Annotated in this window: 64 protein-coding genes and 1 tRNA gene (1 of these 65 cut by a window edge); 42 read left to right on the top strand and 23 right to left on the bottom strand. The window is 51.2% G+C overall.

The window, feature by feature from the left end; genetic code table 11:
- From MVG27_RS01345 to MVG27_RS01330, 4 genes are all read left to right on the top strand, one after another.
- Window positions 1-852, top strand: the 3' portion of a protein-coding gene (locus MVG27_RS01345) for a hypothetical protein (RefSeq protein ID WP_297555965.1). It extends 105 nt beyond the left edge of the window; only the last 852 of its 957 coding nucleotides appear in the window; the start codon falls outside the window, past its left edge; it ends in the stop codon at window positions 850-852.
- 42 nt (window positions 853-894) lie between these two features.
- Window positions 895-2169, top strand: a complete 1275-nt coding sequence (locus MVG27_RS01340) for a tRNA (N(6)-L-threonylcarbamoyladenosine(37)-C(2))-methylthiotransferase (protein ID WP_297548445.1) — start codon at window positions 895-897, stop codon at window positions 2167-2169.
- 158 nt (window positions 2170-2327) lie between these two features.
- Complete coding sequence (locus tag MVG27_RS01335) at window positions 2328-2714, top strand: hypothetical protein (protein WP_297548447.1); 387 nt, start codon at window positions 2328-2330, stop codon at window positions 2712-2714.
- A 75-nt stretch (window positions 2715-2789) separates the two neighbouring features.
- Window positions 2790-3350 (top strand): signal peptidase I, encoded by a 561-nt coding sequence (locus tag MVG27_RS01330; RefSeq protein ID WP_297548449.1) that lies wholly within the window; start codon window positions 2790-2792, stop codon window positions 3348-3350.
- On the opposite strand, the gene MVG27_RS01325 is transcribed toward MVG27_RS01330, so the two are convergent.
- Complete coding sequence (locus tag MVG27_RS01325; RefSeq protein ID WP_297548451.1) at window positions 3347-3703, bottom strand: cupin domain-containing protein; 357 nt, start codon at window positions 3701-3703, stop codon at window positions 3347-3349. The two genes, MVG27_RS01330 and MVG27_RS01325, sit on opposite strands and share 4 nt — an antisense overlap.
- A gap of 83 nt (window positions 3704-3786) precedes the next feature.
- On the opposite strand from MVG27_RS01325, the gene MVG27_RS01320 reads away from it, so the two are divergent.
- From MVG27_RS01320 to MVG27_RS01310, 3 genes are all read left to right on the top strand, one after another.
- The gene (locus MVG27_RS01320; RefSeq protein WP_297555963.1) at window positions 3787-5421 is read left to right on the top strand and encodes a metallophosphoesterase; all 1635 of its coding nucleotides are present in this window, start codon (window positions 3787-3789) and stop codon (window positions 5419-5421) included.
- Between the two features lie 109 nt (window positions 5422-5530).
- On the top strand, window positions 5531-6742 hold the full coding sequence (locus tag MVG27_RS01315) for an inorganic phosphate transporter (protein ID WP_297555962.1): 1212 nt from the start codon (window positions 5531-5533) through the stop codon (window positions 6740-6742).
- 4 nt (window positions 6743-6746) lie between these two features.
- Window positions 6747-7421: a TIGR00153 family protein gene (locus MVG27_RS01310; protein ID WP_297555960.1), complete on the top strand. Its 675-nt coding sequence runs from the start codon at window positions 6747-6749 to the stop codon at window positions 7419-7421.
- Window positions 7422-7455: 34 nt separating this feature from the next.
- Here MVG27_RS01310 and MVG27_RS01305 read toward each other — a convergent pair whose 3' ends face one another.
- A complete protein-coding gene (locus MVG27_RS01305) occupies window positions 7456-7683 on the bottom strand; it encodes an Lrp/AsnC ligand binding domain-containing protein (protein ID WP_014122803.1) in 228 nt (75 codons plus the stop codon).
- 53 nt (window positions 7684-7736) lie between these two features.
- Between MVG27_RS01305 and MVG27_RS01300 the strand changes: the two genes are divergently transcribed.
- On the top strand, window positions 7737-8384 hold the full coding sequence (locus MVG27_RS01300) for a phosphotransferase (protein WP_297550363.1): 648 nt from the start codon (window positions 7737-7739) through the stop codon (window positions 8382-8384).
- Here the strand turns inward: MVG27_RS01300 and MVG27_RS01295 are convergent.
- Window positions 8352-8678, bottom strand: a complete 327-nt coding sequence (locus tag MVG27_RS01295; RefSeq protein WP_297550359.1) for a hypothetical protein — start codon at window positions 8676-8678, stop codon at window positions 8352-8354. The two genes, MVG27_RS01300 and MVG27_RS01295, sit on opposite strands and share 33 nt — an antisense overlap.
- A gap of 118 nt (window positions 8679-8796) precedes the next feature.
- Here MVG27_RS01295 and MVG27_RS01290 point away from each other — a divergent pair, with 118 nt between their 5' ends.
- Together MVG27_RS01290 and MVG27_RS01285 are read left to right on the top strand one after the other, a co-directional pair.
- Entirely contained in the window at window positions 8797-10656 is a 1860-nt protein-coding gene (locus MVG27_RS01290) for a S9 family peptidase (RefSeq protein WP_297555959.1), read from the top strand.
- A 90-nt stretch (window positions 10657-10746) separates the two neighbouring features.
- The gene (locus tag MVG27_RS01285; RefSeq protein ID WP_297555957.1) at window positions 10747-11184 is read left to right on the top strand and encodes a hypothetical protein; all 438 of its coding nucleotides are present in this window, start codon (window positions 10747-10749) and stop codon (window positions 11182-11184) included.
- On the opposite strand, the gene MVG27_RS01280 is transcribed toward MVG27_RS01285, so the two are convergent.
- Window positions 11162-12022 (bottom strand): methyltransferase domain-containing protein, encoded by an 861-nt coding sequence (locus MVG27_RS01280; RefSeq protein WP_297556000.1) that lies wholly within the window; start codon window positions 12020-12022, stop codon window positions 11162-11164. The two genes, MVG27_RS01285 and MVG27_RS01280, sit on opposite strands and share 23 nt — an antisense overlap.
- A 78-nt stretch (window positions 12023-12100) precedes the next feature.
- Between MVG27_RS01280 and MVG27_RS01275 the strand changes: the two genes are divergently transcribed.
- Together MVG27_RS01275 and MVG27_RS01270 are read left to right on the top strand one after the other, a co-directional pair.
- Entirely contained in the window at window positions 12101-12796 is a 696-nt protein-coding gene (locus tag MVG27_RS01275; protein ID WP_297555954.1) for an ATPase domain-containing protein, read from the top strand.
- Window positions 12793-13236, top strand: coding sequence for a hypothetical protein (locus MVG27_RS01270; RefSeq protein ID WP_297555952.1), 444 nt, complete (start codon window positions 12793-12795; stop codon window positions 13234-13236). The genes MVG27_RS01275 and MVG27_RS01270 overlap by 4 nt, the downstream gene beginning before the upstream one ends.
- Here the strand turns inward: MVG27_RS01270 and MVG27_RS01265 are convergent.
- The gene (locus tag MVG27_RS01265) at window positions 13233-14165 is read right to left on the bottom strand and encodes a dipeptidase (RefSeq protein WP_297555951.1); all 933 of its coding nucleotides are present in this window, start codon (window positions 14163-14165) and stop codon (window positions 13233-13235) included. The genes MVG27_RS01270 and MVG27_RS01265 overlap by 4 nt on opposite strands.
- A gap of 4 nt (window positions 14166-14169) precedes the next feature.
- Window positions 14170-15246, bottom strand: coding sequence for a hypothetical protein (locus MVG27_RS01260; protein WP_297555950.1), 1077 nt, complete (start codon window positions 15244-15246; stop codon window positions 14170-14172).
- A gap of 62 nt (window positions 15247-15308) precedes the next feature.
- Here MVG27_RS01260 and MVG27_RS01255 point away from each other — a divergent pair, with 62 nt between their 5' ends.
- On the top strand, window positions 15309-15857 hold the full coding sequence (locus MVG27_RS01255) for a DUF531 domain-containing protein (RefSeq protein ID WP_297555998.1): 549 nt from the start codon (window positions 15309-15311) through the stop codon (window positions 15855-15857).
- Window positions 15833-16330 (top strand): signal peptidase I, encoded by a 498-nt coding sequence (locus tag MVG27_RS01250; RefSeq protein ID WP_297550178.1) that lies wholly within the window; start codon window positions 15833-15835, stop codon window positions 16328-16330. Before MVG27_RS01255 ends, MVG27_RS01250 begins: the two co-directional genes overlap by 25 nt.
- Before the next feature lie 83 nt (window positions 16331-16413).
- Here MVG27_RS01250 and MVG27_RS01245 read toward each other — a convergent pair whose 3' ends face one another.
- The 4 genes from MVG27_RS01245 to MVG27_RS01230 are packed head-to-tail and all read right to left on the bottom strand — an operon-like array spanning window position 16414 to window position 19369.
- Window positions 16414-17328 carry a D-2-hydroxyacid dehydrogenase gene (locus tag MVG27_RS01245; RefSeq protein WP_297550177.1) on the bottom strand — a complete coding sequence of 305 codons (915 nt, stop codon included), beginning with the start codon at window positions 17326-17328 and terminating at the stop codon, window positions 16414-16416.
- Between the two features lie 2 nt (window positions 17329-17330).
- Window positions 17331-17978: a TIGR00153 family protein gene (locus tag MVG27_RS01240; RefSeq protein WP_297550176.1), complete on the bottom strand. Its 648-nt coding sequence runs from the start codon at window positions 17976-17978 to the stop codon at window positions 17331-17333.
- Between the two features lie 13 nt (window positions 17979-17991).
- On the bottom strand, window positions 17992-18906 hold the full coding sequence (locus MVG27_RS01235) for a 2-dehydropantoate 2-reductase (protein WP_297550169.1): 915 nt from the start codon (window positions 18904-18906) through the stop codon (window positions 17992-17994).
- Window positions 18907-18910: 4 nt separating this feature from the next.
- Window positions 18911-19369: a hypothetical protein gene (locus MVG27_RS01230; protein WP_297550167.1), complete on the bottom strand. Its 459-nt coding sequence runs from the start codon at window positions 19367-19369 to the stop codon at window positions 18911-18913.
- A 45-nt stretch (window positions 19370-19414) separates the two neighbouring features.
- Between MVG27_RS01230 and MVG27_RS01225 the strand changes: the two genes are divergently transcribed.
- Genes MVG27_RS01225 through MVG27_RS01215 form a run of 3 tightly spaced genes read left to right on the top strand, consistent with a single transcriptional unit; the run spans window position 19415 to window position 21642 of the window.
- The gene (locus tag MVG27_RS01225) at window positions 19415-20113 is read left to right on the top strand and encodes an RNA methyltransferase (protein WP_297550165.1); all 699 of its coding nucleotides are present in this window, start codon (window positions 19415-19417) and stop codon (window positions 20111-20113) included.
- Entirely contained in the window at window positions 20114-20638 is a 525-nt protein-coding gene (otg, locus tag MVG27_RS01220; protein WP_297550163.1) for a methylated-DNA--protein-cysteine methyltransferase, read from the top strand. It begins immediately after the preceding gene.
- On the top strand, window positions 20626-21642 hold the full coding sequence (locus tag MVG27_RS01215) for a tetratricopeptide repeat protein (protein ID WP_297550161.1): 1017 nt from the start codon (window positions 20626-20628) through the stop codon (window positions 21640-21642). Before otg ends, MVG27_RS01215 begins: the two co-directional genes overlap by 13 nt.
- Before the next feature lie 8 nt (window positions 21643-21650).
- Here the strand turns inward: MVG27_RS01215 and MVG27_RS01210 are convergent, their stop codons facing one another.
- Both MVG27_RS01210 and MVG27_RS01205 read right to left on the bottom strand, forming a co-directional pair.
- Window positions 21651-22028: a PIN domain-containing protein gene (locus tag MVG27_RS01210; protein ID WP_297550159.1), complete on the bottom strand. Its 378-nt coding sequence runs from the start codon at window positions 22026-22028 to the stop codon at window positions 21651-21653.
- A complete protein-coding gene (locus MVG27_RS01205) occupies window positions 22025-22267 on the bottom strand; it encodes an AbrB/MazE/SpoVT family DNA-binding domain-containing protein (protein ID WP_297550157.1) in 243 nt (80 codons plus the stop codon). Before MVG27_RS01205 ends, MVG27_RS01210 begins: the two co-directional genes overlap by 4 nt.
- 120 nt (window positions 22268-22387) lie before the next feature.
- Here MVG27_RS01205 and MVG27_RS01200 point away from each other — a divergent pair, with 120 nt between their 5' ends.
- Together MVG27_RS01200 and MVG27_RS01195 are read left to right on the top strand one after the other, a co-directional pair.
- Entirely contained in the window at window positions 22388-22858 is a 471-nt protein-coding gene (locus MVG27_RS01200) for a CBS domain-containing protein (protein WP_297467204.1), read from the top strand.
- 9 nt (window positions 22859-22867) lie between these two features.
- Window positions 22868-23992 carry a cation:proton antiporter gene (locus MVG27_RS01195; protein ID WP_297550187.1) on the top strand — a complete coding sequence of 375 codons (1125 nt, stop codon included), beginning with the start codon at window positions 22868-22870 and terminating at the stop codon, window positions 23990-23992.
- Here the strand turns inward: MVG27_RS01195 and MVG27_RS01190 are convergent.
- Complete coding sequence (locus MVG27_RS01190; RefSeq protein ID WP_297550155.1) at window positions 23989-24183, bottom strand: hypothetical protein; 195 nt, start codon at window positions 24181-24183, stop codon at window positions 23989-23991. The two genes, MVG27_RS01195 and MVG27_RS01190, sit on opposite strands and share 4 nt — an antisense overlap.
- 90 nt (window positions 24184-24273) lie before the next feature.
- Between MVG27_RS01190 and MVG27_RS01185 the strand changes: the two genes are divergently transcribed.
- The gene (locus MVG27_RS01185; RefSeq protein ID WP_297550186.1) at window positions 24274-24609 is read left to right on the top strand and encodes a nascent polypeptide-associated complex protein; all 336 of its coding nucleotides are present in this window, start codon (window positions 24274-24276) and stop codon (window positions 24607-24609) included.
- On the opposite strand, the gene MVG27_RS01180 is transcribed toward MVG27_RS01185, so the two are convergent.
- Together MVG27_RS01180 and MVG27_RS01175 are read right to left on the bottom strand one after the other, a co-directional pair.
- Window positions 24610-24957 (bottom strand): carboxymuconolactone decarboxylase family protein, encoded by a 348-nt coding sequence (locus MVG27_RS01180; protein ID WP_297550153.1) that lies wholly within the window; start codon window positions 24955-24957, stop codon window positions 24610-24612.
- Between the two features lie 61 nt (window positions 24958-25018).
- Window positions 25019-26572, bottom strand: a complete 1554-nt coding sequence (locus tag MVG27_RS01175; RefSeq protein ID WP_297550151.1) for a hypothetical protein — start codon at window positions 26570-26572, stop codon at window positions 25019-25021.
- 71 nt (window positions 26573-26643) lie between these two features.
- On the opposite strand from MVG27_RS01175, the gene hflX reads away from it, so the two are divergent.
- Window positions 26644-27915, top strand: a complete 1272-nt coding sequence (hflX, locus tag MVG27_RS01170) for a GTPase HflX (protein WP_297550149.1) — start codon at window positions 26644-26646, stop codon at window positions 27913-27915.
- Window position 27916: 1 nt separating this feature from the next.
- On the opposite strand, the gene MVG27_RS01165 is transcribed toward hflX, so the two are convergent.
- Complete coding sequence (locus MVG27_RS01165) at window positions 27917-28879, bottom strand: inorganic phosphate transporter (RefSeq protein ID WP_297550185.1); 963 nt, start codon at window positions 28877-28879, stop codon at window positions 27917-27919.
- A gap of 196 nt (window positions 28880-29075) precedes the next feature.
- On the opposite strand from MVG27_RS01165, the gene MVG27_RS01160 reads away from it, so the two are divergent.
- From MVG27_RS01160 to MVG27_RS01120, 9 genes are all read left to right on the top strand, one after another.
- Window positions 29076-29633: a pyruvate/ketoisovalerate ferredoxin oxidoreductase subunit gamma gene (locus tag MVG27_RS01160; protein WP_297550146.1), complete on the top strand. Its 558-nt coding sequence runs from the start codon at window positions 29076-29078 to the stop codon at window positions 29631-29633.
- Between the two features lie 39 nt (window positions 29634-29672).
- Window positions 29673-29990, top strand: a complete 318-nt coding sequence (locus MVG27_RS01155; protein WP_297550184.1) for a 3-methyl-2-oxobutanoate dehydrogenase subunit delta — start codon at window positions 29673-29675, stop codon at window positions 29988-29990.
- 1 nt (window position 29991) lies between these two features.
- Entirely contained in the window at window positions 29992-31179 is a 1188-nt protein-coding gene (gene porA / locus MVG27_RS01150; RefSeq protein WP_297555947.1) for a pyruvate ferredoxin oxidoreductase, read from the top strand.
- A gap of 5 nt (window positions 31180-31184) precedes the next feature.
- Window positions 31185-32120, top strand: a complete 936-nt coding sequence (locus MVG27_RS01145; RefSeq protein ID WP_297550142.1) for a 3-methyl-2-oxobutanoate dehydrogenase subunit beta — start codon at window positions 31185-31187, stop codon at window positions 32118-32120.
- 60 nt (window positions 32121-32180) lie between these two features.
- The gene (gene porD, locus MVG27_RS01140) at window positions 32181-32498 is read left to right on the top strand and encodes a pyruvate synthase subunit PorD (protein WP_297550140.1); all 318 of its coding nucleotides are present in this window, start codon (window positions 32181-32183) and stop codon (window positions 32496-32498) included.
- Between the two features lie 10 nt (window positions 32499-32508).
- Window positions 32509-33693: a pyruvate synthase subunit PorA gene (gene porA, locus MVG27_RS01135; RefSeq protein WP_297550183.1), complete on the top strand. Its 1185-nt coding sequence runs from the start codon at window positions 32509-32511 to the stop codon at window positions 33691-33693.
- A 10-nt stretch (window positions 33694-33703) separates the two neighbouring features.
- Window positions 33704-34699 carry a pyruvate synthase subunit PorB gene (gene porB / locus MVG27_RS01130; protein ID WP_297550182.1) on the top strand — a complete coding sequence of 332 codons (996 nt, stop codon included), beginning with the start codon at window positions 33704-33706 and terminating at the stop codon, window positions 34697-34699.
- A gap of 93 nt (window positions 34700-34792) precedes the next feature.
- A complete protein-coding gene (locus MVG27_RS01125; RefSeq protein WP_297550181.1) occupies window positions 34793-35689 on the top strand; it encodes an Mrp/NBP35 family ATP-binding protein in 897 nt (298 codons plus the stop codon).
- Window positions 35690-35818: 129 nt separating this feature from the next.
- Complete coding sequence (locus MVG27_RS01120; protein WP_297550138.1) at window positions 35819-37177, top strand: hypothetical protein; 1359 nt, start codon at window positions 35819-35821, stop codon at window positions 37175-37177.
- On the opposite strand, the gene MVG27_RS01115 is transcribed toward MVG27_RS01120, so the two are convergent.
- From MVG27_RS01115 to MVG27_RS01100, 4 genes are all read right to left on the bottom strand, one after another.
- Window positions 37164-37895, bottom strand: a complete 732-nt coding sequence (locus MVG27_RS01115) for a DUF2110 family protein (RefSeq protein ID WP_297550180.1) — start codon at window positions 37893-37895, stop codon at window positions 37164-37166. The genes MVG27_RS01120 and MVG27_RS01115 overlap by 14 nt on opposite strands.
- 39 nt (window positions 37896-37934) lie before the next feature.
- Window positions 37935-38489 carry a transcription factor E gene (tfe, locus tag MVG27_RS01110; RefSeq protein ID WP_297550137.1) on the bottom strand — a complete coding sequence of 185 codons (555 nt, stop codon included), beginning with the start codon at window positions 38487-38489 and terminating at the stop codon, window positions 37935-37937.
- Window positions 38490-38597: 108 nt separating this feature from the next.
- Complete coding sequence (locus MVG27_RS01105) at window positions 38598-38885, bottom strand: hypothetical protein (protein WP_297063347.1); 288 nt, start codon at window positions 38883-38885, stop codon at window positions 38598-38600.
- An 83-nt stretch (window positions 38886-38968) separates the two neighbouring features.
- Window positions 38969-39841 (bottom strand): ADP-dependent ribose-1-phosphate kinase, encoded by an 873-nt coding sequence (locus tag MVG27_RS01100; protein WP_297550134.1) that lies wholly within the window; start codon window positions 39839-39841, stop codon window positions 38969-38971.
- A 105-nt stretch (window positions 39842-39946) separates the two neighbouring features.
- Here MVG27_RS01100 and MVG27_RS01095 point away from each other — a divergent pair, with 105 nt between their 5' ends.
- Window positions 39947-40540 carry a regulator of amino acid metabolism, contains ACT domain protein gene (locus tag MVG27_RS01095; RefSeq protein ID WP_297550132.1) on the top strand — a complete coding sequence of 198 codons (594 nt, stop codon included), beginning with the start codon at window positions 39947-39949 and terminating at the stop codon, window positions 40538-40540.
- On the opposite strand, the gene MVG27_RS01090 is transcribed toward MVG27_RS01095, so the two are convergent.
- A complete protein-coding gene (locus MVG27_RS01090; RefSeq protein ID WP_297469901.1) occupies window positions 40524-40799 on the bottom strand; it encodes an acylphosphatase in 276 nt (91 codons plus the stop codon). The two genes, MVG27_RS01095 and MVG27_RS01090, sit on opposite strands and share 17 nt — an antisense overlap.
- A 69-nt stretch (window positions 40800-40868) precedes the next feature.
- On the opposite strand from MVG27_RS01090, the gene cutA reads away from it, so the two are divergent.
- Together cutA and MVG27_RS01080 are read left to right on the top strand one after the other, a co-directional pair.
- Window positions 40869-41183 (top strand): divalent-cation tolerance protein CutA, encoded by a 315-nt coding sequence (gene cutA / locus MVG27_RS01085; protein ID WP_297469898.1) that lies wholly within the window; start codon window positions 40869-40871, stop codon window positions 41181-41183.
- Complete coding sequence (locus tag MVG27_RS01080) at window positions 41180-41767, top strand: DUF99 family protein (RefSeq protein WP_297550130.1); 588 nt, start codon at window positions 41180-41182, stop codon at window positions 41765-41767. The genes cutA and MVG27_RS01080 overlap by 4 nt, the downstream gene beginning before the upstream one ends.
- A gap of 88 nt (window positions 41768-41855) precedes the next feature.
- On the opposite strand, the gene MVG27_RS01075 is transcribed toward MVG27_RS01080, so the two are convergent.
- Window positions 41856-42692 (bottom strand): universal stress protein, encoded by an 837-nt coding sequence (locus MVG27_RS01075; protein WP_297550128.1) that lies wholly within the window; start codon window positions 42690-42692, stop codon window positions 41856-41858.
- 131 nt (window positions 42693-42823) lie between these two features.
- On the opposite strand from MVG27_RS01075, the gene MVG27_RS01070 reads away from it, so the two are divergent.
- The 5 genes from MVG27_RS01070 to MVG27_RS01050 are packed head-to-tail and all read left to right on the top strand — an operon-like array spanning window position 42824 to window position 48603.
- Window positions 42824-43450, top strand: a complete 627-nt coding sequence (locus MVG27_RS01070; RefSeq protein ID WP_297555946.1) for an ABC transporter ATP-binding protein — start codon at window positions 42824-42826, stop codon at window positions 43448-43450.
- On the top strand, window positions 43447-45288 hold the full coding sequence (locus MVG27_RS01065; RefSeq protein WP_297550123.1) for a hypothetical protein: 1842 nt from the start codon (window positions 43447-43449) through the stop codon (window positions 45286-45288). The genes MVG27_RS01070 and MVG27_RS01065 overlap by 4 nt, the downstream gene beginning before the upstream one ends.
- Complete coding sequence (locus MVG27_RS01060) at window positions 45281-46504, top strand: ABC transporter permease (protein ID WP_297555943.1); 1224 nt, start codon at window positions 45281-45283, stop codon at window positions 46502-46504. The genes MVG27_RS01065 and MVG27_RS01060 overlap by 8 nt, the downstream gene beginning before the upstream one ends.
- A gap of 43 nt (window positions 46505-46547) precedes the next feature.
- Window positions 46548-47744, top strand: coding sequence for a glycine cleavage system aminomethyltransferase GcvT (gene gcvT, locus MVG27_RS01055; RefSeq protein ID WP_297551122.1), 1197 nt, complete (start codon window positions 46548-46550; stop codon window positions 47742-47744).
- 31 nt (window positions 47745-47775) lie between these two features.
- Window positions 47776-48603: a DMT family transporter gene (locus tag MVG27_RS01050; RefSeq protein WP_297555941.1), complete on the top strand. Its 828-nt coding sequence runs from the start codon at window positions 47776-47778 to the stop codon at window positions 48601-48603.
- 770 nt (window positions 48604-49373) lie between these two features.
- Here MVG27_RS01050 and MVG27_RS01045 read toward each other — a convergent pair.
- Window positions 49374-49513 (bottom strand) — tRNA-Trp (locus tag MVG27_RS01045).
- A 92-nt stretch (window positions 49514-49605) separates the two neighbouring features.
- Between MVG27_RS01045 and MVG27_RS01040 the strand changes: the two genes are divergently transcribed.
- The 4 genes from MVG27_RS01040 to MVG27_RS01025 form a co-directional block, all read left to right on the top strand.
- On the top strand, window positions 49606-49842 hold the full coding sequence (locus MVG27_RS01040; protein ID WP_297549489.1) for a hypothetical protein: 237 nt from the start codon (window positions 49606-49608) through the stop codon (window positions 49840-49842).
- A gap of 91 nt (window positions 49843-49933) precedes the next feature.
- Window positions 49934-51061 (top strand): fructose-1,6-bisphosphate aldolase/phosphatase, encoded by a 1128-nt coding sequence (fbp, locus tag MVG27_RS01035; protein ID WP_297468843.1) that lies wholly within the window; start codon window positions 49934-49936, stop codon window positions 51059-51061.
- A 120-nt stretch (window positions 51062-51181) separates the two neighbouring features.
- The gene (gor, locus tag MVG27_RS01030) at window positions 51182-53140 is read left to right on the top strand and encodes a glyceraldehyde-3-phosphate:ferredoxin oxidoreductase (RefSeq protein WP_297549479.1); all 1959 of its coding nucleotides are present in this window, start codon (window positions 51182-51184) and stop codon (window positions 53138-53140) included.
- A gap of 60 nt (window positions 53141-53200) precedes the next feature.
- A partial coding sequence (locus MVG27_RS01025; RefSeq protein ID WP_297555939.1) for an FAD-dependent oxidoreductase occupies window positions 53201-53791 on the top strand: 591 nt, incomplete at its 3' end.

Genomic DNA, 53791 nt, shown 5'->3' with positions numbered 1-53791 from the left:
AATTATTCTCTTAATGAACTAATGAGATCTCGACCTAATTACTTTGGCTTTGGTCTCTACTCTAAACCAAGTTATCCTGATGGAATTTTTAAAAGAGCGGTGTATCATGTTAATAGTTCTTTCTCTGGTTATGTTTTTCTTGCAAATGCAAAAAAGAATGATTATCTCGTTTTCGTGCTCCTTGATTATAAGGAAATTCCTTTTTACCTCGATGGCAAGCTCAATCTTACTCACTATGTAACTTTAGGGAATATGGAATATAGGTTTTTTAGATTTAAAATCCCAAATGTGTCAGATGGATGGCATGACGTATTTGTGGGCGTCTTCCCGAGTCCATACTCAACTGAGGAACAGGACTCCCACATTCTCTACGGTTTTAGACTTCAACTTATCGCAGGTGAACCAATCTTGAGACTTCCCTTTTTTGAGCGTCCTTTATTGTGCACAAAAAACAACACGGAGTTGGATGCATATCTCTTATTAACAAAAAAAGCTTGTGGTAATACTATTTGGTATAAAGTTTCTGTAAATCAATCTTCAACGTTAAAATATTTCGCGGTAATAGGCAATACAGAGGATAACCTTCAAACCTTTGCTCTCGTTCAATTCTTGGATTACAAGCAGATCCCTATAGGAAATAGAACTGTGTACTTTGGATATTTACACAAGAATGAAATTGTTTCAGTTCCAATAACCTTGAGATTGCCAGCAGATAGTACACACCGATTAGTTCTTCTGTATTTTGCTTACCCATATGAGCCATTGGACTATCCTCCAGATATTGAAAATGTAAATCTTCGTTTTATCAACGAACAGAGCAACGTTCTTGTTCTTAGTGTTAATACCCGTTAGTTTTTCTAAACTTTTTTAAACCCCTTCCATCAGCCCGCTCCGATGGTCAGGGTTTACGTCGAGAGCTACGGCTGTTCAAGGAACAGGGCCGATGGCGAGATTATGGAAGCCATTCTGCTTAGAGCCGGCTATGAGCTGGCTGAGAGTCCGGAGAAAGCGGACTACGTTGTTGTAAACACCTGCGCCGTCAAAGACCCAACGGAGCTCAAGATGGCGAGGCGAATAAGGGAGCTCATAGATTCGGGGAAGAGGGTCATAGCAACGGGCTGTCTCGTCCACGTGAATCCTAAAGCCATAGACCCCCGCGTTTCCGGAATCCTCGGGGTTAAGAGCATAGACAGAATCGCCGAAGCGATAAGCGTGGCCGAGCGTGGGGGGAAGCTTATAAGCGTCGAGGGCTGGCGAGAGAGGAACATTGACAAGCTCGAACTTCCCAGGCTGTGGAAGCCGGGCGTTTCCTTCGTGATTCCGATAGGAGAGGGCTGTCTGAACGCTTGCACTTACTGCGCGACGCGCTTCGCGAGGGGCGTTCTGAAGAGCTACAAACCCGAGCTTATCCTTAAATGGGTGAAGGAAGCGCTCGCGAGGGGCTATAAGGAGATTATTCTCTCAAGCGAGGACACCGGTTGCTACGGCTTCGACATCGGAACGAACTTGGCAAAACTTCTCGACGAGATAACGGCCATTGAAGGTGACTTCCGGGTTAGAGTAGGCATGATGAACCCAAATCACGCTATAAAAATCCTCGATGAGCTGGTTGAGGCTTACCTGAATGATAAGGTCTACCGTTTTCTCCACCTGCCGGTCCAGAGCGGGGACAATGAAATCCTCAGGAGAATGGGTAGGAACTACACCGTTGAAGAGTTCGAGGAGATAGTGAGGGTCTTCCGGCGAAAAATCCCTAACTTAAACCTCAACACGGACATCATAGTTGGCTTTCCGGGGGAGAGCGATGAAGCGTTCCAAAACACTGTCGAGCTGGTAAAGAGAATAAGGCCGGACAAGGTTAACGTCTCCCGCTACTCGGCGAGGCCCGGAACCATAGCCGCTAAATGGAAACAGTTGCCGGGCTGGCTCGTAAAGGAGCGCTCAAGGCTTCTCCACAGGCTTCGCCTTCAGATAGCCTACGAGATTAACAAAGCCTACACTGGAAAGACGGTTGAAGTTCTCGTCCACGGCCCCGGAAAGAAGGGCGGAATCGAGGGGAGGACCTTCAACTACAAGGAGATAATCCTCGACTCAGGGAAATCCGGCGAAATCACAAGGGCTAGAGTTACTTGGGCCGGTTCCACGTATCTCCGGGGAGTTGTTGTTTGAGGCTGGGCTTCAATCTTTTAATTTTGGGGATTCTTCAATAACTTTGGGTTTTAATTGTGTTCAATTTAACACAGAAATCGAATCCTTGTGGTTCATTTTAGAAAACTATTTATACTTGCTTTTCCAGTGGAAATAGAGGTTAAACGGAGGTGGGTTGAATGAGGAGTAGCACTAGAAAGAAGCTATTGCCTCTAGTCTTTGCACTTGTTGTTACAGTAGTAGGTGCAGCCTTGGCCGTTCCCCTCATTACAGTCAACGTTCAACAGCTGGGAGCTGGTTCGAGCGTTATTACAAGTGATGTCAAGGCTGCAAACGTGACATGGATACTTAGCTCTACTAATCCGGACTATATTGCGGGTGTGAGTTTTACCTTGGATACAAATGTTACCGGGACAATATACATAAAGCTCTATGATAGCACTGGAGCTCTTGTTGCATACAACACAACCACACTGACCAACAGCACGAGTGGCACTGTAACGTTTGACCCAAATATCCCCTTGACTAAAGTTGCTGAGGTTTATGTAATCTATCAGGGACCGTGATGTAGCTTTTGTTTATTTCTAACGTTTAATTTTTAAGCTTCTCTAATCAGGTCTTTGTAAATCAGGTGGTGCTTAATGACTAAACTTCAGTTTTCCGTTGTTCTATCTTATGTATTCATTACTTTCACTGTTCTAATTCTCATTCTCCACTTTGTTTTCGGTTTTCAGTACGTTGTTATCCTGACGGACTCAATGAAACCCCACATAAACCCCGGCGACTTGGTTGTAACAAAACCCGTTTCCCCCTCGGAGCTCCATGTTGGCGATGTTATACTCTATGAAATTCACATTGGAAACTCAACATATAGAATAGTCCACAGAATAGTTGCCATTAGGACAGATAACAGTGGGAGAATTTATTTTATAACAAAGGGTGACAACAGGAAGTATACGGATCCTTGGCGCGTCTACCCTGAGCAGGTTATAGGAAAAGTGATTCTGGTCATTCCAAAGGTTGGCATGATATGGTATTACACGCCTCTTATCGTTCTTCTGATATTTCTGTTCATAATAGGGACTATAGCCTATGAGATAGCTCTCATTCTGCTCGAGGAGGAACCGCCCAAACCCAAGTGGTCAAAACCTTCCCTTCTTGCCATCAAAAGGAAAAAGTTGAAAAGGTATTACAGGCGTTAGGCCCACTCCTCCTCTGGAATTGCCTCCTTTTTGGCCGGAATTATGCAGAGGAACTCGAAGGTGTCGCTCAGAGCTTTGTATCCGTGGGGCTCGTTTGGCGGGACGTATAGGAAGTTCCCGGCTTTAACGTGGTGTTCATCCTTTCCGTTGGTTATTATCCCCTCGCCCTTGACGATGAAAATCTCGTGTTCCCAGTCGTGCTGGTGAATCGGAATTTCGGCTCCTTTCTTCATGACAAAATAGCGCATGGCGAAGTTCTTGGCTCCAAGCTTTGGAGAAACGAGCCACCTGATGGTTACGCCCTCAAATCCGGTGTCCTTCTCCGGAACATCTTTGTAATATCCCACGAACATACTACCACCGTCGGTTCTTAATGGGTTTTGTATTTAAACCTTCACACTTTTAAGGTAGACATAGAGTTTCAGGGGGTGGTTGTATGAAGCGCCTGCTTGGAATCGTTCTGGTACTCGTTGTCCTGGCCGGTGGGTGCATAGGCTCGACCCAGACATCGAGCACATCAAACGGACAGACGTCCACCACAACAACCGGGATTAATTTCTCCAAGTATCCTACGGGGAAAGTAATTGGAAGCTGGTGGAAGCTCTTTAACGAGACCTTCTACGTCAGCGAGGGCTATGAAAGTCTGGTCAAGCACTACTTCCCGGAGGCAAAGGTTAAGCCGTTCTCCGAGTTTAAGGGAAGCGGTATAGTTGTCCTCTCGCCGGAGGACGAGGTTAAGTCAAAGGTGCTCTTTGGGAAACCGGTTCAGGTTCAGGAGCTTGAACCATTCGGTTACATAGCCTACAAGTACGGAACACACCTTCCGGGGCCGTGGCTGGGGGTAATAGCGATAATGGACTCGGACAGGGGTCCAGTCATGGTCGTAAGCGGAACCAGTAAGGCCGGTGTTGGAGCTTCCCTCTACTTCCTCAGGGGACTCAAGGACGGAAAGCTCAGCGTTGACCCGAATTCCATCGTCCGCTCGGGTTCCTTTGAGGGAATCGTTCTGAAGGAAATAGGCGACGTCAACTTCAACGGTATTCCCGATGAGGACGAGCACTACGAACTCTACCAGCTCCTCTACGATGAGCCCTTCAACTACTACTGGCGCGTTGTTAAAGGCGAGAACATCACAGTCAGCGGGGGCTTCATAAGGCTCGTCAACGGCACTACTGTCTACATAAGGGCCCTCGGCTTCAACGTTACCGTTAATGTCAAGAACTCAAAGAACGTTCCGATAACGTACGTTCTGGAGAACGTAAATCCAGAGCTGATGGTCCTCCCGGAGAACGCCAAGGTTCTCGACAACACGACCGTTGAGTTCACCACAGATAAGGCGAGCTTCTCGGTAGTGGCAAAGAACGTGAGCAACTACACCGTTCTCGCTTTCGGTGACCACAGGCCTGCGAGCGGTGACAAACCACCGGCTGTGTTCCTCCAGATAATGAAGGATATAAACGGGGAGAAGGGCGCCTTCGTCATAGACGGCGGTGACCTCGTCTACTCGGGCACAATCTACCAGTGGGCCAACCTCATGGAGGTCTGGCACTGGAACAAGCCGATTTTCATAGCCGTTGGAAACCACGAGTACCAGGGTGAGGGGGTTAGTATCTTCCACTACTACTTCGGACCAACCGACTACGCCTTCAGCCTTGGAAACTACCGCTACATCTTTGCCAACGACATAAGCAACGACTACAGCCTCACCGATGAGCAGTTTGCATGGATTAAGGAACAGCTTGAACTGGCCAAAAAGCGCGGTGAGAGGCCAGTCATAGTTATGCACGCTCCTCCCTACGACCCGAGGCCCGGAGGAGACGACCATGCCATGAGCGAGTCCAGTGCCCAAAAACTCCTCAAGCTGATGAAGGAATACAATGCCTTTGGAATCTTCAGCCACATTCACATCTACTGGAACGGAACCTACGACGGGGTTCACTTCATCATAACGGGCGGTGGAGGGGCTCCCCTATATGCCCCACCAAATGAAGGCGGTTTCTATCACTACGTTGTCCTTACGATGGAAAGCGGAGGCAAGATTAACATAAAGGTGGTTAAAGTATCTTCCTGAACCTTTCTCTTTATTCTATTTGTGTCTATATAGAGATTGTTAGTAAGATATATTCTATTGCGACAAAGTATTTATTTTTGACTCATTCACCCACGTCCGGTGAGAATTTATGGATCCGCTGTTGCTGGTAACGGTGATTCTCGGTTTTGCTATGGCGTGGAACATCGGTGCCAACGACGTGGCGAACTCCATGGGAACGGCTGTCGGGGCTAGGGCAATAACACCAAAACAGGCAGCTATTATAGCGGGGACAATGAACTTCCTCGGTGCCTATTTCTTCGGGAAAAGCGTCGCCGATACCATTAGGAAGGGGATACTCAATGTGAACATGATTCATGACCCAATGGTTATAGTCTACGGTTCTCTTTCCGCCCTTTTGGCGGCTAGCATTTGGTTAATATTTGCGACATACAACGGACTGCCGGTTTCTACAACTCACTCCATAATCGGGGGGATAGTGGGTTACGGTCTCGTTTACGCGGGGAGTGGTATAGTGGACTGGGGGAAGCTTGGCCAGGTGGTTCTCAGCTGGATTCTGTCTCCGATATTTGGAGCAATCGTAGCTTTCTTCGTGTTCAAGGCGATAAGGGGGACGATTCTTGCAAGGGACGACCCTCTAAGAAGCGCCAGACACTGGGCGCCCTTCTGGACCGGTCTGGCTTTTATAGTTATCGGAACGATGTTTTACATCAAGGTTCTGCACGGCTCTGATTTAGCTAAGGGCGTCATCTTCTACGGTATCCCAACAGGATTCGTCGTGTTCCTCCTTACATACGCGCTCATAAGGGTTAAATTCAAGCCAAGTGACCCTTACATTGGGGTTGAGAGCATATTCCGGAAGGTTCAGGTCGTTACCTCCGGCTACGTTGCCCTTGCCCACGGTTCCAACGATGTTGCCAACGCCGTTGGGCCCATAGCGGCCGCCTATGCTGTTCTGACAGTTGGGTTGAGTGGCATGAAAGTTCCCGTTCCGAGGTGGATACTGGCCCTCGGTGGCCTTGGCATAGCTATTGGAATTTTCATGTACGGTTACAAGGTCATGGAGACTGTGGGGAAGAAGATCACTGAGCTCACTAACACGAGGGGTTTTTCCATAGACTTCTCTGCCGCCACGGTTATACTCGTTGCCAGCTGGCTGGGAATGCCGATTTCCACAACGCATACCGTCGTCGGGGCCGTAGTTGGAGTTGGCCTTGCAAGGGGAGTTAAGGCGATAAACACTTCAATCTTGAGGGATATAATCATTTCGTGGTTCGTCACGGTTCCTGTTGCGGGTTTGATAAGTGCCGTTATATTCAAGATCCTCCTGCTCGTGGGGTGATATCATGCAGGTCTGGATGAAGCTCTTTGCAAAGAGTCCCTTCAAGCCCCTGATAAAACATGCAGAAGTTGTTCTGGAGACGGTTAAGACACTTGAGAAAGCTCTAAACGCTTGGTATCATGGGAACTACGATGAAATGAGGGATTTGGCTGTGGAAGTTGACAGACTTGAGGACATAGCCGACAGGATAAAAGAGGAGATACGTGATTCCCTAAGCTCAAGGCTTATGATGGCAGTATCGCGCGAGGACGTCCTCATATACCTTCACATGCAGGACAAGGTGGCCGACTCGGCTGAGGACACGGCCAAATGGCTCCTCGTTGGAAGGCCCGATGGCATTCCCAAGGAAGTTAAGGACGTTATCCTGAAGATGGGAACCGAGAGCATAAAGGCGGCGAAGCTCGTTCACGAGGCCATAGTCCAGATGGACAGGGTCATAGAGAGCGGGTTTGCCGAGAAGGAAATCGAGAGGGAGTACGAGCTAATAAAGGCAATTGAAGACGTTGAGAAAGCGATAGACGAGCTGGACACGGAGCTTATGAGACTCGTCTTCGAGAACGCCGATAGGTTTGACTGGAGCACGGGCTTCTACATCCTAAACGTGGCAAGAACGCTAAGTAACATCTCCGACAAGGCCAAGGATTCCGCCGAGAGAATAAGGCTCATGATGAACAAGTGATTTTTCTTTCTTTTAGTAGGAAGAATAGAAAGGGTCAGATAGCTATCATCGTAGAGGTCATCTGGATCTCGGGCATGCGCCTTATCTTTTCAGTTATGAACTGGTCAAGGTCTTTGAGAGTGTCGGTCTCAACCTTTACAACGAGGTCGTACTCTCCGTAAACAACGTAGGCCTCTTTAACCTCAGGCATGGCAAGAAGCTTCTCCATAACTTCCCTTTCCTTTCCAGCGGCCGTAACCATCAAAATAAAAGCCGTCACCATGGGCTATCACCAAAAGTATTTAACCGAGGCACTATTTAAAGATTATCGAGATGATGTTCGAAGACGTTCTTGGAAGGAAAAGACTAGAACGCTTTTTGAACCACCTTGAAGAACTCGGATTCGAGAGAGTAAGGCCATACTCCAAGGGGACTACGAGCCTTGTCTTCCTCGGCGAACTTGGGGGAAAAAGGGCCATAGTGAAGCTCCAGAGGCCGGATTCTCCGAGGAACAACCTGGAGAGGGAAGCTAAAATACTGAAGGCAATAGAGCCCTTCGGCATTACGCCTCCGCTACTCTTCACGGGAACCTTTGAGGGACTTCCCTACATCGTCAGGGAATTCGCTGAGGGCGAACCTGTGCTATATGGGGATATGGAGAAGGGCCACCTCTTTCAGATAGCCGAAAAGACGGCTTTACTCGACAGGCTTGGCCTCGACCACGGTCAGATGCAGGGTGGAAAGCACATAATAGTTGGCGACGGAGTTTACATCATTGATTTTGAAAAGGCCGGCTGGAGGAAGCCCAACAACCTGACGTCGGCGTTTTCCATGCTCTTCGTCGGCAGAAACGCCATATCCGAGAGGCTCTATAGGAAGTTCGGTCTCGATGAAAACTTCAGGGAGGAAGTGAAGGAAGCCCTCAGGGAGTATAAAAGGAGTGGAAACCTTTCACGCCTTCTGGGCCTTCTTTCCAGCCTTTAACCTGTCTGCATAGAGAGCTAGAAGCGGAACGACTATTGCAAGTGCTATAAGCCCAACCCTCGGATCGAGGAAGTAGTTGAAGACCAGTATTACCACCACCGAGATTCCAATCATGAGAAACAGGTCTCTGTCGTAGAGCCTTGATTTGGCGAGAATGTTCTGTTCCCTCGCTGTGTAGGCTAAGTAAGCGGGTATTCCCAATGCGGCTATGGTTATTCCAATGTAATCCCTCAAAATCAAGGATACAGCGATACCAATTGCCAAGATTATTGCGATGGCCGTAGTTTCTCTCATTTTTCAACACCTGTTCGACTTATCGCGCGTTTCCTTTTAAAGGTTCTTAGTGCTCTCTTCTGCTCACTCAAGTTAACCTTATATACTGGAGTGTTCCTCATAGTTTGGTGATAACGTTATGAAAAATATCGAATGGGACGAGAAGACCTTTTCTCGCTTTGCCTACCTGAACGACCCGAGGATTGAGGGGGATAAGATAGCCTACACACTGACGAAGGTGAACATGAAGGAAAACAAATACGAGAGCACTGTCGTCGTTGAGGACATCGAGAGGGGCTCAAGGCGCTTCGTCGAGAACGCCTCGATGCCCAGGATTTCTCCGGATGGAAAGAAGCTCGCCTTCACAAGGCAGAACGAGGAGAAGAAGGAAACCGAGGTCTGGGTTGCCGAGCTCGAAACTATGAGCTCCAAGAAGGTTCTCTCGGCCAAGAACGTCCGCTCAATCCAGTGGAACGCCGACTCGAGGAGGCTCCTCATAGTTGGCTTCAAGAGGCATGATGATGACGACTTCGTTTTCGACAGTGAGGTTCCCTTCTGGTTCGACGGCATGGGATTCCTTGACGGGGAGAAGACAACGTTCTGGATTCTCGACACGGAGAGCGAGGAAATCATCGAGGAGTTCGAGAAGCCCCGCTTTTCCAGCGGTCTCTGGCACGGCGATGGTGTTGTCATCAACGTCCCGCACCGCGAGGGCTCGAAGCCGGCCCTATTCAAGTTCTACGACATCTACCTCTGGAAGGACGGGGAAGAGGAGAAGCTCTTCGAGAGGGTTTCCTTTGAGGCCATCGATTCCGACGGGAAGGCGATTCTCCTGAGGGGTAAAAAGGAAAAGAGGTTCATCAGCGAGCACGAGTGGCTTTACATCTACGACGGCGAGCTCAAGCCGGTCTACGAGGGCCCGCTTGACGTTTGGGGCGCGAAGCTGACCGACGAGAAGGTTTACTTCCTGACCCCCGATGCCGGTAGCGTTCACCTCTGGCTCTGGGACGGCAGGGCCGAGAGGGTCGTCGTTGGAAACCACTGGATTTACGGCCTGGATGCCAGCAACGGAAAGGCCCTACTCCTCATAATGACTGCAACGAGGATAGGTGAGCTCTACCTCTACGACGGCGAGCTGAAGCAGATAACCGACTACAACGGGCCGATATTCGGGAGGCTTAAGACCTTTGAGCCGAGGCACTTCAGGTTTAAGAGCAAAGACCTGGAGATAGACGGCTGGTACCTTAAACCCGAGCTCAAGGAAGGGGGGAAGGCTCCCGTCATCGTTTTCGTCCACGGCGGGCCGAAGGGAATGTACGGCCACCGCTTCGTCTACGAGATGCAGCTGATGGCGAGCAAAGGCTATTACGTGGTTTTTGTCAACCCGCGCGGTAGCGATGGCTATAACGAGGACTTCGCGCTTAGGGTTCTTGAGAGAACAGGTCTTGAGGACTTCCAGGACATTCTCAACGGCGTCGAGGAGTTCTTCAAGCTCGAGCCACAAGCGGATAAGGAGCGCGTTGGAATAACCGGCATAAGCTACGGTGGATTCATGACGAACTGGGCCCTAACGCAGAGCGACCTGTTCAAGGCAGGCATCAGTGAAAACGGCATAAGCTACTGGCTGACCAGTTATGCCTTCTCGGACATAGGCCTCTGGTACGACGTGGAAGTGATAGGCCCCAACCCGCTCGAAAACGATAACTACAGGAAGCTGAGCCCGCTCTTCTACGCGAAGAACGTTAAGGCCCCAATCCTGCTGATTCACTCGCTGGAAGATTATCGCTGTCCCTTCGACCAGAGCCTGATGTTCTACAACGTGCTCAGGGACATGGGCAAGGAGGCCTACATAGCCGTCTTCAAGCGCGGTGCACACGGGCACAGCATAAGAGGAAGTCCGAAGCACCGCTCAAAGCGCTACAAGCTCTTCGTTGAGTTCTTTGAGAGGAAACTGAAGAAGCATGAAGAGGGCTTCGACGTTGAAAAGGTTCTAAAATGATTTCCATTTTCACAGCTTTTTTTCGAAAATTCTTTTAAATTTACCGATGTTTATCGAAAAATTTATAAAAGCTGAGATGTTTTATCGTCCATGGTCGCGAGGTTTAGGGTTTTTAGCGTAGGAAACGACTTGGTCTTTGAGAGGAGCGTGGAGGTTGACTCCAGGATAAGCCCGGGTGTTTTTGAGTTCACGGTTGGGAAACCCTGGAACAGGTTGGAAGAGCTCGCATCTCTTAGAACCGTTGCTGAGGAAGTCTTCGGAGGGCTTGACGTCATTGGTCTGGCCTATGGGGAACCAAAAACATATCTCGGCACTTTTGAGGACGTCGAAACCGGCGAAAGGTACTCCGGTTTTCTGGCCACCCTCCCGGATGAGTCCCTTAAAGTCTTGGCCCTCAGAGTTGGCTCGGTTGAGCTTGAGTCGTCGAGTGTCTACGCAATCAGACGGGAAGTTCGCTCCGATGTGATGTTTTCGGAGGAACTAACGCCCGGAACCCGGGTTGCCTTCAGGGGCTTTGTCCTCGTGTGATGGAAGGTTTCCTCGCCACAACGCCGAGGGCCTCCTCAACGCGCTTAACTCCAACGAAACCGGCTTTCCTGAGGCGTTCCATAACGCCTTTTTGCAGGTCTTTCCTCCTGTATCTCTTCCCGGGGTTGCCGACGTAGTGGAAGAGCCTTCCGCCCGGTTTGAGAATCCTGTAGAGCTCGCGGTAAAACTCCTCCGAGTAGAGCTGACCTGCTAAAGAGAAGCGCGGTGGGTCGTGGATTACCACGTCAAAGCTCTCGTCGTTGAACCTCTTTACAACCTCGAAGGAATCTCCCTGAATGACCTGTATTCTCCCGCCTGTGAAGAGCTCCCTGCTCCACGGGTTTATTCTCGCGAGTTCAATCACGTTGGGGTCCTTTTCAATCGTTATAACATAGGCCCCCCTCTTTGAGGCCTCTATAGCAGTGTAGCCTAGTCCCATGCAGGTGTCCAGAACCGTTTCGCCCTCCTTCGGCTTCACCGCGTTCACCTTGTTCCTCGTGTCCTGAAGGGGGTTTACTTCTTTCGTGCGATGCATCCTTATGCCGTTTATCTCTATCGTAGGTGGAATCGTCGGGACGAGCTTGTAGAAGCCTTCACCTGCTATCGCCGCCTTGTAAACTCCCCCGTTTTTGATGAAGTACACGCTCTTATCGTCCCTCGCTATTTTTTCGATTACCTCCTTCAAGACCCTCGTGCCGTCGGGGAATACGAACTCGTCTCCCTCCCTCTCTATTGTCCACGTTCTGTTGGTCTTCCTGAGGTCGAGGTTGAGCTTTACAGGACCCTTTGATAGTAAAAGTTTTCTTGCATCCTTGGCAGTTATGAAATATGCTTCCATAACCATTCCCTCCTCCGAGATGGGACATCTTTTTATATAGGTTTACCTCACTTATTAATAAGTGGGAGGAGAGGTAATATGAAGTTCGATGAGCGAGTTCGCACTGGTGTTCCTGGCTTTGATGAACTTATTGAGGGCGGTTTTATCGCAGGAAAAGCTTACCTTGTCACTGGACCTCCTGGAAGCGGGAAGACAACTTTCGCTATGCAGTTCCTTGTGGAGGGTGCAAAGAACGGGGAAAAGGTTGCCTACATCTCTCTCGTGCACAATCCTGAAGAGGTCATCAAGGACTTCGAGCGTTTCGAGCCTGAAGTTAAAGACTATGTTGCACAGGGAAACCTCATTCTCTATGACCTTGGAAAAGAACTTTGGGGCTCGACCGCCAAGCCACCTCAGTGGAGTAGCGTCATGTTCAGGATAAAAGATTTGGCAAGGGAAGCCAAGATTTCGCGCCTCGCTATAGACCCGCTGACTGCCATAGACTTTCCGACGACCGACCCTGCCGAGAAGAGGGCGGAACTGGCAACGTTTTTGAGGACGATTGAGAGCCTTGGCATAACGAGCATTCTCGTTGCAGAACTTACGGAACTCGACCGCTACACCGAGGAGCACTACCTCGTTGATGGCGTCATAATGCTTCACTACTATCTCGACGGCGTTAAAATGGTTAGGGCTATCCAGGTTCTCAAGATGCGCAGAACAAATCACGAGACGAGGATGTATCGCATCGAGTTTGGCTCGAGAGGACTTTCCGTTAGGGGGCCACTTATATGAGGAGACGCTTCCGAAGGAAACCTGTAACGCTGGCCGAAATACTATCGGAGAAGAATCCCGTTAGAAAGGCCTATCTCCTCGGATACTTCTTTGGATATGCCGGGCATTTGGCATGGAGTGGCTGGTCGAGGGAACTTAAAGAGCACGTTTTCAGGGATGCAGAAAGGGGAAACGTTTTCCCCCAGGCATTTAAAGCATTCAAAAAGGGTCGGGCCGAAGGGGCCTCTGACAGGGAACTGGACATAATGCTTGGTATATACAGGCCTCCAGTCCTTGAGGCCGAACTGAGCACGGAGTCATTCCGCTCAACATTCGAGCGTTCGAGGCTTCTTGGAATGCTCTCCGTTAAACTGACCGGTGAAACCAGATTCCTAGGCTTCGTGAAATTTTCAAACAGCAGGAGCCATTTGAGGTTGCCTTCCTTCCTCAGGAGGCCTTAGGTTATTCTTTCAAAAACCCTCTCGAAGTTCTTGAAGGCTATTGCCTTAACCTCTTTCTCGCTGAAGTTTTCCCTAAGCTTTTCAACCAGCGTGGGAATCCTTGACTCGTTCTCAAAGCCTTCAACGCTCCTTCCGCTCCAGCCCTTGAGGTAGTAGACGAAGTCGAAGCCGAGACCAACGTGGCGGTAGCCAATAAGGTCGGCCATGTAAGTGATGTGCTCCACGTACTTCTCGAGCGTTGGCTTCTCTTTGTCCACGAAGCCCGGTATCGCAACGGCCCCAACGACGCCGTCCCTCTCGGCTATTGCCTTCAACTGCTCGTCCGTCAGGTTCCTCCTGTTGTCGCAGAGCTTCCTCGCGTTGGAGTGCGATGCTATGACTGGGAAGGATGTAACATCGAGTGCGTCCCAGAAGCCGGCTTCGTTGATGTGGCTTAAGTCCACGACTATCCCGAGTTCTTCAGCCTTTCCAACGACTTCGACGCCGAAGTTCGTAAGCCCGCCGTTGGTTCTCTCGAAGACGCCGTCGCCTATGGCATTTCTCAGGCTCCACGTCAGGGTTAGAACCCTCAGGCCGAGCCTGTAAAAGACCTCCAGAAGGTCGAGGCTCTCGCCTATGGGCTCTCCTCCCTCAAGGCCGAGCCATAGGGCAACCCTGCCATTTTCAATTACCTTTTTCATCTCCTCAACGTTCCTCACGAGCTCGAAGCGCTCACTTTCCTCCAAATCCCTTAGAAAAGCGTTGAGGACCTCCAGCCCGTAAACGGTTGCCTCCTTTCTCTTATCGGGCCTCGTCCATATTGCCATAACCCTCGAACTAACCCAGCCGTTGAAGAATTTCCCGTAGTTGTCCTCGAGGACGCGCGTTTTTCCGGCTTTTCTCTCGTCGTAGATGAAGGTCGGCAAGTCCGAGTGCGCATCGAAAATCATGGGCTCACCCAAGGGACATGGTCTCGATGTCCCTTAAGGTTTCCGCCCTGACCTCCGGCAGGGGTATTGATTCCGCGACTTTTCTTGCCTCCTCGTATTCCTCCCTTTCGGCCAATGCCATTGCTATCCCCCTGAGCGCACTGCTCTTCCTTCCTAGGTCATTTATTTTCATAGCAAACGTAAGTGCATCTTTGAGACTTCCAAGCTGGGTCAGGAGCATGGCAACCCTCTGGGCGCTTGCCGGTGAAAGCTCAACGTTCTCAGCTTCCCTCAGGGCATCCCTTACGACATCGACGTACGTCGGTTCGTTCACTCTCTTCATCCAGAGGGCCACTTCAAGTTCTCCGATCAGTCTAGATACTCCTTTGAACTTCTTCCTTATCAGGGCCAAGGCATAGCGGTAGCGTCCCTCAAGTAGTGCATGCCTTATCTCGGGTAACCCTGTTTCGCTCATTATCTCCGCCAACTGGAGTTTTTTCTCGGTAACTCCAGCCCTCTGGTTTACGTGAAGCTTGTCGAAAATGTCGAAGGCCGTTCTGTAGAAGCCAATAGCCTTTTTTGATAACAACTCATCACCTGCGCTCTCTATGAGTTCTGCTATCCTCAGAAGACCGTCAACCTTGTTCCTATATGAGACCTCTGCCCTTGCTATAACCTCGAAGGCAACATCAAAGAGCCCCATTGCTGTTTTAGCGTCTCCAGTTGTGGCAACATAGTAGGCTATGGTTGCAAGGGCTTCACCCTTAAGAAGGGGGTCTTTAATTTTTCCCGCTTCTTCTATGGCAGTTGTAAAGACATCAGAAGCTTCTTGGTAGTACCCAAGGGTGTGAAATGCAAATGCGACTATGGAGTATCCCACGGCCTTTAGATATGGATCTTTTGAGCGGTCGGCTATGTATTCTGCATCTTCTAAGATGCCCGGAATCCAATCCTCTGGCCCACCTTTACGTCTTATTGTGAGGGCAACACTCACAAGAGCTTCAATTTGTTCAAGCTCATCATCTAGCCCCCACACCCTCTCGAGAGCTTCTTCGAACTGACCCCTTTCGGCTAGGGCTCTAATACTATCTAAATCCGTCATGGCAACCTTTAGTTAGTTTCCAAACCCTTATAAACCTTCTCAGGTTTTTTCCAATCATGCCGATGCTAACCTTGGCCCTTTACAACACCTACGACGTTAGAAAACTCCACGAGGCTCACATCAGGGCCATAGCCCGCTCCGCGCCCATAGCGTACGCCTACGGTTTTCACCTCGCCCTCGTGGGGTTTCCGCTTGAGGGAAAGCCAATCGAGATTGCCGAGGAGGTGAGTGAGTCAACGACGATAGGTGAGGGCGGAAAGTACCTCCTCGAGCTCGCCAGAACGAACCGCTTCCATCTGCTCGATTTTCCGAGAAAAGGGTTCCCCCCGCAGTTTGGAGTCTCCGTTGCAACGACAAGGAAGCCTTCTCCTGAAAAGGAAATAACACCCCTTGAACTGGCCGAGAGGGCCCTCAAGGGCGAGCGTTTTCTCCTCCTCATCGGGCTTGGGAGGCACGGCCTCCCGAAGGAAACCTTTAAGTTGGCGCGCTATCATATGGACGTCACGGGGAAGAGGGTTAGTCTTGAAACGTGCACGGCTATAGGTGCGATAGCTGTTAGAATCGCAACGTATATGGAGGCCTTGGCATGGAGGAGTGGAAGAAGGAGGTAGCTTGGTTTTTGGTGGCCATAGTGGTGGTATTCGGAATCCAGGCCGGCCTCAGGGTGGCCCTTCACACGGATTCGCCACTGGTTATAGTCGTCAGCGGTTCTATGGAGCCGGTCTTTTACCGCGGGGACGTGGTGCTCCTCAAGGGGGTTACAAGCCCGAATCAGGTTAAAGTTGGTGACGTCGTGGTTTACAAGCGTCCTGGCTACGAGTATCCAATAATCCATCGCGTTCGCTACATCTACACCGTTAAAATAGACGGAAAGCCCGAGACGTGCTTCGTAACTTGGGGGGACAACAACCCGGTTCCCGACCCGCCGTATCCAACCCCCGAAGGCCTGCTCGAGGTCCGCCTTCCAGATGGCTACATATCTGGCTGTGTTCCTGCCTATGCTGTGGAGGCTAAAGCCGAACTCGTGTTCCCCAAAATAGGTCTTATTCCCCTTTGGATTCGCACGTATCTTGGCCTGGGATGATGTGAGGGTAGGTGGCTGAGTCGTGATGAGCTAATCGGCCCCTGACCGCTTTGTTTGTTTTTTAAAAAGGGGGAAGAAGAGGTTCACCCCCTTAAAATCTTTACAATCTGCTCCGCCACTTGAACTCCAGCGCGCATTTGTGCCTCTTCCGTTGAGGCACCTATGTGGGGAGTGAGGACAACGTTGTCGAGCTTTGTGAGCGGGTGGTCCTTCGGAAGTGGCTCCTCCTCGTAGACGTCCAATCCAGCTCCGTAAATCCAGCCCTCATTCAGGGCTCTGACTAGGGCATCGGTGTCAACGACCGCACCTCTTGCTGCGTTGATAAGTATGGCCGTTGGCTTCATAAGCCTGAGCCTCTCCTCGTTTATGAGGTGGTAGGTAGCTTCTATAAGCGGGACGTGGAGGGTAACGACGTCGCTCTCCTTCAGGAGCTCCTCAAGCGATACGAACCTTCCGTTTACCTCCTTTGCCCTCTCCTCATTGGGCTTAGGGTCATAGAGAAGGACGTTCATTCCAAAGGCCTTGGCTATTCTCGCAACTTGATAACCTATTCTGCCGAAGCCTATTATTCCAATTGTCTTACCCTCAAGCTCTATGCCGAGGCACTGCTTCTTGGCCCAGACGCCTTCCCTCATCTTCCTGTCAGCGAAGGCTATCTTTCTGGCAACCGCAAAGAGCAGGCCGAAGACTAGCTCGGCAACGCTTCTGCTTGAGGCACCTGGGCTGTTGACGACCTTAATTCCCCTTTCTTTAGCCGCTTCGAGGTCTATGTTGTCGAGGCCGACGCCGGCCCTTCCGATGACCTTGAGCTTGGGGGCGTTCTCTATTACCCTTCTCGTTACCTTCGGTTTGCTCCTCACAATTATTGCATCAACGTCCTTAACAAGTTCAACAAGCCTATCTTCATCTGGATATTCCTCGTAGATGATATCAAAACCAGCTTGCTTCAAAACTTCAATGGCCTTTTGATGGAGTGGAGCAGCGACGAGAACCTTCATATTTATCCCCTCCTCTTGATCGCCATCAGCATGACTTGGTCGGAAGCGTCTTCTGCGCGGTCGGCAATATCACCGATCTTTGTAATGGCCTGATTCCATATCAGTTTTGCATAGGTTGTTATGCTCTCGCTATCGAAGACCATCGCCTTGAGCCGGTACTCTACTCTGTCGGCATTTTCCTCCATGTCCTCGGTCTCCTTGGCAAGTTCCAAGGCCTTATCTACATCTTCGTTGAGAGCTTTTACCGCCTCCATAAGCTTCTCGTAGGTTTTTACAGCCTCCTCAACAAGGGCCATTATTTCTTCTTTCAATTCTCTAGGAACCATCGGCTTGGCCAGAATAAGAGTGTGTGCAGCACTCTCGGCGGCATCAGCAACCTGATCTATTAGCTCGCTCAGCCTGACGTAATCACCTCTGCTTGCCGGCAAAAACGCTCCCTCATAGAGCATGAGTTCTATAGTTCTTCTCAGCTTGTCTGCTTCACTTTCGAGCTTTGTTACTTCCTCCTCGAGTTTTTTCGCTTCGCCAAGGTTCCCGTTAAGGTACTCTTCGATTAGCTTTTCAAATGTCTTAACGGTTTTGTGAACAACTTCCAGGTGCCTGTCTATTGCTTCAAACACGTTGCTTTCCTTACCCCCGAAGATGGCCATTTCCACACCCCGCCTATGGATTGGCTGAACCCCTATTTAGGTTTTCCTTTGCCCTGATGAGTGCCCAGAGGAGTTCGTTCCTCGGAGCTTCAAGGCCAACGGCGTTTGCGTACTCAACGATTTTGCCGTGTATGTAGTCCACCTCGGTTTTCCTGCCACGCCATATGTCCTGCAAGGTCGAGTTGTAGTTGTTCCTGGTTCTATCTATCGTGTCCCAGAGCAGTTCAAGGGGGTGAACCTCGAACTCTATCCCAAGTTGCTGGGCAACAATACAGCCTTCCCTTGCTATCTCCACTGAGATTCCCTCAAGTTCCGGGATTTCCCTCAAGGTTCCGTTCTTGACTTCCAGAACGGTTCCAAGACCGTTTATGACCGAGTTAACGATGACCTTCGCCCACTTCCAGCCGATTGCGTTTTCCGTGACTTTGGTCTCTATCCCTGCGCCCTTGAATACCCCGGCTACCTCTTCAACGAAATCGTCCCTCCCCGTCGGGTACTTCCCAATGACAGTTATTCCCCTTCCCGTCCACCTGACCACACCCCACTCCTCAAGCATGGCCCCGTTGGTTGTTATTCCGCCTATTACCCTCTCGGTATACCTCATCGCCAGCTCCTCGTTGCCGAGACCGTTTTGAACGCTCAGAATCCACGTTCCATCGCCAATGCAGTTTCTCGCGCACTCAAGGGCGCTTTTCGTTGAGTATGATTTGGTCGAGAGAATCAGCAAGTCCGGTGGCTCGTTTGGAGCGTACAGCGAGGCTTTGACATTGACCGTGAATTCCTCAACGCCCGTGACCCTGAGTCCTCTCTCGTTTATGGCCCTTACCTGCTCCTCCCGGCCGATAAGGAGGACGTCGTTTCCAGCTCTGGCCAAAAGACCGCCGAGAAGGGAACCTATGCTTCCGGCTCCGAGCACGTAAATCCTCATCATCTCACCTCAGGAGCTTTCTAAGGTGGTTGAGCGAGTAAATGTAAACCCCAACGAAGAGCGCCAGCTTGATGTTCTCAGGAACCCGGTAAGCTCCGATGAGGTAGAGTGCCGATACCGGCAAAAGGCCGAAGGAAGATAGAACCCTGTTCCTCACTAGGAGGAATGGAACGGCGACCCCGAGGATTGCCTCCCATCTCCCGAGGTTGTAAAGGCCGAGGGCAATCGCAAGCCCGGTCCCACCGAGTATCGCGTTGAGAAAGCGTTCCCAGAACTTGACGGGCTGTTTCTCGTAGGGCCAGCCGAGTGCCAGTATGAGAAGGGAAGCCAGAGCCAAGCCGTATCTGACCCTTTCTTCCAGTGGATACGTCGCTGAAAACGCGAGCAGGGCTCCGGCCGAAAAGGGCCTTGCCCTCTTTTTTATCGCCGGGATTATCAGGGGAACGTAAGCGAGTCCGTACATGCTCCCACCGCAAGCGTTTAAAGAGTCCACCTTAAATGCATACCGATGCTCTCGGTCGTTCTCGTTGAACCGGAAGGGCCGGCCAACGTGGGCATGGTGGCAAGGACGATGAAGAACTTCGGCCTTTCGAGGCTAGTCCTGATAAACCCGAATGTAACGGAGGAAAGTTACCTGTACGCGGTTCATGCGAGGGACGTTCTTGAAAATGCTCTCATACTTAAGAGCTTTGAGGAAGCGCTTGAGCTCTTCGATTTAACCGTTGGAACGACAGGAAAGCCGGGCAGGAGCTTCATACCCTACCGCGCTCCCATATATCCGTGGGAGCTTAGAGAAATCCTTAATAGCTATCCCGGTAATGTAGGGCTCTTCTTTGGGAGGGAGAGCATCGGCCTGAAGAACGAGGAACTGGAGTCAATGGATTTGGTCGTTACTATACCAACGAGCGAAGATTATCCAGTCATGAACCTGGCCCAGGCCGTTGCAATAATCCTCTACGAGGTGTCTAAGGAAACACCTACGAGAGAGCTTTCCCTTGAACCCGCCACAGCCCGCGAAAAGGAGGAGCTGGTTAAAATCTGGGCGAGGTTGTTGGATGTCCTCAACTATCCTAAAGACAGGGAGAGGAGGGAGGTCTTTATCAAGGTCTTTAGGAAGGCTGTGGGCAGGGCTTTCCTCTATGGAAGGGAAGTTCACACCCTAATCGGGCCCCTTAGAAGGGCCGTTAAAAGGCTGGAGGAATGTTGAATGCTCGCCATTGAGAAGTTTAGGGTCAACGGCCGTAACGTCTGGGTTGGTGTAATCTTTCACGGGAGAATTCAGGGGATAAGCTTCGCCTTCACGAGGGGGGAACTGCTGGAGAGAGTCAGTAATCTAGCGGAGTTCCTCCGGAAGAGGGGGGTAAGCCTTTCCCTCGACGTCCAGCCGAGCAACTACACGGAGCTGGTTTACCGAGTTATGGTCGGCGACATAGACAACGAAGAGGCTCTGAAGGAGATTTCCTTTGAGGGGGTAACGCCCTTCGAGAGGAGAGTTTACGAATGGCTCACGAAAAACGTTAAAAGAGGGGCCGTTATAACCTATGGTAACCTTGCCAGGGCTCTGGAGACGTCGCCAAGGGCAATCGGCGGGGCGATGAAAAGGAACCCGTATCCCATAGTCGTTCCCTGTCACAGGGTCGTGGCCAGCGACGGTATCGGCTACTACAGCTCTGGAATCGAAGAGAAGAGGTTCCTGCTCGAACTTGAGGGGGTGAAAGAATGGACAAGCTGAAGGCGTATCTAATCGGTTTCCTTATCACAATCTTGGCTATCGCCGGGTTCATAGTCTACAGGTGGGGCTGGATAAAGCTCCTCCAAGTGATTCTGGCAATCGGATTCGTTGGGTTTACCCTCCTGCTCCTCTTTTTCACGGCTCTGACACTCTACGCTGAGAGCTGGAAGTATGGAGTAATCCTCGCCGTTCTGACCGCTATTGCGGGCTATGGTTCGTACCTTGTTTTAACCTGGCAGAACCTCAAGGTGGTTGGGGGAATAATAGCCTTCTTCATCTTCCTCTTCGCCTTTGGAATCTGGTACATAAGTGAGCCCGATTTGAGCATAGCGGACCGCTTCCGCTCGGCTGAGAAGCTTGAGAAGATGGGCAGGTACAGGCAGGCCGCGAGGAAATACGAAAAGGCCGGGAACTACGTTAAAGCTGCAGAGATGTACCTGAAGCTCGGATGGCTTGAGAGCGCGGCGTGGGCCTACGAGAAGGCCGGCAAATACGAGAAGGCCGCTGAGCTCTACGAGAAACTTTACGAGAAGGAGAAGGACACCTACTACCTAAAGGAGGCCCACGAGTACTGGAAGAAAGCTGGAAACATGGAGAAAGCGGCGAAAGCCCTCGAGAAGTACGCCGAGGAAGAGCCCTGGTTCTGGGAGGACGTTGCCAAGCTCTACGAGGAACTCGGAAACGAGGAAAAAGCTAGAGAAGCGTGGGAAAAGGCTCTTGAGTATTACAAAAAGGAGGCCGAGGAGGAAGGCGTCTTCTGGGAGGACGTTGGAAACATAGCGAGGAAACTTGGCATGGAAGAACTCGCGAGGGAAGCCTACAGGAAGTTCCTCGAGTACTGCCTGAAGGAAGCCGAGAAGGACCCGATGTGGTGGAAGCACGTGGCAGAGGCATACGAGTACCTCGGCGAGAAGGAGAAGGCAGAGGAGGCCAGAAAGAAGTACGAGGAGTACAGGCAGAGGATTATGAAGGCCAACGAGGAGACATCGCACTTTCCGGATTGAGAAGTGGGCTAAAATGTTCTTTTTATTTCACTAATTTTGTCAAAGTCGCGGTCGTTTGATAGGATTGTGTCTATTCTGTGAGCTTTCATCGTTGCATAATGAATGGCGTCATCGAAGTCAAGTCGCTTGCACTTCTCGGCTTCTGACAGAATCTCGGGAGTTAGGGGGACGATTTTTATTCCAAGCTCGGGGAGTATGCCCGTCAGCTCTGGTTTTTTATTGCCCTTCCCTTTTCTTCGAAGGAGAATGTGGAGTTGCCAAACGGTGAGTGCAGAGGTAATCATCCTGCCGTAGTACTCCTCAATAAGCTCCTTAGCTCTAATCCCGAACTCTTCATTTGCAGTTAGGATGTAGTAGACAACATTGACGTCAACGTAAACCCTCAAAGCTCATCCCTCAAGAGCTTTTCAGTTTCTTCTTCAACTATCTTGTCAATCTCCTCGGCGGTTAAGTCCTCCCCTTTAAAGATGCCCCAGTACTTTTCTATCTTCTTTCTTATTGGAACGAGGATTATCTCTCCATTTCTCTCCTCGATGTAGAACTCCTTGGAGCGGAGCTTCTTTCTAATGCTGGCGGGAAGGTAGAGTCTTCCATTGTCATCGAGCCTTGCAATTTCCACGGGCATGGTAAATACTTAGATTTTGGAAAATAAATAGTTTTTGGCAAAATTTTCTCAGTATGCATTGTCTTTCCTCAAAGATTTTAAACCTCTGGCTTCGATTTAATTTGATTGGAGGTGTCCCCAGTGACCAGCGAGAATGAGGAAAGGCCAAAACTCAACATCGCAAAGCTGTCCAAGATGCCCATAAGGCTGGCTATGGAGGAGAAGTTCTTACGTCTAAGACCCGAGGACAGGATTGAGGACCTGATAAAGGGCCTTGAACACAGAACCTGTGCTGTTGTAACGGACGAATCCGGAAAGTTGCTGGGCTTTATCTCCGTTGACGAAATCATAAACCTCCTCTTGCCTCCTTCAGATTACGTTCTCGTTGGGCTTGAAGCCCTTAAAGAGGCTCATTTTGACTGGGACCGACCGGTCAGGGAGATAATGAACCCGAGGCCAATAACGCTTTCTCCCAATGACACGCTCGGCTATGCCCTGGGAATGATGCTTGAGACCGGTGTAAGACAGTTCCCCGTCGTTGAGAGGAAAAAGGTCGTTGGAACGTTCTCCGCCCAGAGCGTTATAAGGCTCCTTAGGGTTTTCGCACGGTGAGGAAAGTTGATTGAACTGATACTTTACCTCGCACTCATGTTGCTCACGGCGGAAACCTTTGGCTGGCTCTTTTCGAGAATCGGACAGCCGGTTGTTCTCGGCCAGATAGTTGGGGGAATACTGCTCGGGCTGGCCTTCCCGCCCACGGAGGAAGTGAAGGACATCTCCATGATAGGCGTTCTCATGCTCCTTTTCCTAGCGGGCCTTGAGAGCAGTGTGGAGGAGCTGAGGCAGGCGGGGAAGAGTGGTTTCTCCGTGGCCTTTGTTGGCGTCGTCATTGCCTTTGCCATGGGCTTTGCGGTGACTTATCCCTTCAAAGGTTTTGACCAGGCCCTGCTTTACGGTGCACTCACCACACCAACGAGTGTTAGCCTAACCGTCAGGGTCCTCATGGAAATGGACAGGCTGAAGAGCAGGGAGGGGACGACTATTCTAACTGCTGCGATAGTTGATGACATACTCGGCATAATCGTTCTAACGGTCGTCATATCATCGCTCGTCTCCGGTGGGGTTAGCGTTCTCAGTCTCGTTGAAATCCTCGTTAAGGTCGGGGTTTTCATAGCTGTCATGGTCTTCGCTATGCCGAGGGTTCTTGACTATGCCCTCAGGAAGGTTGTCAGAATAGGCTTTGCCGACTCTACCGTTACACTCTCTATGGCGGCCCTCTTCGGCTTTGCATACCTCGCCGAGCACATGAACCTCGCCTCGATACTCGGTGCCTACCTCCTCGGTCTTGCACTCAGCGAGACGGAGTTTAGGAAGCCGATTTTCGAGCACTCGAGAATAATAGCTCACTCCGTTTTCGTTCCGCTGTTCTTCGTCGATGTGGGTATGAACATTCCCGTGAAGGATTTGAGGAGTGCTGGCCTCTTTGCCCTGCTGTTTGCACTGGTGGCAATAGTGAGCAAGGTAATAGGGTGTGGACTCGGGGCACTGATTGGTGGCATGAACGCTAGGGAAGCCCTTCGGGTTGGTGTTGGAATGATTCCGAGGATGGGAGTTGAACTGGCCATGCTGGCGATAGCGATGAAGGCCGGCATAGTTGGAAGCGATGCATACCTCGTGATAGTCCTCATGATATTCCTCAGCACCCTCGTTACCCCACCTCTCCTCAAGCTGGCCTTTCGGGACTAGAAGACATCTCCCTCGTCCTCGAGCTCTTTAAGCTCCTCCTCTATTTCCTTCTCCTTCCTTTCGACATAGCGCTCAAAGTAGACAGTGAACAGGTAAACGAAGGCCATCGCGATAACAATCGCTATAAACCCAAAAATGAGGTTCTTTGACGTTATCACTCCTCCCTCCGGTTGGGGTTCGGGCATTGGCATTTTTATCCCCCATTAAATTTTAGTGGCATTCGTTGTAAAGTTTCCGCCAACCTTTTTAAGAGTGGTAACAAACCAGAGCAGGTGGTAGGGATGATGGGAATGAACCCGAGGCAGATGAAGAAGCTCATGAGACAGCTTGGCATAAAAATGGAGGAGCTTGAGGGTGTTAAGGAGGTAGTTTTGAGGCTTGAGGGCAAGGAGATAGTTCTCAAAGACCCCGTCGTCACGGTCATGGTGGTTCAGGGTGAGAAGACCTATCAGATTGTTCCGGGAAGCGAGGAGGTCAGGGAGGTTCTTGAGATTCCGGAGGAAGACGTTCAGCTCGTCATGGAGCAGGCCGGTGTTGATAGGGAAACCGCTCTCAAAGCCTTGAAAGAAACGAAAGGGGACATAGCGGAGGCCATACTCAAGCTGACAGAGGAGTAATTACTCCTTCTTGAACTTCTCTATTGCTTTCACAAGGGGGATTAAGTGCATTAATGCAGGACCGCCTGCCATGAGAACCGCGACAAGGCCTGCCTCTATGAGCTCCTCTGGCTTTGCTCCAGCTTCAAGTGCCTTCTTGGTGTGTAGGTAAATGCACCACTCACAGCCCTGGGCTATGCCGAGGGCCAGGGCAATTAGTTCCTTCTCGCGCGTTGTTAGTGCCTTGTTGTCGAGGGTCTCGCGGAGGAACCTCGAGAAAGCGGCAATCTCCTTTGGGTGCTCCTTCCCAAGTTTGTCTAGAAGTTCTTCAATCTCCTTAAGCTTGACTTCAACCTCCGAGTACTCCACGGAAATCACCGAAACAATATGAATGAGGGAAGTCCTTAAGGTTTTCCTGAACCGGTAGTTTTTAACCACTCGTTGGCACTATCCCCTGCCTGCGCATCTTGAGGATATCGTCTATCACGTCTATCAGTCCGGCTATTATTTCGTCGTACTTACCACCTTCTGTTCCGTACAGTTCTTTTAGTTTATCTTTGAGTTCAAAAAGGCTCTCGGTATCTAGGTCGAGAAGTTTCTGCGCTTCCCTTGCAATAGCCTTCAGGGTAACTCCCCTTGTTTTCTTATCATCTAGGAGCTTCAAAATAAGCTTAAACATCCCCGATAGCATTTCTCTTGAGGATATCTTGTCGGAAAGCCTTGCCATTAATTCAATGGCCCCTTCAACGTCTCTTTCCTTTCCTGATTTGAGCAACGTTTCAAGTAAACTGCTGAAGAACTTCGAGGTGCCGGGATAGAGGGCGTAGATGTCAGCTAAAACCCTTGCGGCTGTCTCCCTTGCCCAAGGATTTTTGCTTTTCAGAAAGTCTCCTAGGACTGGCAAAATCCGATAGGCATCGCTGGGTGTTAGATGGCTTGTAATTCTTGCCACAATCCAGAGGGCGTCGAGCCTTCTGCTGTAGTCCTCGCTTTCAAGCATGTTTAGGACTTTGTCCATAACCTCTGGATCAAGCTTTGCCATCTCAGCAACTATCTCCGTTTTTCCGGCATCTAACAGTCTCTCAACGTCATCTATGCTGTACTGTGTTACTTCAAGTTTTTTTCTGGCTTCCGTTTCACTGATGAACTCCTCGCTGGCCACAGCACTTTTCTCCAGCTTCTCGAGAACCTGAGAGGCTTTAAGGCCGAGCTTAACGTCTCCTTTCAGCTCTTTTATACGCGTTATTGCCTTCAGCTTGTTCCTTGTGCTTATCTCTTTCTCGCGTGAGAGCATTCTCTCGATTGAGTAAAGGGCCCTTTCAACCACGTAGGGATCGGGATGAGCTAAAAGGTCTGCGACACCCTCAAAGATTTCGTTTAGAACTTTTCTGTCTTCAGTTTTCATCGCCATCTCCGTCAAAGCCGTTATCGCGGCACCCTGAACTTCCCTCTTCTTGCTTGAGCCAATAAGGGAGAACAGCCAGTGAATTATCTTGTAGGCTATCTTTACAACCTTTGCACCGAGTTTTCCAAGTCCTTCGGCCGCGTATTCGCCCAGTATGGGTACTCCAGACTTGACGACGTCCTTTAGAGCGTCTGTTACCCTATCATATTCTTCATCGCTTAGTCCGCCTGTTTCGAGGAGGGCGTTTATGAATTCGAGGGCCTTTAGCGCTACTCTCTCATCGTCGTCCTTCACAAGCTCGAGCACACCTTCTAGGGCGAGCTTTTTTCTCTCTCCTTCAAGTTTTCCCTCGGAGAGCATATCGACTAGAACTTGAATAACGTTTGTCCTTACGTGGGGATTTTCATCCCTCAGGAGCTCAAGGAGTATCCTAAAGGCCTTGTCGTACTGCTCTGCAAGGGCCTTAACATCTTTTAGGTGCCAGGCAAGTAGGTCTTTTCTGATACCCCCTTTGTCGATTATTATATCGCCACCTTTCAGTACGGCAAGAAGCGTCAAACCCAGCATAGCTTTCCCCATATGTATTACGGCGTGTTAGGATTTAAGCTTAGCCCAAAGGGTTATTAAGGTACCATCTCCATGGGCCAACGATGAAAGCTATCGGCGTCATAAGGTACTCGCGGAGGGATAGGTTAAGCAAAGCGGAGTTCGAGGAGCTCCTCAGGAGTGCCGGTTACGAGGTTCTCTCAATCCTTGAACAGAACAGGGAGGAGCATCCGCGCTACAACATCGGAAGGGGAAAGCTGGAGGAACTTAAGGAGCTCGTCAGGGAGCTCAAGCCCGACAGGGTTATCTTCGCCAACCGCTTAACCCCTAGTCAGGCCTACAACCTCTGGAAGGAGCTCAGGGTAGAGGTAATGGACAGGTGGCAACTCGTCCTCGAGATTTTCGAAAAGAGGGCGCACTCAAAGGAGGCCAAGCTTCAGGTCGAGTTAGCTTCTCTCCAGTACGAGATTCCCCTCGTGAAGGAAGCGATAAGGAGAATCAAGCTCGGCGACAGGGCCGGTTTCAAGGGAATGGGTGAGTATCAGACCCAGCAGTACCTCAAGCACATCCGCTACAGAATGGGGAAGATACGGAAAGAGCTTGAGAAGGTTAAGGCCGAGCGTGAAGTGCGGAGAAAGAAGAGGGAGGAGTTCGGCTTTATCCTCGTGTCTCTGGCCGGCTATACAAACGCCGGCAAATCAACGCTCCTCAATGCTTTGGCCGGAGAAAACGTTGAGGCCAGAAACCAGATGTTCACCACCCTTGACACAACAACGAGGCGCTTCAAGCTCTCGGGAAAGAGGGTTCTCGTCACGGACACCGTGGGTTTCATAGACGGGCTTCCACCCTTCATAGTTGAGGCCTTCCATTCAACGCTGGAGGAGATTGTCAAGGCGGACATAGTTCTCCTCGTTCTTGACTCAAGCGAACCGTGGCGCGAGATAGCACGGAAGTTCAGGGCCTCAGTGGACGTTTTGAGGGAGCTCAAGGCTCTCGACAAACCAATAATCGTGGTTCTCAACAAGGTGGATTTGATTGAACGGGACGACGCCGAGGAAAAGGCGAGGCTTTTGAAGGAGCTCAGCGAGAGGGTTGGGCTCTCAATAGAGGGCGTTGCCCGGGTCTCTGCAAAGGAGAGAAAACTCGATGAACTCTATGAAATCCTTGAGAGGACAATCCTCAGGCTTCCAAAATACGGAGCCTTTGAGGTCGTCATTGAAAACCCTGCGAAAGTCCCATCCGTGATGGCCCTCCTGAGCTCTGTTGGCGAGGTTCTATCGGTTGATTATGGGGACGTTACGAGGATTCGGGCCTACGTCCAGACTGGAATGCTGAAGGAACTGACAAAAATGGGTGTAAAAATAGAGAGGCTGTGAGTTAAAGCATCCCTGCAAAACTGAAAAGCTTGACCAGAAGGAAGGAAATCCCTATGGCGGTTAAGGGCGTTGCGACCCAGCCGAACAGTATGTCCCTGACCACTTTCTTCTCGACTCCCTGTCCCATTAAAAGGCCCACCCCGACGACGCCACCGACTATGGACTGGCTTGAACTTACCGGAAGTCCGAGGAAGTTGGCCAGACTTACCGATATCGCCGAGCCAAACTGTGCCGCGAAGGCAGAAATAGGCCCGAGGGCCGTTATCTTCTTGCCGACTGTGTGCATGACGGCGTAGCTGAAGGTTAGCGAGCCTATCGCGAGGCTTATTGCCACGAGAACGCCCGCTGTCTTTGGTTCCATAAAGCCCGCTCCAACTATCGGACCGGAAGCGTTTGCGACTTCATTGGTTCCGAAGTTGAAGGCCATGTAAGAACCCCCGAGTATTGCAAGGGCCTTGTAGAGTGCTTCAATAGTTGAGACACTTTTTATGCCAGAGATTACCTTTGAATAAAACTTGTAGAGAACCATTGCGAGAATTCCGGATAAGATTGGAGATATAACCCATGCGGCCGCTATTTTACCCATTGTGAACCAATTTACAGGTGCTTTCATTGCTAAACCGACGCCGATGACGCCACCGACTATTGACTGCGTTGTTGAAACCGGTAACCCCTTGACCGTTGCTATCGTCACCCAGATTCCCGCGGCCAGTAGTGCCAGCAGTGCCATCTTCATGGTTAGGAAGCCCTCGGGCACTATGCCCTTGCCAACGGTTTTCATGACCTTGTAGCCCTTTAAATATGCCCCCAGAACAACGAATATCGCTATCGTCAGCGTTGCCTGTCTGAAACTCAGGATTCCCGAACCTACAGCGGTGCCCATCGCATTGGCAGAATCATTTGATCCTATGTTCCACGCTATGTAGAACGCCACTGCGATTATAGCTATTGCAAGTCCCTCCATATCCACCACTTGCTATATAGTCTATATAGGCAATTAAAAAAGTTTTCGAGAAACGATGAGCGGAAAAAACCATTGGGGGAATTTAAAGTTCACCTTTACCCAGAAAATCCCGTTTAGGGTTCCTTAACACAATACCGAAACCTAAATAAACCTTTCGGACTAACTGAGGGTGAAAAACCAAAAGGAGGCAGGGAAGATGATTGAGATACGTTTTCACGGTAGGGGTGGACAGGGTGCCGTTACGGCCGCCAACATTCTAGCCTCTGCAGCATTCAAACAGGGCAAATACGTCCAGGCGTTTCCCTTCTTTGGCGTTGAGAGGCGTGGAGCGCCTGTTACTGCTTTCACCAGAATTGACGATAAGCCGATAAGGATTAAGACCCAGATTTACGAGCCAGACATTGTTGTCGTTCTCGACCCGAGCCTTCTTGACACCGTTGACGTCACCGCTGGCCTTAAGGACAATGGAACTGTCATAGTAAACACTGAAAAGAGCAAGGAGGAAGTCCTTGAGAAGCTCAAGAAGAAGCCTGCCAAGCTTGCCCTCGTTGACGCTACAACCATAGCCCTCGACATACTCGGCCTTCCGATTACCAACACCGCTATTCTCGGTGCCGTTGCCAAGGCCACCGGTATCGTTGACCTCAAATACGTTCAGGAAGCAATCAAGGAGACCTTCTCAGGAACCCTTGGCGAGAAGAACGCCAAGGCTGCTGAGGAAGCGTTCAACAAGACCGTAGTTTATGAGCTTTAATCTTCTCTTCCCTTCCTTAAGCTCGGGGTGGTGGTAAAGTTGAACACTTTGTTTGGAGAAAAGAAAGCCCGGGCTGAAAAGCTCGTGTTCACCTCCGTGGAGCAGTATCCTGAGGCTCCAATAACCTTAGGAACAACCCTTAGCAACTTCACAGGCGACTGGAGAACTTTTATTCCCGTTGTAAACGATGACAAGTGCGTCAAGTGCTACATCTGCTGGAAGTTCTGTCCCGAGCCGGCAATTTACATCAGGGAAGACGGCTACGTCGGCATAGACTACGACTATTGTAAGGGTTGTGGTATCTGCGCGAACGAGTGCCCGACAAACGCTATAACAATGGAGAAGGAGGAGAAGTGATATGGCGGAGTACAAGCCCATTAGGAAGGTTGTGAGCGGTAACTATGCCGCCGCTTACGCTGTTAAGCATGCCCGCGTTCAGGTCGTTGCCGCTTATCCGATAACTCCTCAGACAAGCATTATTGAGAAGATAGCCGAGTTCATAGCCAACGGCGAGGCAGATATCCAGTACGTTCCCGTTGAGAGCGAGCACTCGGCCATGGCCGCGACCATAGGTGCTTCTGCCGCGGGTGCGAGAGCCTTTACGGCAACAGCCGCCCAGGGTCTCGCTTTAATGCACGAGATGCTTCACTGGGCGAGCGGAGCGAGGTTGCCGATAGTTATGGTTGACGTTAACAGGGCAATGGCCCCGCCGTGGAGCGTCTGGGACGACCAGACCGATTCGCTTGCCCAGAGGGACACCGGCTGGATGCAGTTCTACGCTGAAAACAACCAGGAAGTTTACGACGGAGTTCTTATGTCCTTTAAGGTTGCCGAAACAGTAAACGTCCCAATAATGGTAGTCGAGAGCGCGTTCATCCTCAGTCACACCTATGACGTCGTCGAGATGATTCCGCAGGAGCTCGTTGATGAGTTCCTTCCACCAAGGAAACCGCTCTATGACTTGGCTGACTTCAGCAGACCGTTCTCGGTTGGAGCACTTGCCACGCCCAACGATTACTATGAGTTCCGCTACAAGCTTGCCAAGGCGCATGAAGAAGCTAAGAAAGTTATCAAAGACGTTGGCAAGGAGTTCGGCGAGCGCTTTGGCAGGGACTACAGTGACATGATTGAAAAAGGCTACATAGAGGACGCTGACTTCGTGTTCATGGGAATGGGTTCCCTCATGGGAACCGTCAAGGAAGCCGTTGACCTGCTCAGGAAGGAGGGCTACAAGGTCGGTTACGCAAAGGTTCGCTGGTTCAGGCCCTTCCCGAAGGAGGAGCTCAGGGAGATAGCCGAGAGCGTTAAGGGAATAGCGGTCCTCGACAGGAACTTCTCCTTTGGTCAGGAGGGAATACTATTCAACGAGGCCAAGGGCGTTCTCTACAACACCGATGCCAGGCCGATAATCAAGAATTACATCGTTGGTCTTGGTGGCAGGGACTTCACCGTTCTGGACGTTAAGGCAATAGCGGACAACATGAAGGCGATAATAGAGAGTGGCAAGTTCGATAGAGAGGTTGAGTGGTACCACCTCAAGAGGTGAGAACGATGGAAATTCCCGAGAACGTTAAGAAGAGGTTGAGCATCCCCGCTGAGGAGCACTTCTTTGCGGGTCACACCGCCTGTCAGGGCTGTGGCGCCTCACTCGGAATTCGTTACGTCCTCAAGGCCTACGGCAGGAAGACAATCTTCGTTATTCCCGCGTGCTGTTCGACAATCATAGCCGGCCCCTGGCCCTACACTGCCCTGGACGCTAACCTCTTCCACACGGCCTTTGAAACCACCGGTGCCGTTATAAGCGGTATCGAGGCGGCCCTCAAGGCAAGGGGAATAAAGGTCAAGGGCGAAGATGGAGTCATGGTCGTCGGCTGGGCTGGAGACGGTGGAACCGCTGATATCGGCCTTCAGGCCCTTTCAGGCTTCCTTGAGAGGGGCCACGACGCGGTTTACATCATGTACGACAACGAGGCTTACATGAACACTGGAATTCAGCGTTCGAGCTCAACCCCCTACGGAGCTTGGACGACGAACACTCCCGGAGGAAAGAGGCACTTCTTGGAAAAGAGGCACAAGAAGAAGGTCATTGACATCGTCATTGCCCACGAGATTCCCTACGCGGCAACTGCCAGCGTCGCTTTCCCAGAGGACTTCATAAGGAAACTCAAGAAGGCCAGGAAGATACCGGGTCCGAGCTTCATACAGCTCTTTGCGCCGTGTCCGACGGGCTGGCGCTCACCAACGGACAAGAGCATTGAGATAGCCCGCTTAGCGGTTCAGACGGCCTACTTCCCGCTCTTCGAGTACGAGAACGGCAAGTACAAGATAAACATGCCCAGCCCGAAGAAGGAGCCCAAGCCGATTGAGGAGTTCCTCAAACTGCAGGGTCGCTTCAAGTACATGACCAAGGAGGACATCGAGAACCTCCAGGCCTGGGTCCTCCACGAGTGGGAGAAGCTCAAGAAGCTCGCCGAGGTCTTCGGATGACCTTTTCATTTTCCCATAAGGTTTAAGTTTCCATTTGATAAATCACTAGGGGTGATATAGATGGCTGAGAGCCCGTTTAAGGCCGACATCGAGAGGGTTCAGAAGGAGTATAGCGAAAAAATGACACCGGGAGCAATAGTTTATCTCCCCGGGAGTAGCGTAGTCAACAAGACCGGTTCTTGGAGAGTTTTCATGCCAGAATTCAACAGGGACAAGTGCGTCCGCTGTTACCTATGCTACATCTACTGTCCAGAGCCGGCCATATACCTCGACGAAGAGAACTATCCGGTCTTTGACTACGACTATTGTAAGGGTTGTGGTATCTGCGCGAACGAGTGCCCGACCGATGCTATAGTTATGGTTAGGGAGAGCAAGTGAGGTGGTGAAGATGCCGATTAGAACCGTTATGAAGGCTAACGAAGCCGCCGCGTGGGCGGCCAAGCTGGCCAAGCCGAAGGTCATAGCGGCCTTCCCAATTACTCCCTCAACGCTCGTTCCCGAGAAGATAAGCGAGTTCGTGGCCAACGGTGAACTCGATGCGGAGTTCATAAAGGTTGAGAGCGAGCACTCCGCTATCTCTGCCTGTGTCGGTGCTTCCGCGGCGGGCGTCAGAACCTTCACCGCTACTGCTTCCCAAGGTCTGGCTCTGATGCACGAGGTCCTCTTCATAGCCGCTGGAATGCGCCTTCCCATAGTGATGGCCATTGGAAACCGCGCCCTCTCCGCGCCAATAAACATCTGGAACGACTGGCAGGACAGCATAAGCCAGCGCGACACCGGCTGGCTCCAGTTCTACGCTGAGAACAACCAGGAAGCGCTCGATTTGATACTCATAGCCTACAAGGTTGCGGAGGACGAGAGGGTTCTATTGCCGGCTATGGTCGGCTTCGACGCATTCATCCTAACGCACACGGTTGAGCCCGTCGAGATCCCAGACCAGGAGGTAGTTGACGAGTTCCTTGGCGAGTACGAGCCGAAGCACGCTTACCTCGATCCCGCTAGACCGATAACTCAGGGTACTTTAGCGTTCCCGGCTCACTACATGGAGGCTCGCTACGGTATCTGGGAAGCCAACGAGAACGCTAAGAAGGTCATCGATGAAGTCTTTGAGGAGTTTGAGAAGAAGTTTGGCAGAAAGTACCAGAAAGTTGAGGAATACAGAACTGACGATGCTGAGATAATCTTTGTTACGATGGGCTCATTAGCCGGAACAGTCAAGGAGTACGTTGACAACCTCAGGGAGAAGGGTATCAAAGCTGGAGCAGCCAAGATGACCGTTTATAGACCGTTCCCGATTGAAGATGTCAGGAAGTTGGCGAAGAAGGCGAAGGTTCTCGCGCTCCTCGAGAAGAACGTTACCTTCAGCGTTGGCGGAGCCCTCTTCCAGGACTTCAGCAGAGCCTTGATTAACGAAAAGGAGAAGCCAATCATAGTGGACTTCATCCTCGGACTCGGTGGCAGGGATGTAACCTTCAAGGACCTCGACAAGGCTTTGGCTATAGCACAGAAGGCCCTCAACGGGGAGGAGTTTAGTGAAGTCAACTGGATAGGCCTTAGGAAGGAGATTCTGTGAGGTGATGAAGATGGCCGTTAGGAAGCCCCCTATCACAACTCGCGAGTATTGGGCACCCGGACATGCAGCCTGTGCCGGATGTGGCTGTGCAACAGCCCTTAAGTTGGCCACCAAGGCCTTCAGCGAGGCCATGGAAGAAAAATACGGCGATCCCAACGCCTTTGCCATAGCCCAGGCAACTGGCTGTATGGAAGTCGTTTCGGCGGTCTTTCCATACACAGCATGGAAAGTTCCATGGGTGCACGTGGCCTTTGAGAACGCTGCTGCTGTTGCGAGCGGTATTGACGGCGCATGGAAGAAGAAGGGTCTCAAGGGCAAGATACTGGCCATAGGCGGTGACGGTGGAACCGCTGATATAGGTATGCAGGCCCTCAGCGGTATGCTGGAGCGCTGGCACAACGTGGTTTATTTGATGTACGACAACGAGGCTTACATGAACACTGGAATTCAGCGTTCGAGCTCAACCCCCTACGGAGCCTGGACAACCACAAGCCCGCCGGGTAAGTACTCAATCGGTGAGGACAAGCCCAAGAAGTGGGTTGCCCTAATAGCGGCCGCCCACCAGATACCATACGTTGCTACAGCAAGCATAGGCAACCCCTTCGACTTCGTCAGGAAGATGAAGAAAGCAGCGAAAGTCGACGGTCCAGCGTTCGTTCAGGTTCACTGTACCTGTCCAACTGGATGGAAGAGCCCCCTCGAGAAGGGCGTTGAGATAGCCCGCTTAGCTATTGAGACCGGCGTCTGGCCCCTCTTCGAGATTGAGAACGGTGACTTCCACAACATCAAGATACAGAGCCCCGGAGGAGGAGCCAAGGTGAAGCGCGAGGGAGGCAGGGTTGTTGCCATCGAGTTCAAGAAGCCCATCGAGGAGTACCTTAAGTTGCAGGGCAGGTTCAAGCACCTCTTCAAGAGACCCGAAGCAATAGACACCCTCCGCGAGCAGATAAAGGCTATGTGGAAGGTTCTCGGTGTCGATGTTACACTCCCCAAGCCGGAGGAGTGAACCTTTCCCTTTTCTACCCATTCTTGGGTAATTCTGTTAAGTTTTGGGACAAAGGTTTTTAAGTTTGCCGAACTATTTTCGTCGGTGGTGGAAATGACGATTAAGGCTCCGACACTCAACATAGGTGGCCTGGGCGCTGACCCGCTCACGGAGAGGATAAAGGAGAAGCAGAAGAAGTGGAAGTACAAGGTGGCGGTTCTAAGCGGTAAGGGTGGCGTCGGAAAGAGCACGGTAGCGGTTAACCTGGCGGCGGCTTTGGCGAAGAAGGGCTACTACGTTGGACTCCTCGACGCCGATATACACGGGCCGAACGTCGCCAAGATGCTCGGCGTTGACAAAGCTGACGTTCTAGCGGAGAGGATGGAGGATGGACGCTTCGAGATGTTGCCCCCGATGGCTGACTTCATGGGCCAGATAACGCCGATTAAGGTCATGAGCATGGGCTTTCTCGTTCCTGAAGACCAGCCTATAATCTGGCGTGGTGCTCTAGTCACCAAGGCAATCAAACAGCTCCTTGGAGACGTTAAGTGGGGCGAGCTGGACTTCATGATAATCGACTTCCCGCCCGGAACCGGCGACGAGATTCTCACCGTTGTGCAGAACGTCCAGCTCGACGCGGCCGTGATAGTCACAACTCCCCAGGAGGTAGCGCTACTCGACACCGGAAAGGCCGTCAACATGATGAAGAAGATGGAGGTCCCCTACATAGCGGTCGTCGAGAACATGAGCTATCTCATCTGCCCGCACTGTGGAAACGAGATTGACCTCTTCGGCAGAGGTGGAGGCAAGAAGCTCGCCGAGAAGGAGGGCGTCGAGTTCCTTGGGGAGATACCCATAGACCTCAAGGCCAGGGAAGCGAGTGACGCAGGAATTCCGATAGTCCTCTACGGTGACACTCCGGCGGCAAAAGCCTTCATGGAGCTGGCTGAAAAGCTCGTGAAGAAGCTTGAGGAACTCAAGGGAGAGAAGGGCGAAGAGAAGACCGAGTGATTTTTAACTTCTTTCCTTTAATTTCCTCCGGGCGCGACCCAGGCCGGCGGAAGCCGTTGCGATGAGGTCGCGCTGGACCAGGCTACGTTAAGCTTTTTAACTCTGGCCTCAACTTTACTCGGGGATAAAATGAGGAAAGCATTGGCGGTGCTTTTGCTCCTCCTGCTCGTTTCACCGCTCGTTTCTGCCGGTCAGGTTAGCTATTATCCCGACAAGGGGAGTTTTTTGAGGTTTCTAAACTCAAAAACCACCTATCGCGTCGTCCCTGGCAGGGACTACTGGGCGAAGGGCTGGGCGAGATACGTGGATGCAAAACTTGGGGAGGTTCTTCAGCACGGTAACGGAACCCTCGTCCTTGTGGGAAATGTCTACGAGAACCCCGAGATGAAGAGACTCTGGAACAGGACGGGCCTTCCGGAGAAAGCCTCCCTCTCGCCGATGATAATCGTCCTCAACGGCACGGTTTTTATCACGGGAAGCGAGGACAACATCTACCTCACCCACGAGGCCTTTGCCGGGGTCTGGTCACCTCCCGGGAAGGAGCTTGCCGTCTTCGCGTTCCTTGCGTTCGTTATAGTCCTTCTCTTCGGGCTCCTTTTGAGGAGGGACAGGAGTTACTCCGCAAGGTTTTTCCTGCTCGGTGCTTCCTTAATCTTCGTCTGGTTTACACTCTCTGAGAGGCCCGTTCTTCCCGGTGGTTTTTTGAAGTTCTTCTTCAGGGCTCTAGCTGTCTCCGCCGGCGAAATACCATCATCTCCCCTTCTTGCTCTCGTGGGAAACGTTTTTTCGCTCCTACCTCCGACGGATGAAGTTCTGTGGCTGGCCCACTGGCTTTTCCTCCTCACAATGACCGGGCTTTTCTTCTACGTCGCCCCGAGGCGCGAGAGGGCCCTTGGATTCCTCGCATTCGGACTTGTGTTCTCCTCGCCAATCTTTCGCTCGCAGGTTGCAACCGTTGGAACAGCGCTGCCGGGCCTCGTTCTGATGCTACTCGCGATAGCAATAGCCACGAATTCGTCATTCGTCCCGGGTTTGGGAAGAACTGCCGAGATACTGGTGCTGGCCGGCGCTACTCTCCTCGCATCCCTGTTCAATCCGTACCTTCTTCTGTTTTCCCTGTTCTTCGCGCTCACGTACCCAGGGAGAAGGCTCAGGAACTCCTCTTATCTCTTCCTCGTGTGGCTCGGCTTCCTGCTCCTCTGCAGGGTTTACGGGTTCGGTTGGCTCTCCAGATGGATGGACTTCCAGCTCCACAGGGACTTCATTGGTAGCCTACTCCTCCAGTCCCTCCTCGGGCTAGTCGTGGTTGCCTACGCCCTTTCAACTGGTTTGAGAAGAATAAGGTGGAGGGGCCCGACGGCCTTCATAACGCTCTCGACGCTGGCCTTTCTTGTAGTTGCCCCCTTCGTGAGCGGTTTCTTCCCCTACGTTCTGACTCTCGTGTCCATACTCGCCGTCAGGCTGGTTCATTCGGTCATTCAAACTTGATTGCACCGAAAACCGCGCCCTTCAGGTGGGGCCCAATGGCCTTTATTATTCCCGGTGCCTGAGTTCCCTTCTTCAGAACGAGGAGGGTCTCCATCAAACCCAGCTCCTCCATTCTCTTGACGTCCCTGCCGTGGCCCGTCTTGATGAGCGCTTCTTCAACTCTCTCGCTTATCGTTCCGGTTATGAAGAGCTTGTCGTAACCGTCGCTCAGCCAGTTCTTAATCGTCTTCAACTGTTTATCGCTGAAGGCCAGCTCGACTTCCCTTGCTCCAAATTCAACGTTTGTCACCTCAACCTCGACGGGCAGGTTGTCAACCCAGCCGAACTCCCGTATCATCTGCCTCACTGGCCTGTCTCCAAAGGTTCTCTTCAGATAATAGAGAGGAATCAGAGCGTCCTTGGGTTTTGGCCTGAATATGCCGATGTCAACGTAGGCACCGTAACCAACTTTCCCAAGGTCTATGAATCTCCCCCTGTAGGTTTTCCCTACCTCAACGTTCTTCAGGCTGTAGGGAACCTCGCCGAACTCCTCCCTAACGAGGTTGGCGCTTATCTCCTCGTCTTCCCCTTTGAGGCTTACCTTCACCCAGTTTTTGGTTGTCGCAGAGAGCTTCCACTCAACTTCCAAATCGCCTAAAAGGGAGCGGAGCTTCCTGTGAAGCTTTTCAAAACCGCTCCTGTCACCGTAAACCTTCTCAAGAATAACCACTTCTTCCATATTCACCATCCCCGAAGTTCATTGGGGCCATTCTACCGGTTAGGCCTTCTTTTTCTTTTTCGGTTTTTTCTTAAGCCCGAGCTCGATTTCAAGTTCTTCAATTCTCTTTTTTAGCTCCTCAACAATTCGACTGTTGTCATACTGCATGAGCATTTTCCCGCATATAGGACACTGGAACTCGTACTCCATTGCCTCGTCAAAGGTAAGTCTTGGATGACCTTCTTCACCACACCAATAGTATATCTCGCTAGTTTCCTCTTCGAGCATTTCCTTCAGTCTCTTCAGCTCGGCCATCTTTCTGGCCTTTATTATCTCGGGCAGTCGCTTGGTCTCGAGGCGCCAATAGTAGTAATACCATCCAGTCTCAGGGTCGCGGATTCTCTTGAAGTCGGCAAGTCCGTGATCGTTTAGTTTGTATAGAATTCTTCTGACGGTGTTAACTCTGATTCCAGTTTTTTCTGCGAGCTCTTCATCGGTAGCTTCTTTCATTTTCTCAAGGGCTTTGACAACTTCTACAGCTTCCTCTCCACCTATGTCTCTCGCGATTTCAAGGAGCTCCTTGTTCTTTCGTCTCGCCACCGAGACAACCTCCACATTATTTAATTCCTTACCTGAACGGATAGACCCCAATAGAAGTATTCGACTCGGGGATATATATAAGTTTCCTGTCAAAATGACAACTACAATGAACAGAAAAGGACGTTAGTCGTTGAAATATTCATTGAGAAGTTCCTTTGCGGAGGGTTTGTACAGCTCGAGAACCTCAATGTCCTCTATAACGTTTCCTTCCCGCAGTTTAAGTTTTACTTTTCCTCCATAAACCTGTAAGTCATCAAGCATGCCGTAAATCGCATCCTCAGCCTCGAGGGGACTTTTGAATTTCATTATGTACTCCTCGCCATTTGGAAGAATGAGCTTGACCCAGTACTCGTTTTTCCTCTTGAACGGCCTTGTTATCTTTGGTTTGAAGTTGTCAATCACTATTTCCAAAGGGCCCACCTCCGCTCTTCTGGCTTTTCTACTCTTTTTTGAGCTCCCAATTTTTAAGGTTTTCCAAAAGTTAAACGTCTTCGTTACCACGGTAAATCCAGTTTAAGCTCCTTTGACATTCTGATAATTTCCTCAAGGGGGACTATGGCACTTCTCGCCCCAACCTTTTGAACGGTGAGGTAGGCTAGCAACATGCCCAGCTTTGCCGAATCCCTGAGCGACCAGCCGTTGAGGATTCCATAGATTACTCCGGCATCGAAGGAGTCTCCTGCCCCCGTGCTGTCGATAACCTTGGCACTCAGTCCGCGAACCTCGAAGGTCTCGTTGCCTTCCCTAACAATCGCCCCTCCCCCGTTTAGCGTTATTATCAGGTTCTTGGCGTTGCTGAGGGAGGTATCGAGCGAGCCGTATTTTCTTTTGTATTCGTCCTCGTTCATCAAGAGGTAGTCAATCATTCCCTCCACGTCCCTTGGAATGGTAGCCTCGCCTATGTCCACCGAAATCAGTATTCCGTTTTCGTTGGCAAAGCGAACGGCTTCCTCAATGAGCTCCGGCGGGTTTGATGAGAGGTGTAGCAGTCTCGCATTCTTTGCGTACTCGGGTTTGAACCTTCTGAGCGCGTTCGCCCCGAGGTGCTTGACTATCCTCTTGTCGTCCCCATGGACCATTGCAACGGCAACTCCTGAGGGAACGTCAACGACGTCTATCCCGGAAGTATCGACGCCAAGGTTCTTGAAGTATCTGAGGTGGGCCTCCCCTATCTCGTCCCTCCCGACTGCACCAATGAAACCAGTCTTAAGTCCAAAGGTCGCGAGCCAGCTTATCGTATTTCCAGCGGCACCGCCGAGGCCAAAGTGGGCTTCTCTGGAGACCACCTTTTCGTGGAACTCCGGAAAGCGGTCGAGGATGAAAATTATGTCGTAGTTCAGGTTGCCCATCCCTATTACGTCGAACATTTTTCTTCACCTCTTTTTGGACTACGGTGGTGGACGTTATAACCCTTACCGGAGAAAGATTTAAATATCCATTTCTACTCATCTATGGGTAAGAGGTGAACAAAGATGATGCTCATACTGGAGGCTTACTTCAAGAACTATCCCGCAAGGAGGAAGGTCGCTGAGTTCCTCTTTGAGAACGGTCTGAGCGTAAAGAACGGTAAAATCTACCTCAAAAACGTTGAAATTCCAATAAGCGAGCTGGCAAGGGCCATTGGTGTCAATCGGAAAATCATCTACCACACGATTGAATACATCGAGAAAACGTACCCTCTCAAGCTCATCTTCGAGCGCCTAAATCCCTTGCCGAGCCTCATTGACGTGGCCCCTCTGATGGGCTGGGAAGTCCTTGAGATTGACGTGGAGAAGGAAAACTACCAGAGCGCCTTTGCTGAGGTAATGAGAATCCTCGCTGAAAACGGAGTTCCCGTCATGGAGGTCTTTGGGAGGAACCTACGCGAGGAGACCAGCAAAATATTCATCGTCATTGATGGGACCCTTCCGGTTGAGACGTTTGCAAAAATAAAGGATATCCACGGCTTCCAGAGGCTCATACTCCACACGCCGGAGAAGGAGAAGGAAAGGCTCGTCTGCAACTACTGTGAGGTCAAGTACTGCCCCAAGAGGGTTCTCCTTGAGGCCATCAGCCAACGACTTTAAAGCCCTCCAGTCCCTCCGGTTCTTCCCACTCAACTTCCACCCTTGTGACCCTCGCCAGCGGTGGCCCCTGATGGGCCCAGCCTATCAGGGCTTCAACCCTCTCCTCGTCGCCTTCGACAACAGCCTCCACGCTTCCATCCGGGAGGTTTCTCACCCAGCCTGCCACTCCGAGTTTTCTCGCTTCCCTCTGCATGCTCCAGCGGAACCCAACTCCCTGAACACGCCCGTATATCCTAAGGTGCGCCCTGACTTTCCTCATACACCATCCCGTTTCGATTTCTCCACAAGGGATTTAAGCTTTACTTGGGTATTTTCTCTGGGATGTCCTATGGAGGCGATACTCGTTTATACCACCTTCCCGGACTGGGAGAGTGCAAAGAGAGTCGTCAGGGAACTCCTTGAGAGAAAGCTCATCGTCTGTGCCAACCTCAGGGAACATGAGGCAATGTACTGGTGGGAGGGGAAAATCGAGGAAGGAAAGGAGGTTGGGGCTATCCTCAAGACCGAGGTGAGCAGGTGGAAGGCCCTTAGAGACGCCCTCAGGGAACTTCACCCATACGAGATACCGATGATAGCGAGAATTGACCTCGACAAGCTCAACAGGGAGTACTCCGAATGGATGGCTAGGGTGCTCTTCGGATGATTCGAAAGGTAAAGCCCGAGATTCGCGTGGTCGGTTTCGACGACGGGACGTTTTCCTTTTCTTTCAAAGCCGAGAGGCGGAAGACGGTTCTGTTCGGGGTCGTCATGAAGGGCTCAAAGGAGGTTGTTGGGGCCGTTTCTCGGTGGATAACCGTTGACGGAACCGATGTCACCGAGAAATTAATCGACGCCGTCGTTAACTCCCGCTTCAAGGACCTGAGGGTTATAATGCTGAAGGGGATAACCTACGGTGGCTTCAACGTTGTTGACCTCGATGCACTTCACCGCGAGACGGGTCTTCCCGTAATCGTCGTGGTCAGAAAGAGGCCCGATTTGAAAGCGATGGAGCTGGCCCTGAAAAAACACTTTCCGGACTGGCTCGAGAGAGTTGAACTGCTCAGGAAGGCGCCTCCCCTCTTTGAGATGATTCCGGGAAAGCTGTACGTTCAGGCACTTGGCCTTCCGGTTGAGACGGCCTTTCAAATAGTCCGCGTCACCACAAAGACGGGCTTGATTCCCGAACCTTTGAGGCTGGCCCACATCATGGCGAGCGCCTTCATGACGGGAGAAAGCAAGAGGGAGTAGGTTTATAAGCGGGTCAAAAAGAAGAAAAACGACCGATGATGGCAACAGGGTAGCTACTGAGCCATGATGAAGCCGTTCCAGTCTGAGGTCATTCACACGGAACGAGGAGCACGGGAAGTTTTGAGTCCCTCATTACCCTCTCGGCCGTGCTTCCAAGGATTAGGTCCTTGAGGATGCTCCTCCCTTTCTTGCCGAGGACTATGAGAGTTGCGCCCTTTGCAAGGGCGGTTCCTATTATGGCCTGGCTCGCCGTTCCGACCATTACCTCAAGCTCGAACTCCGCCGAGAGGTCTTTTGAGCTCTTTTCGAGGTTTTTCTTTGCTATCGCAATGTTATGCTCGAGCTCCTCAATCTTACCGTAATCAACGGAGTGCAGTAGAATTCCGTGTTCAATGAGTTCCTCAAACTTTTTAACCATCTGAACAATCTTAACCGAGCATTTGGAGAAATCAAGTGCCACAAGTGGCCTTTTGAAAAGTTCCGAACAATCCACGGCCAGCTCGAAGGAGTCGTCCTTCTTCCTGTACTTTAGGAGGAGAACAGGTCTTTTAGTGGCCCTTGCAAGGTTCGACGCGGTGCTTCCCATGAACATCTGCCTCCAGACGTTTTCACCAACGCTTGGGGTGACTATTAGGTCAACGTTTGCTTTTTCACTCGCCTCGGCTATCTCCAATGAAGGAATCCCGACCCTTACCTCAGCCTTCGCGTTTATTCCTTTCTCCTTCATTTCTTTGGCCAGCTCCTCAAGCTTTTTTCTGTAGACCTTCTCGAGCTCAAAGGCCTCGATTTCCGCAACGGTTATGTCTATGACGTGGAGAAGATAGAGTTCCTTCGCGCCGAGTTTGAAGAGCTCGGGAATGCAGTGTCTTAAAGCGTGAAGTGAAACTTCCGAAAAGTCGGTTGGGTATAGGATCCTCTCAAACATGGACTCCACCGTTTATTATTGGGCAGGAAACTATATATTGGTTCTGTGAACAGGTTCTATCGGTAAAAATGAAGGGGATAGTGCTGAAAGCAGAGAACCTCTATAAGACCTACCGAACGGGCAAGATTTCCGTGCCCGCTCTGAGGGGAGCGAGTATAGAGGTCTATGAGGGCGAATTTCTGGCCATTATAGGGCCGAGTGGGAGCGGAAAGACCACTCTCCTCAACATCCTCGGTCTTCTTGACGTCCCTGACTCTGGAGAGGTGGTTATTGACGGAATTTCGGTTAGGGGTCTTGACGACGATGAGCTGTCCGAGATAAGGCTGAGGAAGATAGGGTTTGTCTTTCAGCACTACAACCTCATTCCAATACTCACGGCACTTGAGAACGTGGAACTGCCCATGATTCTAGCTGGAGTCCCCCTGAAGAAACGGATTGAAAGAGCAAGGGAGCTCCTCAGGATGGTGGGGATTCCACACCTTGAGGAGCATAAACCGACCGAGATGAGCGGTGGACAGCAACAGAGGGTTGCAATAGCGAGGGCCCTTGCCAACGAGCCCAAGATAGTTCTCGCGGACGAGCCAACTGGAAACCTCGATACCAAGGCCTCAGAAGAAGTTGTCAGCCTGATGAAAAGGTTGAACAGAGAAAAGGGGACTGCCTTTGTCGTCGTTACCCACGATATGGACGTTGCCAGAAAGGCCGATAGAGTTTTGAGGATAAGGGACGGAAAGCTCTACGAGGTGAGAGAACTTTGAAGAAACTTGCAGTTGTCCTGCTGATTGCCCTCATGGTTATTCCCTATGTTCACGGGGCAACCCCGGGGGAGCCAAAATACATGAGGACGTTTGAAGGCTACCTTAGCGTGGGAGAGTCCGTGATAATAGGCAACTACACGATAACGGTCGTTAACTTTCTCTACAACCAGAACACGTGGCCACCTCTGGTGCTTTTCAAGCTGAGGGACAACCGCAACTTCCAGACCAAGACGTTTACCCTTTCTCCGGGCCAGAGCTATTCCTACAACGACATAAACGTGTCTCTGGTTTACATCAAGAACCCCCTTTCCGATAACCCCCAGGCCCTTATTGAAGTTTATTCTAAACCGGCCACCGTCTTTTACGGTGTTGCCTATCCCGGAATGAACTTCACGTACGGCCCGCTTCAGCTTTCGGTTCTCGATATAAAGAACGGAAGCGTTCTCATGCGCTACCATAAAAACGACACAACGGACTATGCCTACTTTGGAGTTGGGACGCATGTCTTCTATGATACTTACGTTGTCATTTACCGGATTTCCAACGACACTGCCCTTATGAAAATTCTCGTGCCGAAATACGTGGCTTACTCGGTTGTTGAGGGTACAATAATCGTTGTGACCAACGTTAGTTTCTCCCCCGTTGAGGTCGGTGGGACATTCCAGCTGAACGTTACTCTGAAAAACATAGGGAGCATGACCGCCAGATACGTCAGGGTTTACCTCTACTCCAAGCCACTGGTTCAGGAGCAAGAGACCGCTCAAAAAGTCCTCCTGCCGACCGTCAGCATTCCTTCCTTTGAAAGCGAAATTCCATTTGCTTCCTACCGTCAGGGCCCGGTTCAGTATACCGGACTGCTTCCTCCGGGACATGAAAAAACACTACACTTTCAGCTCATTGCTTCAAAGGCCCTTAGACCCGATGTCTATCCGCTCTACGTAAGCCTTGAATACAGCGACGAAAACGGCGTAATTAAGACGGAGCAATTTGAAGTCGGAATACCTGTGAACGACGTTTACAGGCCAAAGGTTGTGATAGAGAGCTTTACAACCAGACCGAATCCCGTTGAACCCGCGTCTAACTTTACTGTCGTGGTTAATGTGAAAAACACGGGAAACGCCCCAGCTTATCACGTTAGGGTTGAGCTTCTCCCAACGAAGCCCAAGGAGGAACAGCAGACCTACTCCCTGTTCCCCACGGGGGGAGAAACAAACGAGCAGGCCAATATATATCCGATTCTCAGGCAGAGCTCCCTTTATTTTGACGAACTCCCCGTGAACGGAAGCGGTAATGGCACGCTGGAGTTCGCCGTTAAGGACGTTTCAGCGGGCGTTTATCCGCTCTACGCGGTTATAACGTACGAGGATGGAAACGGTGTTTCCTACAAGGAGGAGGCAACCTTTGGTGTCCAGGTGGAGGGCAGGCCAAGGCTCAAAGTTTACATAGGCAACGTCTGGATAAGCGACGGAAAATACAACTTTGAGGTTGATGTTGCAAACGACGGAAAAGCACCCGCGAGGGGTGTTACAGTCTCGATAAGTTCCCCTGTCCTCAGCCTGTTCCCCCTTGGAGAACATTACGTCGGCACCGTTGAGCCGATGGACTACGACAGCGTTAACTTTGAGGTTCTGAACTCCACGATACGGGCGGGAAGGTATCCGGTTGTTGTCAGGGTTACATACATGACCGCAAACGGGAGCTTTAAGAGCTTCAACCAGACAATAAGCCTTCAGCTTCCCTCCAACATCTCGTCAAGGAGAAAATACGAGTACTACTACGGGGCCGGGGCAATAATAGTGCTTCTCGGAATCATTGCGTGGAGGTGGAGGCGTGGATAGGGAAATCCTGAAGATAGCCTTCAGGAACCTTCACAGGAGAAAAATCAGAACGTTCTTCACAATGCTCGGTATAATCATTGCCATAGCTTCGATAACTGCCCTGATTTCGATTGCCGAGGGTTTTCAGCTCTCGATAAGCAGTACACTGCAGAGCACGAGTAACGTTGTCATAGTGCTACCCGGAATGGGGGCTTCAATCTGGACCATCGGAACCAACACCCTGAACCAGAGCGTGGTCAGAGAGCTTGAGAAGATAAGCCACGTTGAGGCCGTTAATCCAGTTCTGGTTAAGTTCACGGTCATGGAATACCGCGGATGGGAGATACCCGTTACTGTGATGGGCATTGTCCCCAGGGATGCCCAGAAGTTTTATGCGTTAACCGGGCCACAGCTCCAGAGGGGTCAGTTCATACCCCAAGGTGCCCGCTTCAAGGCCCTTCTTGGATATTCCCTCGCAAACGGCAAGATACAGAAGGAGGGCGGTGGTTATCTGAACTGGCAGATACTCCCCGGTCAGACAATCAAGCTGTATAACGAAAACGGCCGGGCGTGGGAGTTTAAGGTTTCCGGGAACTTTCAGGAGAGCGGTCAGAGCGTTATCGGAGGTTTTATAGACACGAGCGTCTTCGTCCCCCTTGGAACCCTTCAGACGATGTACAACGAGCCGGGGAAGATTAGCTTCGTTGAACTCTGGGTTGATGACGTTGCCTTTGTAAACGACGTCAAAAGGGCCGTTCAAAAGATTCTTCCCAGTTCGACTGTAATAACCGAGAGCCAGGGCATTAAGGTGGTCGTCGAAATCGAGACCATGCTCAACAACCTTCTGATAGGAATAGGAAGCATAGCCCTCTTCGTGGGCGCGCTTGGAGTTATCAACACGCTCCTGACTTCAGTCATGGAAAGAACTAGGGAAATCGGGACGTACAGGGCCCTGGGTGCAAAGAAAAGGTTCATACTTGAGATGATACTGCTTGAGGGCCTCATGATGACCATTATCGGGGGGATTATTGGGTTTGGCTTTGGCGTTCTCCTGGCGGAAATCATAGTTGGAATATTGAGGACAAAGACTCCCGGCCTTCCGAATCCCGTGGTGGATTTTAGGGTCGTTGCAGTAGCTTTCGGCGTGACCCTGGTCATAGGCCTTCTGGCAAGCATATATCCAGCAAAAAAGGCCGCCGAGCTCAACCCCGCGGAGGCCATAAGGCATGTGGAGTGAAAAGGGTTATAACGTCCAGATAGAAGTTTGAACGGTGATGGCTATGGTCAAAAGAGTTCACCTCTTCGACTGGCATAAGGAGCACGCCAAGAAGGTTGAGGAGTTCGCCGGCTGGGAAATGCCCATCTGGTACTCCAGTATAAAGGAGGAGCATCTAGCGGTTAGAAACGGGGTTGGAATCTTCGATGTTTCCCACATGGGCGAGTTCATATTCCGAGGTAAAGATGCCCTGGAGTTCCTCCAGTACGTAACGACCAACGACATAAGCAAGCCCCCTGCAATAAGCGGGACTTATACGCTCGTTCTTAACGAGCGCGGAGCGGTTAAGGACGAAACGCTGGTATTTAACCTTGGAAACGACACCTACATGATGGTGTGTGACAGCGATGCATTCGAGAAGCTCGAGGCCTGGTTCAACGCAATAAAGCGCGGGATAGAGAAGTTTGGCGAGCTCGACCTTGAGATTGAGAACAAGACCTACGACATGGCGATGTTCTCGATACAGGGTCCTAAGGCGAGAGACCTTGCGAAGGACCTTTTTGGAATAGACATAAACGACCTCTGGTGGTTCCAGGCGAAGGAAGTTGAGCTCGACGGAATCAAGATGCTCCTCTCAAGGAGCGGTTACACGGGCGAGAACGGTTTTGAGGTCTACTTCGAAGATGCCAACCCCTATCATCCAGACCCATCGAAGAGAGGAAAACCGGAGAAGGCCCTCCACGTCTGGGAGAGAATCCTTGAAGCTGGCAAGAAGTACGGCATAAAGCCCGCTGGCCTTGGAGCTCGCGATACACTCAGGCTTGAAGCCGGTTACACGCTCTACGGTAACGAGACCAAGGAGCTCCAGCTCCTCAGTACAGATATAGACGAGGTTACACCTCTCCAGGCAAACCTTGACTTCGCCATATTCTGGGACAAGGAGTTCATAGGAAAGGATGCCCTCCTCAAGCAGAGGGAGCGCGGTTTGGGAAGAAAGCTCGTCCACTTCAAGATGGTCGAGAAGGGCATTCCGAGGGAGGGCTACCGCGTTCTTGCCAACGGTGAGCCCATCGGCGAAGTCACGAGCGGGACACTCTCACCTCTCCTCGGAATTGGCATTGGAATAGCCTTTGTTAAAGAGGAGTACGCCAAACCCGGCCTTGAAATAGAAGTGGAAATCAGGGGCAAGCCCAAGAAGGCCGTAACGGTTGCTCCACCTTTCTATGACCCCAAGAAGTACGGGGCCTTCAGGGAGGAGTGAATTTTTAAAACTTCAACCTCTCTTTTTCTCCATGTCCAAAAAGTACGCCGTTGGTGCAGTATTGCTCTGGTCAACTGTCGCGAGTGCTTTCAAGCTCTCCCTGCGCTACATGAGTCCAATCCAGTTGCTCTTCTACGCATCCCTGACATCTCTCTTCGTGTTCGGCCTTCTCTACTCACGCGAGTTCTCTCCGCGAAAGGAGAACCTCCGCTCCGCTTACCTCGGCTTTCTGATTGTCCTCTACTACCTCCTCCTCTTTTCGGCCTACGAGAGGCTTCCTGCCCAGGAGGCCCAGGCTTTGAACTACACCTGGCCCCTGATGCTCGTCCTCCTGTCTGTCCCTCTCCTCGGGAAAAGACCGAGAGCCAAAGCTCTCTTTGGGCTCTTCATTGGCTTTCTCGGTGCCTTCATCGTCGCCACGGCGGGAAACTTAACTGGCCTGAACTTCTCCAACCCAATAGGGGTCATCTTCGGTCTCGGGAGTGCGGTGGTCTGGGCCACCTACTGGCTGTTGAACCTGAGGGACAAGAGGTCACCCGTCGAGAAGACCTTCTGGAACTTCCTCTTTAGCTTTGCCTACGTGTCGGTGATCCTCGCTTTCGCCGACGGGTTCTCTATACCCTCGGTTAAGGGCCTCGTTGGGGCTGTCTACGTTGGCCTGTTTGAAATGGGCGTTACGTTCCTCATCTGGTACAGGGCCGTTGAGGACGATGTTGCATTCGCCTCGAATCTGGCTTACCTCATTCCCTTCCTCAGCCTAGTGTTTATATCCTTGGTTGTTGGGGAGGATATAATGCCCGGCACTCTCGCCGGCCTTGTCCTAATAGTCCTTGGCATACTTATCGGGAGGAAGATGTGAGGGCGAAAAGAATACCCTTCATCAAGCTGGCAGAAAGCCCCTCATGCCACTCTTAAGAAGCGCGTGTCAGGGGGTTTAAACACATTTAATTGGACTCCCCTAAGCAGTTTCAACTCTGATTAGCGCCCTTCGGGCGTTTCTCCAGAGAGAAACACTCACCGAGGGGACAAGTGAGTAAAAAACCCATTCCAAAATTTGAACATTACAGAAGAGGCACTTCACTTTCCGCCAGCACTGAAACTTTTGGAAAAAGTTTCACCAAAAGTTAGTAGCTCTCCGTCCATGGGAGGTTATCAAGAGGAAATGGTTTTGCACTAAGTGCGCATTTTACAAAGGGGAATGTTGAGAAAGAGTTCCATAATGGAGGGTTTGTCTCTCGGTGACGCCCGAAGGGCGTCGATTTTAAAGCCAAACCAACAAAACAATGCAATCCCATAAGTTCCCAACACTCAAGCACACATTAAAAAGAAACCACACATGAAAATTGCATTTCAAAAAGAGCTACAAACTTTGATGAAACTTTGCACTCAGCCTTTAAGAAAGGCTGGCGAAAAACCAGTTGTGCATTACTCAAGTACAACTTTGACAGGGTTTTAACACCAAACAAAGCCTTTCCAAGTAGTTTCAACTTTAATCAGCGCCCTTTGGGCGCTTCTCCGGAGTGAAACACTCATAAAGGAGCGAGTAAATGAAAACCCATTTCAGAACCGACTAATTCTCAAAAAAGGCACTTACTCTTCCGCCAGCGCTTGCGCAAGCAAGGGCTGTAATGGTGGGGGCGCGGGGATTTGAACCCCGGTCCGCGGGTTTCTCCGGGTCAGAGCTCCAAAGGCTCATCCCCAATCAGCAAACCCGCAAGTCCTCATACCTCTGGAGCCCGCGATGATGGACCAGGCTACACCACGCCCCCGTCCGTCTCAACCTTAACGGTCCCGGGTTTATAAACTTTGCTCCCGGAAATTTTATTAACTTTGACTCACAAAAATCTACTGGGTGGTTGCCATGGAGGAGCCAATAGTTATTGGAAAGGACAAGTTCAAAATCGGCGAGGACGAGACCGCGAGAAGGGAACTCCGCGTTGTCAAGGTTGATGAGAACGTCATACAGCTCCAGGAGGAAGTTCACGGTATCATAGCCCTCGTTGGTGCAAGCTCAAGCGTTAACCTCAAGAAAGAGGAGCTTAAGAACCTTATAAAGGTTGCAAAGGAACAGTTCGGCTGGACTGATATCTGTGAGTGATGTTTCACTCTTTTAGGCTCTCCGTATCATTTACGGTGATATTAATGTTTTATAAGCATAAAACTCTCATTCTCCTTCGGAGGTGGTTGCCATGGCAGTTGGGGACAAGATAACGATTAGCGTAATCAAAGCCGACATAGGTGGCTGGCCCGGGCACTCGAGGGTTCACCCCCAGCTCATAGAGAAGGCCGAAGAGATACTCAGCAAGGCCAAGGAGGAGGGGACGATAATAGACTTCTACGTCGCCTATGCAGGAGATGACCTTCAGCTCATCATGACACACAAGAAGGGCGTTGACAGTCCAGATATACACGGGCTCGCCTGGAAAGCCTTTGAGGAGGCCACCAAGGTCGCCAAGGAGCTCGGCCTCTACGGTGCCGGCCAGGACCTCCTCAAAGATGCCTTCAGCGGAAACGTCCGTGGAATGGGGCCGGGAGTTGCCGAGATGGAGATAACGCTGAGGAAGAGCGAGCCTATAGTTACGTTCCACATGGACAAGACCGAGCCTGGCGCGTTTAACCTGCCGATATTCAGGATGTTCGCCGACCCCTTCAACACCGCTGGTTTGGTCATTGACCCCAAGATGCACATGGGCTTCCGCTTTGAGGTCTGGGACATTCTCAAGCACAAGCGTGTAATCCTCAACACTCCGGAAGAGCTCTATGACCTTCTCGCCCTCATCGGAGCGAAGAGCAGGTACGTCATCAAGCGCGTTTACCCGAAGGAAGGGCACCCGATTCCAAAGGACGAGCCGGTGGCTGTTGTCAGTACTGAGAAGCTCTACGAGATTGCAGGGGAATACGTCGGTAAGGACGACCCGGTCGCTATAGTCAGAGCCCAGAGCGGTCTTCCGGCACTTGGAGAGGTTCTCGAGCCCTTCGCATTCCCGCACCTCGTCAGCGGCTGGATGCGCGGTTCCCACAACGGCCCGATAATGCCCGTTTCGATGTGCGACGCCAACCCAACGCGCTTTGACGGTCCGCCGAGGGTTGTCGCTCTCGGCTGGCAGATAAGCCCTGAAGGAAAACTCGTTGGTCCAGTTGACCTCTTCGACGACCCGGCGTTCGACTACGCGAGGCAGAAGGCCCTCGAGATTACTGAGTACATGCGCAGACACGGACCCTTCGAGCCCCACAGACTTCCGCTCGAGGAAATGGAGTACACTACCCTCCCGGGCGTCCTCAAGAGGCTTGAGGAGCGCTTTGAAGACATCGAGTGAATTCCCTGACCTTTCTCCCCTATTCTGTTCATTCTTCCAATGCCATTCAGCCGACAAGAAAACCTTAAATATGCCCTCATTCTACCTAACACTTGGAGTGATACAAAGGGGTGAAGAAGCATGGAGTTCACGGTCATGCACATCAAGCTTGACGAGAACAGGATTGAGAGCGAGGAAATCGAGAGGCCAGGAATCTACGGTATCATAGACTACGGTCTTGAGCTCCATGAGAACCTTGAGACGCACTCAATAAACCCGTACGACCCGAAAAACGTGGTTGTAATGGGAATGGGACCCTTCGCCGGCTCGACTCTTCCTGGTGCCCACAGGCTCATGTTCTTCTTCAGGTCACCCCTCTATGGAACGCTCTTTCCATCGGCCATGGGTGGAGCGGCCTACGCCTTCAAGAACGTTGGCGTTGACTTCGTAACCTTTGAGGGCAGGGCTGAAAAGCCAGTTGTTGTTCTCCTCTACAACGATGGGGACAACGTTAGGGTTGAGCTCCACGAGATTGAGCTCGAAAAGGTAATCAATGTATGGCGCGGATACAAAGGTGAAGAGGGTGTTTATGCGCTCACCCAGTACCTTATTGACACCTTCGGCGAGCGCTTTGACTTCGAGTACAGAATAGCGGTTGTCGGTCCGGCTTCTCTGAACACTAACTACGGGGCTATATTCTCCCAGGCCCTAAGGAAGGGGAAGAGACTCGTTGGTAGCGAAGACTGGGCCGCCCGTGGAGGTTCCGGAAGCGTTCTGCTCAGGGCCCACAACGTTGTCGGGATAATCTTCGGTGGAAAGCCTAGGAAAAGGAACTTCCCCGGTGAGGACATCTCGAACTTCAAAACCGCCAAGGAAATCGTTGAGGGTGTTCACAAGAAGCCCTACAACGAGATAATAGCCGAGAAAACGACGAAATACCGCTTTAATCCAAAGCTCAACACCGGTGGAACCTTCGGAGGCAACTACCCGGCTGAGGGCGACTTCGTCCCGATTCTAAACTGGCAGATGCCCTATATCCCAAAGGAAGACCGAATAAAGATTCACGAGGCTATAATGAAGTACTACTGGGAGCCCTTCAACGAGGAGGCGATAAAGCCAAAGAACTGGACGACCTGCGGTGAGCCCTGTCCGGTTGTGTGCAAGAAGTATCGCAACGGCCATCACGTCGAGTACGAGCCCTACGAGGCCAACGGACCGCTGAGCGGAAGCATAAGCCTCCGCGCGAGCGATATAAGCGTCCATGCCGTTGATGCGATGGGCTTCGATGCGATAGAATTCGGTGGAACCGCCGCCTGGGTTCTTGAGCTCGTCCACCGCGGACTTCTCAAGCCGGAGGAGGTTGGCATCAGCGGAAAGCCTGAGTTCACGAAGGAGGCCCTGATAGAGCACCCGGTCGAGGCGAGCGAGGTTAACGCCAAACTGGTTGCTGAATTAGCCCACAGGGTAGCGTTCGGCGAGAACGAAATAGCTAGGATAATTGGCCTCGGCAAGAGGAAGGCGAGCGTAATCTTCGACGAGCGCTTTAAGGACAGGCTGAGCTATGGAGAAAGCTTTAAGGACTACGCCGTCTTCACTCCCCTTGGCGAGAACGGTGAGATTACACCCACCATGTACTGGGCCATCGGAAACTACATACCTCTACCGATTCAAGGAAGATATTGGACCTTCTATCAGTTCGGCATTTTCCTCGAGCCCGAGGAGCTGGCGCAGAAAATAATAGCGAGCGCCCTCTGGGAGTTCTGGTACGACAACGTCGGCTGGTGTCGCTTCCACCGCGGATGGATGAAGCCTGTCTTGAAGGCCCTCTTTATGGACGCCTACGGCGAAAATATAGACATGGAGGAGCACGCAAGGAGGCAGATAAAGAGGCTCATAGAGTACGCCAGAAAGGCCGGCTATACTCCAGCCTTCTGGGACTCGATGAGAGTCATAGACCTCATCGCTAAAGGAAGCGAGGAGTTTGGAAACAAGAAGTGGGCCGAGCGCTTTAAGATTGACAAAGTCGGCACCGCCAAGGAGTACCTGAGCAGGGTTTTAGATGCTTACAGCGAGATTCTTGGAGTTGAGTGGAGGCTCTGAGCAGTTCTGCTTCTCGATATTCTTTTATATTCCTCCCCGTTCTTTTTCCTCGGTGATAGAATGAGGGCTATCGTCATAGGCTCTGGAATAGGCGGACTACTCACCGCTTCTTTCCTCGCGAAGAACAACTACGACGTTACTGTCCTCGAGAAATCGCCGAGAATCGGTGGCAGGTTTGCAAACCTCCCCTACAATGGCTTTCAGCTTTCAACCGGCGCTTTCCACATGCTCCCCCACGGTGAGGACGGGCCTCTTGCTTACCTTCTCAAACTCCTCGGTGCAAACGTTCAGATAATGAACTCAAACCCGAAGGGCATGATATTCTACGGGGGCAAAACCTTCCACTACCGGGAAGGCTGGAAGTACCTGAGCTTTACTGAAAAGGCGAGGGCGACAAAGCTCCTCCTAGATGTGAAGCGCGGAAAACTCCCAAAGGGTGAAGAGGCCGAGATGAGCGGGCGCGAGTGGATTAGGGAGAAAATAGGTGACAACGAGTTCGTTGACCTGTTCATAAAAAGCTTCCTCGGCTGGGCCGATAGTGTCTTGGACGTTCCTGCAGGAGAACTGGCGAGAGAAATCAAGGCCGCTCTGAAGTGGGGAGGGCCGGGCCTCGTTAAGGGCGGTTGCAGTGCAATCACAGATGAACTCGCC

It is taken from the genome of Thermococcus sp., from assembly GCF_027011145.1.
In the GTDB taxonomy this organism is placed as follows: Archaea; Methanobacteriota_B; Thermococci; order Thermococcales; family Thermococcaceae; genus Thermococcus.
The sequence above is the reverse complement of the archived record's forward strand: the minus strand, read 5'-3'. Positions and strand labels throughout refer to the sequence as shown.

Excerpts from the sequence above, each read along its gene's own strand:
- porB (WP_297550182.1), top strand. The coding sequence starts at position 33,704 with ATGGCCGTTAGGAAGCCCCCTATCACAACTCGCGAGTATTGGGCACCC.
- MVG27_RS01175 (WP_297550151.1), bottom strand. The coding sequence starts at position 26,572 with ATGGGGAAAGCTATGCTGGGTTTGACGCTTCTTGCCGTACTGAAAGGT.
- MVG27_RS01245 (WP_297550177.1), bottom strand. The coding sequence starts at position 17,328 with ATGAAGGTTCTCGTCGCTGCTCCACTCCATCAAAAGGCCATTGAAGTT.
- hflX (WP_297550149.1), top strand. The coding sequence starts at position 26,644 with ATGAAAGCTATCGGCGTCATAAGGTACTCGCGGAGGGATAGGTTAAGC.
- porA (WP_297555947.1), top strand. The coding sequence starts at position 29,992 with ATGGCGGAGTACAAGCCCATTAGGAAGGTTGTGAGCGGTAACTATGCC.
- MVG27_RS01250 (WP_297550178.1), top strand. The coding sequence starts at position 15,833 with ATGGAGGAGTGGAAGAAGGAGGTAGCTTGGTTTTTGGTGGCCATAGTG.
- MVG27_RS01225 (WP_297550165.1), top strand. The coding sequence starts at position 19,415 with ATGCTCTCGGTCGTTCTCGTTGAACCGGAAGGGCCGGCCAACGTGGGC.
- cutA (WP_297469898.1), top strand. The coding sequence starts at position 40,869 with ATGGAGGCGATACTCGTTTATACCACCTTCCCGGACTGGGAGAGTGCA.
- MVG27_RS01115 (WP_297550180.1), bottom strand. The coding sequence starts at position 37,895 with ATGGAAGAAGTGGTTATTCTTGAGAAGGTTTACGGTGACAGGAGCGGT.
- MVG27_RS01335 (WP_297548447.1), top strand. The coding sequence starts at position 2,328 with ATGAGGAGTAGCACTAGAAAGAAGCTATTGCCTCTAGTCTTTGCACTT.
- porD (WP_297550140.1), top strand. The coding sequence starts at position 32,181 with ATGGCTGAGAGCCCGTTTAAGGCCGACATCGAGAGGGTTCAGAAGGAG.
- MVG27_RS01275 (WP_297555954.1), top strand. The coding sequence starts at position 12,101 with ATGAAGTTCGATGAGCGAGTTCGCACTGGTGTTCCTGGCTTTGATGAA.
- MVG27_RS01270 (WP_297555952.1), top strand. The coding sequence starts at position 12,793 with ATGAGGAGACGCTTCCGAAGGAAACCTGTAACGCTGGCCGAAATACTA.
- MVG27_RS01285 (WP_297555957.1), top strand. The coding sequence starts at position 10,747 with ATGGTCGCGAGGTTTAGGGTTTTTAGCGTAGGAAACGACTTGGTCTTT.
- MVG27_RS01265 (WP_297555951.1), bottom strand. The coding sequence starts at position 14,165 with ATGATTTTCGATGCGCACTCGGACTTGCCGACCTTCATCTACGACGAG.
- gor (WP_297549479.1), top strand. The coding sequence starts at position 51,182 with ATGGAGTTCACGGTCATGCACATCAAGCTTGACGAGAACAGGATTGAG.
- MVG27_RS01300 (WP_297550363.1), top strand. The coding sequence starts at position 7,737 with ATGTTCGAAGACGTTCTTGGAAGGAAAAGACTAGAACGCTTTTTGAAC.
- MVG27_RS01165 (WP_297550185.1), bottom strand. The coding sequence starts at position 28,879 with ATGGAGGGACTTGCAATAGCTATAATCGCAGTGGCGTTCTACATAGCG.
- MVG27_RS01075 (WP_297550128.1), bottom strand. The coding sequence starts at position 42,692 with ATGTTTGAGAGGATCCTATACCCAACCGACTTTTCGGAAGTTTCACTT.
- MVG27_RS01305 (WP_014122803.1), bottom strand. The coding sequence starts at position 7,683 with ATGGTGACGGCTTTTATTTTGATGGTTACGGCCGCTGGAAAGGAAAGG.
- MVG27_RS01050 (WP_297555941.1), top strand. The coding sequence starts at position 47,776 with ATGTCCAAAAAGTACGCCGTTGGTGCAGTATTGCTCTGGTCAACTGTC.
- MVG27_RS01315 (WP_297555962.1), top strand. The coding sequence starts at position 5,531 with ATGGATCCGCTGTTGCTGGTAACGGTGATTCTCGGTTTTGCTATGGCG.
- MVG27_RS01090 (WP_297469901.1), bottom strand. The coding sequence starts at position 40,799 with ATGAGGAAAGTCAGGGCGCACCTTAGGATATACGGGCGTGTTCAGGGA.
- MVG27_RS01310 (WP_297555960.1), top strand. The coding sequence starts at position 6,747 with ATGCAGGTCTGGATGAAGCTCTTTGCAAAGAGTCCCTTCAAGCCCCTG.
- MVG27_RS01255 (WP_297555998.1), top strand. The coding sequence starts at position 15,309 with ATGCTAACCTTGGCCCTTTACAACACCTACGACGTTAGAAAACTCCAC.
- MVG27_RS01330 (WP_297548449.1), top strand. The coding sequence starts at position 2,790 with ATGACTAAACTTCAGTTTTCCGTTGTTCTATCTTATGTATTCATTACT.
- fbp (WP_297468843.1), top strand. The coding sequence starts at position 49,934 with ATGGCAGTTGGGGACAAGATAACGATTAGCGTAATCAAAGCCGACATA.
- MVG27_RS01215 (WP_297550161.1), top strand. The coding sequence starts at position 20,626 with ATGGACAAGCTGAAGGCGTATCTAATCGGTTTCCTTATCACAATCTTG.
- MVG27_RS01295 (WP_297550359.1), bottom strand. The coding sequence starts at position 8,678 with ATGAGAGAAACTACGGCCATCGCAATAATCTTGGCAATTGGTATCGCT.
- MVG27_RS01240 (WP_297550176.1), bottom strand. The coding sequence starts at position 17,978 with ATGGCCATCTTCGGGGGTAAGGAAAGCAACGTGTTTGAAGCAATAGAC.
- MVG27_RS01120 (WP_297550138.1), top strand. The coding sequence starts at position 35,819 with ATGAGGAAAGCATTGGCGGTGCTTTTGCTCCTCCTGCTCGTTTCACCG.
- porA (WP_297550183.1), top strand. The coding sequence starts at position 32,509 with ATGCCGATTAGAACCGTTATGAAGGCTAACGAAGCCGCCGCGTGGGCG.
- otg (WP_297550163.1), top strand. The coding sequence starts at position 20,114 with ATGCTCGCCATTGAGAAGTTTAGGGTCAACGGCCGTAACGTCTGGGTT.
- MVG27_RS01230 (WP_297550167.1), bottom strand. The coding sequence starts at position 19,369 with ATGTACGGACTCGCTTACGTTCCCCTGATAATCCCGGCGATAAAAAAG.
- MVG27_RS01190 (WP_297550155.1), bottom strand. The coding sequence starts at position 24,183 with ATGCCAATGCCCGAACCCCAACCGGAGGGAGGAGTGATAACGTCAAAG.
- MVG27_RS01205 (WP_297550157.1), bottom strand. The coding sequence starts at position 22,267 with ATGCCCGTGGAAATTGCAAGGCTCGATGACAATGGAAGACTCTACCTT.
- MVG27_RS01340 (WP_297548445.1), top strand. The coding sequence starts at position 895 with ATGGTCAGGGTTTACGTCGAGAGCTACGGCTGTTCAAGGAACAGGGCC.
- MVG27_RS01095 (WP_297550132.1), top strand. The coding sequence starts at position 39,947 with ATGATGCTCATACTGGAGGCTTACTTCAAGAACTATCCCGCAAGGAGG.
- MVG27_RS01320 (WP_297555963.1), top strand. The coding sequence starts at position 3,787 with ATGAAGCGCCTGCTTGGAATCGTTCTGGTACTCGTTGTCCTGGCCGGT.
- MVG27_RS01280 (WP_297556000.1), bottom strand. The coding sequence starts at position 12,022 with ATGGAAGCATATTTCATAACTGCCAAGGATGCAAGAAAACTTTTACTA.
- MVG27_RS01235 (WP_297550169.1), bottom strand. The coding sequence starts at position 18,906 with ATGAGGATTTACGTGCTCGGAGCCGGAAGCATAGGTTCCCTTCTCGGC.
- MVG27_RS01185 (WP_297550186.1), top strand. The coding sequence starts at position 24,274 with ATGATGGGAATGAACCCGAGGCAGATGAAGAAGCTCATGAGACAGCTT.
- gcvT (WP_297551122.1), top strand. The coding sequence starts at position 46,548 with ATGGTCAAAAGAGTTCACCTCTTCGACTGGCATAAGGAGCACGCCAAG.
- MVG27_RS01100 (WP_297550134.1), bottom strand. The coding sequence starts at position 39,841 with ATGTTCGACGTAATAGGGATGGGCAACCTGAACTACGACATAATTTTC.
- MVG27_RS01325 (WP_297548451.1), bottom strand. The coding sequence starts at position 3,703 with ATGTTCGTGGGATATTACAAAGATGTTCCGGAGAAGGACACCGGATTT.
- MVG27_RS01040 (WP_297549489.1), top strand. The coding sequence starts at position 49,606 with ATGGAGGAGCCAATAGTTATTGGAAAGGACAAGTTCAAAATCGGCGAG.
- MVG27_RS01145 (WP_297550142.1), top strand. The coding sequence starts at position 31,185 with ATGGAAATTCCCGAGAACGTTAAGAAGAGGTTGAGCATCCCCGCTGAG.
- MVG27_RS01260 (WP_297555950.1), bottom strand. The coding sequence starts at position 15,246 with ATGACGGATTTAGATAGTATTAGAGCCCTAGCCGAAAGGGGTCAGTTC.
- MVG27_RS01080 (WP_297550130.1), top strand. The coding sequence starts at position 41,180 with ATGATTCGAAAGGTAAAGCCCGAGATTCGCGTGGTCGGTTTCGACGAC.
- MVG27_RS01290 (WP_297555959.1), top strand. The coding sequence starts at position 8,797 with ATGAAAAATATCGAATGGGACGAGAAGACCTTTTCTCGCTTTGCCTAC.
- MVG27_RS01125 (WP_297550181.1), top strand. The coding sequence starts at position 34,793 with ATGACGATTAAGGCTCCGACACTCAACATAGGTGGCCTGGGCGCTGAC.
- MVG27_RS01160 (WP_297550146.1), top strand. The coding sequence starts at position 29,076 with ATGATTGAGATACGTTTTCACGGTAGGGGTGGACAGGGTGCCGTTACG.